The 57,212-nt window shown below is 72.2% G+C and carries 43 protein-coding genes and 1 riboswitch (2 of these 44 only partly in view); of the genes, 23 read left to right on the top strand and 20 right to left on the bottom strand.

Annotated features, from left to right (window positions below):
• Together ACIBEJ_RS46130 and ACIBEJ_RS46125 are read left to right on the top strand one after the other, a co-directional pair.
• Positions 1–266, top strand: partial view of a carbohydrate ABC transporter permease gene (locus ACIBEJ_RS46130; protein ID WP_397189342.1) — the 3' portion only. The gene continues 619 nt to the left of window position 1, outside the view; 266 of the gene's 885 nt are visible here — the last part of the coding sequence; its start codon lies off the left edge, out of view; it ends in the stop codon at positions 264–266.
• Complete coding sequence (locus tag ACIBEJ_RS46125) at positions 263–1,081, top strand: carbohydrate ABC transporter permease (RefSeq protein ID WP_397189341.1); 819 nt, start codon at positions 263–265, stop codon at positions 1,079–1,081. Before ACIBEJ_RS46130 ends, ACIBEJ_RS46125 begins: the two co-directional genes overlap by 4 nt.
• Here ACIBEJ_RS46125 and ACIBEJ_RS46120 read toward each other — a convergent pair.
• Complete coding sequence (locus tag ACIBEJ_RS46120) at positions 1,078–2,187, bottom strand: winged helix DNA-binding domain-containing protein (protein ID WP_397189340.1); 1,110 nt, start codon at positions 2,185–2,187, stop codon at positions 1,078–1,080. The two genes, ACIBEJ_RS46125 and ACIBEJ_RS46120, sit on opposite strands and share 4 nt — an antisense overlap.
• Before the next feature lie 62 nt (positions 2,188–2,249).
• On the opposite strand from ACIBEJ_RS46120, the gene ACIBEJ_RS46115 reads away from it, so the two are divergent.
• Positions 2,250–5,441 carry a BTAD domain-containing putative transcriptional regulator gene (locus tag ACIBEJ_RS46115; RefSeq protein ID WP_397189339.1) on the top strand — a complete coding sequence of 1,064 codons (3,192 nt, stop codon included), beginning with the start codon at positions 2,250–2,252 and terminating at the stop codon, positions 5,439–5,441.
• On the opposite strand, the gene ACIBEJ_RS46110 is transcribed toward ACIBEJ_RS46115, so the two are convergent.
• The 4 genes from ACIBEJ_RS46110 to ACIBEJ_RS46095 all read right to left on the bottom strand — a co-directional run bounded on the left by ACIBEJ_RS46110 (position 5,438) and on the right by ACIBEJ_RS46095 (position 10,670).
• Positions 5,438–6,094 carry a hemerythrin domain-containing protein gene (locus ACIBEJ_RS46110; RefSeq protein WP_397189338.1) on the bottom strand — a complete coding sequence of 219 codons (657 nt, stop codon included), beginning with the start codon at positions 6,092–6,094 and terminating at the stop codon, positions 5,438–5,440. The two genes, ACIBEJ_RS46115 and ACIBEJ_RS46110, sit on opposite strands and share 4 nt — an antisense overlap.
• Positions 6,095–6,151: 57 nt before the next feature.
• Positions 6,152–9,529, bottom strand: coding sequence for a protein kinase (locus ACIBEJ_RS46105; RefSeq protein ID WP_397189370.1), 3,378 nt, complete (start codon positions 9,527–9,529; stop codon positions 6,152–6,154).
• 97 nt (positions 9,530–9,626) lie between these two features.
• Positions 9,627–10,175, bottom strand: coding sequence for a GNAT family N-acetyltransferase (locus ACIBEJ_RS46100; RefSeq protein ID WP_397189337.1), 549 nt, complete (start codon positions 10,173–10,175; stop codon positions 9,627–9,629).
• 9 nt (positions 10,176–10,184) lie between these two features.
• On the bottom strand, positions 10,185–10,670 hold the full coding sequence (locus ACIBEJ_RS46095) for a shikimate kinase (RefSeq protein ID WP_397189336.1): 486 nt from the start codon (positions 10,668–10,670) through the stop codon (positions 10,185–10,187).
• Positions 10,671–10,700: 30 nt separating this feature from the next.
• Between ACIBEJ_RS46095 and ACIBEJ_RS46090 the strand changes: the two genes are divergently transcribed.
• The 3 genes from ACIBEJ_RS46090 to ACIBEJ_RS46080 all read left to right on the top strand — a co-directional run bounded on the left by ACIBEJ_RS46090 (position 10,701) and on the right by ACIBEJ_RS46080 (position 14,423).
• Positions 10,701–10,961, top strand: coding sequence for a hypothetical protein (locus ACIBEJ_RS46090; protein ID WP_397189335.1), 261 nt, complete (start codon positions 10,701–10,703; stop codon positions 10,959–10,961).
• Between the two features lie 41 nt (positions 10,962–11,002).
• A riboswitch (TPP riboswitch) is annotated at positions 11,003–11,116 on the top strand.
• Positions 11,109–12,824: a phosphomethylpyrimidine synthase ThiC gene (thiC, locus tag ACIBEJ_RS46085; protein ID WP_397189334.1), complete on the top strand. Its 1,716-nt coding sequence runs from the start codon at positions 11,109–11,111 to the stop codon at positions 12,822–12,824. Its footprint overlaps the riboswitch before it by 8 nt.
• A 57-nt stretch (positions 12,825–12,881) precedes the next feature.
• Entirely contained in the window at positions 12,882–14,423 is a 1,542-nt protein-coding gene (locus ACIBEJ_RS46080) for a Coagulation factor 5/8 type domain-containing protein (RefSeq protein WP_397189333.1), read from the top strand.
• A gap of 35 nt (positions 14,424–14,458) precedes the next feature.
• Here ACIBEJ_RS46080 and ACIBEJ_RS46075 read toward each other — a convergent pair whose 3' ends face one another.
• Both ACIBEJ_RS46075 and ACIBEJ_RS46070 read right to left on the bottom strand, forming a co-directional pair.
• Positions 14,459–14,608 (bottom strand): GPGG-motif small membrane protein, encoded by a 150-nt coding sequence (locus ACIBEJ_RS46075; protein ID WP_181019798.1) that lies wholly within the window; start codon positions 14,606–14,608, stop codon positions 14,459–14,461.
• A 15-nt stretch (positions 14,609–14,623) separates the two neighbouring features.
• Positions 14,624–15,130, bottom strand: a complete 507-nt coding sequence (locus ACIBEJ_RS46070) for a DUF6328 family protein (protein ID WP_397189332.1) — start codon at positions 15,128–15,130, stop codon at positions 14,624–14,626.
• 86 nt (positions 15,131–15,216) lie between these two features.
• On the opposite strand from ACIBEJ_RS46070, the gene ACIBEJ_RS46065 reads away from it, so the two are divergent.
• Positions 15,217–16,017 carry an SAM-dependent methyltransferase gene (locus ACIBEJ_RS46065; RefSeq protein WP_397189331.1) on the top strand — a complete coding sequence of 267 codons (801 nt, stop codon included), beginning with the start codon at positions 15,217–15,219 and terminating at the stop codon, positions 16,015–16,017.
• Here ACIBEJ_RS46065 and ACIBEJ_RS46060 read toward each other — a convergent pair.
• The 3 genes from ACIBEJ_RS46060 to ACIBEJ_RS46050 form a co-directional block, all read right to left on the bottom strand.
• Positions 16,014–16,889: a hypothetical protein gene (locus tag ACIBEJ_RS46060; protein ID WP_397189330.1), complete on the bottom strand. Its 876-nt coding sequence runs from the start codon at positions 16,887–16,889 to the stop codon at positions 16,014–16,016. The genes ACIBEJ_RS46065 and ACIBEJ_RS46060 overlap by 4 nt on opposite strands.
• A gap of 53 nt (positions 16,890–16,942) precedes the next feature.
• Positions 16,943–19,126, bottom strand: a complete 2,184-nt coding sequence (gene secA2 / locus ACIBEJ_RS46055) for an accessory Sec system translocase SecA2 (RefSeq protein WP_397189329.1) — start codon at positions 19,124–19,126, stop codon at positions 16,943–16,945.
• A 111-nt stretch (positions 19,127–19,237) separates the two neighbouring features.
• Positions 19,238–20,173 (bottom strand): DMT family transporter, encoded by a 936-nt coding sequence (locus ACIBEJ_RS46050; RefSeq protein ID WP_397189328.1) that lies wholly within the window; start codon positions 20,171–20,173, stop codon positions 19,238–19,240.
• Positions 20,174–20,404: 231 nt separating this feature from the next.
• Between ACIBEJ_RS46050 and ACIBEJ_RS46045 the strand changes: the two genes are divergently transcribed.
• On the top strand, positions 20,405–20,776 hold the full coding sequence (locus ACIBEJ_RS46045) for a VOC family protein (protein ID WP_397189327.1): 372 nt from the start codon (positions 20,405–20,407) through the stop codon (positions 20,774–20,776).
• Positions 20,777–20,855: 79 nt separating this feature from the next.
• Positions 20,856–21,746, top strand: coding sequence for a DMT family transporter (locus ACIBEJ_RS46040; RefSeq protein WP_397189326.1), 891 nt, complete (start codon positions 20,856–20,858; stop codon positions 21,744–21,746).
• On the opposite strand, the gene ACIBEJ_RS46035 is transcribed toward ACIBEJ_RS46040, so the two are convergent.
• Entirely contained in the window at positions 21,643–22,812 is a 1,170-nt protein-coding gene (locus tag ACIBEJ_RS46035; RefSeq protein ID WP_397189325.1) for an FAD-dependent monooxygenase, read from the bottom strand. The two genes, ACIBEJ_RS46040 and ACIBEJ_RS46035, sit on opposite strands and share 104 nt — an antisense overlap.
• Before the next feature lie 78 nt (positions 22,813–22,890).
• Here ACIBEJ_RS46035 and ACIBEJ_RS46030 point away from each other — a divergent pair, with 78 nt between their 5' ends.
• On the top strand, positions 22,891–23,433 hold the full coding sequence (locus ACIBEJ_RS46030; RefSeq protein WP_397189324.1) for a TetR/AcrR family transcriptional regulator: 543 nt from the start codon (positions 22,891–22,893) through the stop codon (positions 23,431–23,433).
• A gap of 432 nt (positions 23,434–23,865) precedes the next feature.
• Here ACIBEJ_RS46030 and ACIBEJ_RS46025 read toward each other — a convergent pair whose 3' ends face one another.
• Entirely contained in the window at positions 23,866–26,391 is a 2,526-nt protein-coding gene (locus tag ACIBEJ_RS46025) for a hypothetical protein (protein WP_397189323.1), read from the bottom strand.
• 24 nt (positions 26,392–26,415) lie between these two features.
• Positions 26,416–26,979, bottom strand: coding sequence for a GNAT family N-acetyltransferase (locus ACIBEJ_RS46020; protein WP_397189322.1), 564 nt, complete (start codon positions 26,977–26,979; stop codon positions 26,416–26,418).
• 104 nt (positions 26,980–27,083) lie between these two features.
• Here ACIBEJ_RS46020 and ACIBEJ_RS46015 point away from each other — a divergent pair, with 104 nt between their 5' ends.
• From ACIBEJ_RS46015 to ACIBEJ_RS46005, 3 genes are read left to right on the top strand one after another with little or no spacing between them, the layout of a single operon-like run.
• Positions 27,084–28,286 carry an acyl-CoA dehydrogenase family protein gene (locus tag ACIBEJ_RS46015; RefSeq protein ID WP_397189321.1) on the top strand — a complete coding sequence of 401 codons (1,203 nt, stop codon included), beginning with the start codon at positions 27,084–27,086 and terminating at the stop codon, positions 28,284–28,286.
• A complete protein-coding gene (locus ACIBEJ_RS46010; protein ID WP_397189320.1) occupies positions 28,277–29,428 on the top strand; it encodes an acyl-CoA dehydrogenase family protein in 1,152 nt (383 codons plus the stop codon). The genes ACIBEJ_RS46015 and ACIBEJ_RS46010 overlap by 10 nt, the downstream gene beginning before the upstream one ends.
• A complete protein-coding gene (locus tag ACIBEJ_RS46005) occupies positions 29,425–30,759 on the top strand; it encodes an acyl-CoA dehydrogenase family protein (protein ID WP_397189319.1) in 1,335 nt (444 codons plus the stop codon). Before ACIBEJ_RS46010 ends, ACIBEJ_RS46005 begins: the two co-directional genes overlap by 4 nt.
• 77 nt (positions 30,760–30,836) lie before the next feature.
• Here ACIBEJ_RS46005 and ACIBEJ_RS46000 read toward each other — a convergent pair whose 3' ends face one another.
• Positions 30,837–34,496 (bottom strand): protein kinase, encoded by a 3,660-nt coding sequence (locus ACIBEJ_RS46000; RefSeq protein ID WP_397189318.1) that lies wholly within the window; start codon positions 34,494–34,496, stop codon positions 30,837–30,839.
• Positions 34,497–34,546: 50 nt separating this feature from the next.
• On the bottom strand, positions 34,547–35,140 hold the full coding sequence (locus tag ACIBEJ_RS45995) for a TetR/AcrR family transcriptional regulator (protein WP_397189317.1): 594 nt from the start codon (positions 35,138–35,140) through the stop codon (positions 34,547–34,549).
• 155 nt (positions 35,141–35,295) lie between these two features.
• On the opposite strand from ACIBEJ_RS45995, the gene ACIBEJ_RS45990 reads away from it, so the two are divergent.
• The 5 genes from ACIBEJ_RS45990 to ACIBEJ_RS45970 all read left to right on the top strand — a co-directional run bounded on the left by ACIBEJ_RS45990 (position 35,296) and on the right by ACIBEJ_RS45970 (position 44,024).
• Positions 35,296–36,060, top strand: a complete 765-nt coding sequence (locus ACIBEJ_RS45990; RefSeq protein WP_397189316.1) for a nuclease-related domain-containing protein — start codon at positions 35,296–35,298, stop codon at positions 36,058–36,060.
• A gap of 123 nt (positions 36,061–36,183) precedes the next feature.
• Entirely contained in the window at positions 36,184–37,686 is a 1,503-nt protein-coding gene (locus ACIBEJ_RS45985) for a TIGR02677 family protein (RefSeq protein ID WP_397189315.1), read from the top strand.
• Positions 37,683–38,813 carry a TIGR02678 family protein gene (locus tag ACIBEJ_RS45980; protein WP_397189314.1) on the top strand — a complete coding sequence of 377 codons (1,131 nt, stop codon included), beginning with the start codon at positions 37,683–37,685 and terminating at the stop codon, positions 38,811–38,813. The genes ACIBEJ_RS45985 and ACIBEJ_RS45980 overlap by 4 nt, the downstream gene beginning before the upstream one ends.
• A complete protein-coding gene (locus ACIBEJ_RS45975; RefSeq protein WP_397189313.1) occupies positions 38,813–42,811 on the top strand; it encodes a TIGR02680 family protein in 3,999 nt (1,332 codons plus the stop codon). Before ACIBEJ_RS45980 ends, ACIBEJ_RS45975 begins: the two co-directional genes overlap by 1 nt.
• A complete protein-coding gene (locus ACIBEJ_RS45970; protein WP_397189312.1) occupies positions 42,804–44,024 on the top strand; it encodes a TIGR02679 family protein in 1,221 nt (406 codons plus the stop codon). The genes ACIBEJ_RS45975 and ACIBEJ_RS45970 overlap by 8 nt, the downstream gene beginning before the upstream one ends.
• Here ACIBEJ_RS45970 and ACIBEJ_RS45965 read toward each other — a convergent pair.
• On the bottom strand, positions 44,000–47,086 hold the full coding sequence (locus tag ACIBEJ_RS45965; protein WP_397189311.1) for a bifunctional cytochrome P450/NADPH--P450 reductase: 3,087 nt from the start codon (positions 47,084–47,086) through the stop codon (positions 44,000–44,002). The genes ACIBEJ_RS45970 and ACIBEJ_RS45965 overlap by 25 nt on opposite strands.
• Before the next feature lie 55 nt (positions 47,087–47,141).
• Between ACIBEJ_RS45965 and ACIBEJ_RS45960 the strand changes: the two genes are divergently transcribed.
• Complete coding sequence (locus ACIBEJ_RS45960; RefSeq protein ID WP_397189310.1) at positions 47,142–47,690, top strand: TetR/AcrR family transcriptional regulator; 549 nt, start codon at positions 47,142–47,144, stop codon at positions 47,688–47,690.
• Between the two features lie 10 nt (positions 47,691–47,700).
• Entirely contained in the window at positions 47,701–48,534 is an 834-nt protein-coding gene (locus ACIBEJ_RS45955; RefSeq protein ID WP_397189309.1) for a DUF72 domain-containing protein, read from the top strand.
• Between the two features lie 4 nt (positions 48,535–48,538).
• Here the strand turns inward: ACIBEJ_RS45955 and ACIBEJ_RS45950 are convergent, their stop codons facing one another.
• Both ACIBEJ_RS45950 and ACIBEJ_RS45945 read right to left on the bottom strand, forming a co-directional pair.
• Complete coding sequence (locus tag ACIBEJ_RS45950) at positions 48,539–50,305, bottom strand: tetratricopeptide repeat protein (RefSeq protein ID WP_397189308.1); 1,767 nt, start codon at positions 50,303–50,305, stop codon at positions 48,539–48,541.
• A gap of 13 nt (positions 50,306–50,318) precedes the next feature.
• Positions 50,319–51,212, bottom strand: a complete 894-nt coding sequence (locus ACIBEJ_RS45945) for an SIR2 family NAD-dependent protein deacylase (protein ID WP_397189307.1) — start codon at positions 51,210–51,212, stop codon at positions 50,319–50,321.
• A 142-nt stretch (positions 51,213–51,354) separates the two neighbouring features.
• Between ACIBEJ_RS45945 and fxsT the strand changes: the two genes are divergently transcribed.
• Positions 51,355–53,898 carry an FxSxx-COOH system tetratricopeptide repeat protein gene (fxsT, locus tag ACIBEJ_RS45940; protein WP_397189306.1) on the top strand — a complete coding sequence of 848 codons (2,544 nt, stop codon included), beginning with the start codon at positions 51,355–51,357 and terminating at the stop codon, positions 53,896–53,898.
• A 1-nt stretch (position 53,899) separates the two neighbouring features.
• Here the strand turns inward: fxsT and ACIBEJ_RS45935 are convergent, their stop codons facing one another.
• A complete protein-coding gene (locus ACIBEJ_RS45935) occupies positions 53,900–54,886 on the bottom strand; it encodes an aKG-HExxH-type peptide beta-hydroxylase (protein WP_397189305.1) in 987 nt (328 codons plus the stop codon).
• On the bottom strand, positions 54,876–55,043 hold the full coding sequence (locus ACIBEJ_RS45930) for a hypothetical protein (RefSeq protein WP_397189304.1): 168 nt from the start codon (positions 55,041–55,043) through the stop codon (positions 54,876–54,878). Before ACIBEJ_RS45930 ends, ACIBEJ_RS45935 begins: the two co-directional genes overlap by 11 nt.
• A gap of 155 nt (positions 55,044–55,198) precedes the next feature.
• On the opposite strand from ACIBEJ_RS45930, the gene ACIBEJ_RS45925 reads away from it, so the two are divergent.
• Positions 55,199–56,950: an alpha/beta hydrolase gene (locus tag ACIBEJ_RS45925; protein ID WP_397189303.1), complete on the top strand. Its 1,752-nt coding sequence runs from the start codon at positions 55,199–55,201 to the stop codon at positions 56,948–56,950.
• Between the two features lie 4 nt (positions 56,951–56,954).
• A protein-coding gene (locus ACIBEJ_RS45920) for a hypothetical protein (protein WP_397189302.1) crosses the window boundary here: on the top strand, positions 56,955–57,212 show its 5' portion. The gene runs 237 nt beyond the window's last position; 258 of the gene's 495 nt are visible here — the first part of the coding sequence; the start codon lies at positions 56,955–56,957; its stop codon lies beyond the right edge, outside the window.

The raw sequence follows: 57,212 nt of genomic DNA, 5'->3' as shown, positions 1-57,212 counted from the left end.
TGCCGATGCTCAGGCCGCTGGTGACGATCGTGGTGATCCAGTCGATCATCTGGGACTTCAAGATCTTCACGCAGATCTACGTGATGACCAACGGAGGCGGGATCGCGGGCCAGAACACGGTGCTCAACGTCTACGCCTACCAGACGGCCTTCGGCTCGTCGGAGTACGGCCTCGGGGCCGCGATCGGGGTGGTGATGGCGCTGATCCTGCTGGTGGTGACGCTGGTCTACATCCGCGCGCTCTACCGGACGGGGGAGAAGCTGTGAGGGGCCGCTGGATCGCCAACACGGTGGCGCTGGTGGTCGCGCTGCTCACGGCCTTCCCGCTCTACTGGATGGTGCTGTCCGCCCTGAAGCCCGACGGCGAGATCCAGTCTCTCGACGTACGCCCGTGGACCGCCCACCCGACCCTGGAGAACTTCGTCCGGGTCCTGACCGGCGAGAACTTCGCCCGCTACTTCCTCAACAGCGCGCTGGTGGCGCTGGCGGTGGTGGTGCTGTCGGCCCTGATCGCGTTCCTGGCGGCGGTGGCGGTGACGCGCTTCAACTTCCGCTTCAGGACCACCGTGCTGATCATGTTCCTGGTGGCGCAGATGGTGCCCGTGGAGGCGCTGACGATCCCGCTGTTCTTCGTCGTGCGCGACCTGCAACTGCTCAACACGCTGGGCGCGCTGGTGCTGGTGCAGCTCGCGTTCTCGCTGCCGTTCGCGATCTGGATGATGCGCGGGTTTGTGGCGGCGGTGCCCGAGGCGCTGGAGGAGGCGGCCATGATCGACGGGGCCGGGCGGGCCACGGTGCTGTGGCGCATCCTGTTCCCGCTGGTGGCGCCCGGACTCGTGGCGACCAGCGTGTTCTCCTTCATCACCGCGTGGAACGACTTCATCTTCGCCAGGACCTTCATCATCTCCGCCAAGGACAACCAGACCCTGCCCTCGGCGCTGCTCGTCTTCTTCAAGCCCGACGAGAACGACTGGGGCGGGATCATGGCCGCCTCGACGCTGATGACGATCCCCGTGCTCATCTTCTTCGTGGCCGTGCAGCGCAGGCTCGTCTCCGGCCTGGGCGGCGCGGTGAAGAGCTAGGGGCGCGAGGCGCCGAGCACGGTGGCGATCTCGTGGCGCTCGCCCGGGGCGAGGAACTCCAGCAGCCTCGCCCCTTCCTCCTCGGCCTCGCGCAGGTCGGCGGGGGCGAACGGCTTCCACTGGTGGATGGTGAGCGTGCTCGTGCCCTTGCCGCCGCTCACCGTCCAGTCGCCGGCGGTGAAGCCGTCCACGAGGATGAGCCGCCACTGGACGTTGGCCTTGACGAACGCCGGCGCCACCTCGAACGCCGCCGGGGTGATGAACCGCGTCCGGTCGGCGTATCCGATGAAGGCGTTGTCGAAGTCGTACATGAACCGCACCGGCACCGAGATCTCGGCCGGAGGCAGGGTCATGTCCGGCAGGTCGTACAGGACGCGGTCGTCCTCGGCCCGGTAGCGCACCAGGTCCATGCCCTTGAACACCTCGGCCAGCCGGGTCAGCCCCGACCAGATCTGCACGTCCTTCACCGAGGCCGGCCCGAACGCCCGCAGGTACCGCCGGATCATCTCCTCGGCCGTCATCGGCGGCTCGGCGCAGTCGCCCAGCCACGACTCGGCCGAGGTGTGCGCGATCGGGCCGCTGCGCCCCCACAGGCCACGCGGCGGCACCTGCACCAGCGGCACCAGCCACCGCACCACCTGGCTCATCGTGTGACCGTCGTTGTCCGGCCACCGCTCGGCCAGCGCCTTGCCCAGCTCGGCGAAGGTCAGCGGCCGCTCCTCCACCAGCGCGCGGCCCACGGTCGCCAGCTCGTCCAGGTCGACGCCGGACAGCTTCTTGACGAAGGTCGTGCGCGTCATGCGCTCGGTCGCCGGGTCGAGCAGGGGCCGCAGCGCCATGCAGTCGCGGGCCGAGACCAGGTGGATGGTCGAGCGCTGCATCGCGATCCTGACCAGCTCACGGTCGTCCAGCAGCGCCGAGGCGGCCAGCGGGTCGAATCCCTCGATTCGGTTCCACAGCCCGGCGTACCAGGTGTGCGGGGTCTGGGCCTGCAGGCCGAAGAGGTGCTCGACCACCTCGAGCACCGACAGGTCCGTACGGCGCAGCAGAAGTTGCCGCTCCATCGAGGCCCGGTTGAGTGCCCGGAGGCTGAGGACGGGATCCATGGGCACTACCGTAGGGGCAATCGCGGCATATCCGCTTCCGCGATGGATACGGTGGCGGTGTTGTGCTGACCTTCCAGGTGCTCGGCCCGCTCACCGTCCACGTCGACGGCGAGCCGCTGGTGCTGGGCCGGCCGCGGCAGCGCTCGGTCCTGGCCAGGCTGCTGGCCGCGGGCGGCCAGGTGGTGCCGGTCGACCGGCTCATCGACGACCTTTACGCCGACGAGGCTCCGCCCAAGGCACTGGCCGCCGTCCAGAGCTACGTCTCCAACCTGCGCCGCGCACTCGACCCCGGCCGCTCGCCGCGCTCGTCCGGCGGGGTGCTGGTGACCGTCCCGCCCGGCTACGCGGTACGGCTGCCCGCCGACGCCGTGGACGCCTGGCGGTTCGAGAGCCTGGTACGCGACCCGTCGGCCGACGCCGCCACGCTGGCCGAGGCGCTGGAGCTGTGGCGCGGGCCCGCCTACCAGGAGTTCGCCGGGCTGGCGTGGGCCGACGCCGAGGCGGCCAGGCTGGACGAGCTGCGCGCCTCGGCCGTCGAACGGCACGCGGGCGAGCTGATCGGGCAGGGCGGGGCGGCGCGGGCCGTACCGGACCTGGAGGCGCTCGTCGCCGCCAACCCCCTGCGCGAGGGCGCGTGGGCGCTGCTGGCGCGGGCCCTGTACCGGTGCGGGCGGCAGGGCGAGGCGCTCGGCGCCCTGCGGCGGGCCCGCGCCCACCTGGTGGCGGAGCTGGGCGTCGATCCCGGGCCCGAGCTGCGGCGGCTGGAGGAGGACATCCTCGCCCAGGCCGCCCATCTCAGCGACCGTCCCGCCCCGGCCGCGCCGCCCGAGCGGCCGGTGGCGCCGGCGCAGCCGTACGTGGGCAGGCGGGAGGAACTCGCGCGGGTGCTCGCGCTGCGCGCGGGGGTGGTGCTGGTCAGCGGCGAGCCGGGCGCGGGCAAGACGGCCTTCATCGAGCAGGTCAGGGCCGGGCTCGTGGCCGAGGGCTGGGCGGTCGGCTGGGGACGCTGCCCCGAGCACGAGGGGGCGCCGCCCGGCTGGGCCTGGGCGGAGCTGCTGCGCGAGCTGGCCGCCACGTTGCCGCCCGACGACCCCGAGGCGCTCGCGCCGCTGCTGCGCGACACCGCCGCGCGCGGCGAGGCGGCCAGCGCCCGCTTCCGCCTGCACCGCGCGGTCGCCGCCTTCACGGGCGCGGCGGCGGCCAGGCGGCCGCTCCTCATGGTCCTGGACGACCTCCACCGCGCCGACGCCGAGACGCTCGCCCTGCTCACCCACGTGATCGCCGAGAACACCGCCGCCCGCCTCCTGGTCATCGGCTCCTACCGCCACACCGAGCCCGGCGAGCACCTCGCCGACGCCCTGGCCGCGATCGCCGCCCACGGACCGCTCCGCGTCGAGCTGGGCGGGCTGTCGCGGGCCGAGGTGGCGGAACTGGTCCGGGTCACCTGCGAGCGCCCGGCGCCGCCCGAGGCGGTCGCCGAGATCGCCGAGCGCACCGGCGGCAACCCGTTCTTCGTCAGGGAGACCGCGCGGCTGCTCGACTCCGAGGGCACGCTCGCCGTCCCCGCGGGCGTGCGGGACGTGCTGCGCCGCCGCCTGGGCAGGCTCCCCGCGCAGGCGCTCACGATCCTGCGGCACGGCGCGGTCATCGGCAGGGAGAGCGGCGTCGCCGTGCTGACGGCCGTCAGCGGCGGCGACGAGGACGCGGTGCTGGAGGCCATCGAGTCCGGCCTGGTCACCGGGCTGCTGACCGAGCCGGAGACGGGCCGGCTGCGCTTCGCCCACGTGCTCATCCGCGACACGCTCTACGACGACCTGTCGCGCATCCGCCGGGCGAGGCTGCACGGCCGGGTCGCCCGCGCGATCGAGGAGCACGAGCCCGGCGACGTGGCCGCCCTGGCCCACCACTTCCACGCCGCCGCGGAGCCGGCGAAAGCCGTTCACTATGCCCGGCTCGCCGCGCGGCAGGCCGAGCGGCGCTTCGCGTTCGCGCAGGCGGCCGAGCTGTGGCAGCAGGCCCTCGACGGCTTCGACGGCACCGCCCGCGAGCGCCTGGAGCTCACGCTGGCGAAGGTCGCCGCGCTGGCCAACGACGGGCGGCTGGTCGAGGCGCGCACCCACCGCACCCGGGCGGTGCGCGAGGCGCTGCCCTTCGACGACCCCGAGCTGCTCGCGCGGGTGATCGTCTCCTTCGACGTGCCGATGTTCTGGAGCAGCAGGGAGTACGGCGGGCTCGACACCGACCTGCTGGCCGCGGTCGAGTCGGCGCTGGAGGCCCTGCCCCCGGGCGACGGCAGGGCCCGCTGCCAGTTGCTGACCACGCTCGGCTTCGAGCTGGAGGGCGAGCCCACCGAGCGCGGCTACCTGGCCTCCCAGGAGGCCGTCGCCATGGCCCGCCGCCTGGGCGACCCCGGCCTGCTGACCCTGGCGCTCAACGGCCGCCACCACGAGAGCTTCCGCCACGACGGCCTGGCCGAGCGCGAGGAGATCGGACGCGAGCTGCTCGCGCTGGCCGAGACCGGCGGCACCGTGGAGGTGCTGGCCCACCTGATGCTCATGCAGAGCGCCACCGGCCGCGCCGACTTCGCCGCCGCCGACCACCACGCCGCGCGGGCCACCCGCCACGGCCTGGCGCTGCCCGAGGCGGTCGTCGGCTTCTACCGCGGCCTGCGCGCGACCCTGGCCGAGGACTACACCGAGGCGGAACGCCGCTTCCGCGCCGCCGCCGAGGTCGCGGGCCGCCTCGGCATGTGGCAGCACGAGTCCGGCGTGCTCCTGCTCGCCCTGTACGGCATGCGGCTCCAGCGCGGCGACCTGTCCCCGCTGCTGCCCGAGATCGAGCCCTGGATCGGCTACGAACCCTGGCGTGACCAGGTCACCGAGCTCCACGCCCTGGCCCTGTGCCACGCGGGCCGCAAGGACGAGGCGCGGGCCAGGCTGTCCGGCCCGCTGAAGCCGATCAGGCGCGACTACTTCTGGCACATCCTCACCGCCGTCCGCGCCCTGCTGGGCCGCGAGCTGGACGACCGGCCGCGCATGGAGTCGGCCTACGCCGACCTGCTGCCGGTGGCGGCCCAGCCCGTGGGCGGCACCGGCTACCTGGCCGTCTGGCCCACGGCTCAGGTCCTCGGTGACGTGGCCGCCCACCTGGGCCGTCCCGCCGAAGCCCACTACCGGCAGGCCCTGGACGTGGCCGAGCGGGCGGGCGTGGCACCCTGGATCGCCGCCGCCCGCGCCCGCCTCGGCGACGGCTAGCCGAACAGGAGCCGCTCGCGCCGCGCGAACCCGCCTCGGGTCAGGGCCAGCAGCACACGGAACGGCAGGCCCGCCTCCGCCAGCAGCCCGTCGAGCTCCGGCTCGGTGGCGTGGCGGGCCAGCCACGGCACGGTGAAGGTCAGCTCCTTGACCGTGGCACGCCTGGCCACCTGCTTCTCCACCCACGCATACGCCTGGTACGGCACGAACCTGGAGACGATCGGGAACAGGTCGGACTCCTCCTCGGCGATGTGCGCGTCGAGCAGCGCGAGCAACCCCGTCAGCTCGGCGCCGAGCGTGGCCGGATGGCCGGGCACGGCCTCGCGGCAGCGGCGCAGCAGCGGCTCCAGCGCCTCGTGGTCGTCGGTGAACAGGCTCAGGTCCACGGCCCGCCCGGCGGTGCGCTCGATGATCGGCCACAGCAGGTCGTCCTCGTTGGCGTGGTGGTGGTCGATCTCCACGAGCAGGCTGGAGACGTAGCCGCGCATGGCCGCGGTCCGCGCCACGCCCAGCGCCCCGGGCCTGGCCAGCAGGTCGGTGAGCCGCCGCAGATCGGCGAGCATGGCGCGGTGGATGACGTACATGGAGGTCAGGTCGGGCTCCCGCTCGCCGCCGTGGCGGGGGGTGAACGTGGGAATCTGTACGGTGCTCATGCCGGTCAGCATGAGCCGCCGCTCTTTCCGTCCTCTGGTGGCGTACTTGTCGCCCGTTCAGCAACTGCTGCGGTAGTCGGCCTCGGGGATGAGCCTGGCCCACTCCGACTCGCTGAGCGCGCCGCCCGCCCGCGCGCACACCTGCTCGGCGGCGAGCAGGGGGTCGATCGGCGACTCCTGCACCTCGCCGCCCGGCTGCACGACGAACAGCCGCCGCCCGTCGTCGCTGAAGACCATGTCGGCGGGGTAGGCGTCCACCGGCGCCTGGCCGACCTCGCGCAGCGAGTCCGCCTCCCACAGCTCCACCCGCTCGCCGCCGACGGCCAGCAGCCGGCCGTCGGGGGAGAAGCGCAGGTGCTTGGCGCCCGAGGAGACGGGCGCGGTGCGGCCCTTGCCGGTCGGCAGATCCCACAGCAGCATGCGGCCGTCCTCGCCGAGCACGTAGCCGAGCGTGCGGCCGTCCGGGCTGAACGCGACCGCGTCCGGCGCGAGGTTGCGCACCCCGGCCGGGTCGCGGGTGACCCGGCCGCTGGCTAGCTCCACGAGGTCGGCGCCGGCGGCCAGGGTCCTGCCGTCGGGGCTGAAGGCCAGCGCGCCGGTCCCGACGCCGGAAAGCGTGCGGGCCTTGCGGCCGTCGTGCACGTTCCACAGGTCGATGTCCGTCCCGCGTACGACCGCGAGCGTGCCGCCGTCGGGCGAGAGCCGTACGGCGGAGGGCTCGTGGCCGGTGTCGATGGCGTTGACGCGGCGGCCGGCGGCCACGTCCCAGATCACGACGGGGTCGGCGGCGACGGCCAGCAGCGTGCCGCCGTCGTCGAAGGCGAGGTCGCCGGTGCCCTGGATGCGGCCGATCGGCTGCTTCTTCAGCGCGTCGGTGAGCTTGATCGCGCCGGAGACCTCCAGCGCGGTCACCCGGCCGCCGGGCGACAGCCGTGCCATCCCCATGCTGACCGCCTCCTCGTCGGGCGTGAGCTCGACGGCGCTGGAGACGTCGATCGACACCACCGAGCCCGCGCCCTTCACGTAGCGCAGCTCGCGGCCGTCGGCGGAGAAGGCGAGCGGGGCGTCCGCCTGCCGGACCGGGTACTGGCCGAGGATGCTCGCGTCGGCCACCCGCCACAACTGGGCCTGGTCGGCCAGCCGCTCGGCCAGGAACCTGCCGTCCGGACTGAACACGACCGGCAGCAGCGAGCCGCCCGTGCTCGGCAGCATGCGGCGCGCGCCGGTCGCGGTGTCGACGAGCGTGATCCCGCCGGCGCCGGTGACGGCCAGGCGGGAACCGTCCGGGCTGAAGGCCAGCGGCAGCTCCGACCCGCTCTTGGCGACCGGCACGTCCACCTGGAAGGCGGCGGTGCGCCGGCCGGTGCGCAGGTCCCACAGCTCGGCCCGGCCGCCGCCGCTGCCCGTGCCCAGCGCGGCCCAGCGGCCGTCGCGGGAGACGGCGTAGGTCCTGTCGGTGAGGTCGAGCGGCAGCGGCGCGCCCTCGGCCGGGTAGAGGGCGGTCCTGCCCGCCGCCGACAGGGCCAGCATCCGCCCGCCGGCCAGCAGCTCCACCGCGTCGCCCTGCGGGCGGGCGGCGCCCACCTGCCGGCCCGTGGCCAGTTCGACCGTGCGCACCGTCGAGCCGTCGGAGACGGCCGCCCTGGCGCCGTCGTCGCTGACCGCCTCGATCCGCCCGCCCGGCACCTTGGCGCGGGCCGTGGCCCTGCCGGTGGCGAGGTCCCAGGTGACGACCTGGTCGTCGGCCCGCTTGAGCAGGCTCCTGCCGTCGAAGGCCAGGTGGTACTCGGCCGACGGCACGATCTCCGGGTCGGTGAACACGCTCACCTCCGGCTGGGCCAGCGAGTGCTGCAGCGCGGTCCTGGCCTCGAAGACCGGCGACAGCGCCCAGGCCGCCACGCTGAGCCGCATCGCCGCCCGCGGGTCGGTCGCGCGCATGGCCTCCGCCCGCGCCGCCACCGCCCGCGCGTTGGCCTGCGCGAGCTGCGCGCTGAGGTCCTGGCTCTGCCGTACGGCCAGCGCCGACGCCGACACGGCGACCGCGAGCAGCGCCGCCATCGTGACCAGCGCCAGCCCGCGCCTGCGGCCGCGCCGCCTGGCCAGGGCGGCGCTGCGGTCGAGGAAGTCGCGCTCCAGGGCGTTGAGCTCCAGGTGGCGGCGGGTGGTGGCGGCCCAGCCGAGCGCGGTGTCCAGGGCGCTGCCCTGGTAGAGGTCGGCGGCGCGGCGGCGGTGGGCCTGCCAGTGCAGCGCCGCGCCGCGCAGCCTGCCGTGGACGGCCAGGCCGTCGCGGTCGTCGGCGACCCAGGCGCGCAGCCTGGGCCAGGCGTGGTACAGGGCGGCGCTGGCCGGGGCGACCAGGTCGTCGGAGACGGCCACGAGCCTGCCGGTCTCGGTGTCCTCGGGGGCGACCCTGACGCTGCGCCGTACCAGGAGGCCGGCTTCGGCGAAGCGGCCCAGCACGGCGAGGTCCCCGGCCTCCTCGCGCGGGATGCGGCGCAGTGTCTCGCCGTCGAGCATGCGCAGCAGCAGGCCGGGCACGGCGCGCTGCTGCTCGGGAGTGAGCGAGGCGTAGACCTCCTCCGCGACCTCGCCGAGCGGGCGCTCCCCGCTCAGCCCCTCCGGCGGCCTGACCGCGGCGGCCAGCTCCGCGCCGGCGCTCGGCTCGGCGCTGCCCAGCAGCCCGAGCAGCAGCTCCGCGGCGGCGGGGCGCTCGGCGGGGTCCTTGGCCAGCGCGCGGGCGACCAGCGAGCGCAGCGGCTCGGCCAGGTCGCCCGGGTCGGGGTCGACGGTGAGTACCCGGTGCATGACGCCGCCGAGGCTCTCGGCCTGGAACGGGTCCTCGCCCGTGGCGGCGTACAGGACCACGCCGCCCCAGGCGAACACGTCGGCGGGCGGCCCGGCGCGGCGGCCGGTGAAGACCTCGGGGCTCATGTAGGTGGGGGTGCCGCCGACGAAGCTCGTGCTCGTCCCGTCGGTGGTGCGGGCGACGCCGAAGTCGATCACCCGGGGCCCGTCGGGGCCGAGCAGCACGTTCTCCGGCTTGAGGTCGCGGTGGACCACGCCCGAGCTGTGGACGGCGGCCAGCGCGGTCGCCAGCGCGACGGCCAGCCTGAGCAGCGCGTCGCCGGCGTAGGGGCCGTGGCGCTCGACCGCCTGCCGCAGGTTGGGCCCCTCGACGAACTCGCTGACGATGTACGGCCGTTCGGCGTCCAGCCTGGCCTCGACCACGCGGGCGGTGCAGAAGGAGGCGACCCGGCCGGCCGCCGCGGCCTCCTTGGCCAGGTGCTCGCTCAGCCCGCCGTGCAGGACCTTCACCGCGAAGCGGCGGCCCTGCGCGTCGTAGGCGTCGTAGACGACACCCTGGCCGCCCGCGCCGAGCCGGCCGGCCAGCCAGTAGCCGCCAAGCCGTTCGGGGTCACCGGGCACCAAGCGCATCGTCACTGCCCCTTAGATGCGCGGGAGGCGGGATTGGTTGGCGACGCGGACGCCACAGGTCCCTCGCGCGCCTCGAGGGACCCGTGCGTCATGATCATTATGACAGGGGTTTCCACTCCGTCCGCAGCACGGACATCGTGACGGAGTCGTACCACCGGCCCTCCCACAGCAGCGCGTCGCGCAGCACGCCCTCGCGGACGAAGCCGACCTTCTCGTAGACGTGCTTGGCCCGGTCGTTGAAGTCGTAGACGCCCAGCTCGATGCGGTGCAGCGGAGTGGTGGAGAAGGCATGGGCGAGCACCAGGCGGATGGCCTCGGTGCCGTAGCCCTTGCCGAACGCCCGTGCTCCCACCAGCGCGATGCGCAGGTTGCACGACAGGTTGTCCTTGTCGAGATCGTTGAGGACGATCTCGCCGACGTACCCGTCCTCGGCCATGATCGCCAGGTCGAGCCGGTCGTCGTGGTCGCGGCGGGTGGTGTACCACTCCAGGGCCGCCTTGGGGGCGATCCCGTTGTGGGTGTGGGAGCCCGTGAGCCGGGCGACCTCCGGGTCGTCGCACAGCTCGATCAGGCCCTCGACGTGCTCGGGCCCGACGGGGACGAGCGTGACCCGATCGCCGGCGAGGGTGGGTTTGTTCGCGAACATTTCCCCAATTTATAGAGCCTCATAAATGGTTGTCGCGGTGTTTTCCGGAGTCGTGGACGAGACGTCGAGCCGCAGGTCGGCTAGCTGCTCGAAGTACCGCCCGCGGCGCGCCCGCATAGCCGAGGGCGAGAACTCCGGCCGGTGGTCGGAGGTGCGCATGCGCTGGGCCAGGATCTCGTCGGGGGCGTCCAGCCAGACCACGAAGGCGGCGCCGAGGGCCTCGCGCACCCTCGGGTCCTCCACGGTGCTGGCCGCCGCCGCGATGACCTGGGGCGGCTCGGTGAGCGCGTGGAGCACGTGCTCGGCCTCGCGCCCGTGCAGCACCTGCGCGCCCTCCGTCCGGGCGATCTCGGCGGCGCTGGCGCCGTAACGCTCGCGCAGGAAGGGGTCGCTGTCGCTGAGGGGCACGCCCAGCTCGCGGGCCAGCAGCTTGCCCACGGTCGTCTTGCCGGAGCCCATGAGCCCGATCACGACGACAGGTTTGTTCTTCGACATGGGGATAGGTGTTTCCTCTGGAGGTGCATTATGACAATCGCCGGAGGCATCATCCTCATCATGCTCGGCGCGATCCTGACCTGGGCGGTCGAGTTCGACCTCGCCGGGCTGGACATCAATGTGATCGGCGTCGTCCTCATGATCGGTGGTCTGGTCGGGTTGTTGTTCGGCCTGTACCGGATGCACGTTACCCGCCGTGTCATCCAGGAGCCGGTCTACGAGGACCCGAACGCGCGTCGGACGACGACGGTCTACGAGGAGCGTCGCCGTATCGACGAGCCGCCGCTGTAAAGGGTCTTGTGCGTACCCCGGGTCTCCGGGGTACGGTGGCGCGGTCCGAACGCGGGAGCCCGGTGCAACCGGGCTGAGAGGACGGCTGGAGCAGCCGCCGACCGCCAGAACCTGATCCGGGTAATGCCGGCGAAGGGAGTTTGCGCGATGAGCGACGCGCGCTTTTCCAAGATCCATCTCGGTGACCTGCGGGTGCCCATGCGGCGGGTGCATCTGTCGAACGGCACGGCGGTGGAGCTCTACGACACCTCCGGGCCGGCCAACACCGACATCACGCGCGGCCTGCCGCGGCTGCGGGAGGTGTGGGTGCTGGAGCGCGGTGACGTGGCGCGCTACGGCGGCCGCCAGGTGCGCCCGATCGACGACGGCTTCAAGGAGCAGGCGGCCTGGGCCCGCAGGAACACCGAGGTCTTCCCCGGCGACGGACGCAAGCCGCTGCGGGCCACAGGGGCGCCCGTGACCCAGCTCGCCTACGCCCGGCGGGGCGTCGTCACCAAGGAGATGGAGTTCGTCGCGGTCAGAGAGGGAGTGAGCCCCGAGTTCGTGCGCAAGGAGGTGGCGGCCGGCCGGGCGATCATCCCGGCCAACGTCAACCACACCGAGAGCGAGCCGATGATCATCGGCCGCAACTTCCACGTGAAGATCAACGCCAACATCGGCAACTCCGCGGTCGCCTCCTCGATCTCCGAGGAGGTGGAGAAGATGACCTGGGCCACCCGGTGGGGCGCCGACACCGTGATGGACCTGTCGACCGGGCGCGACATCCACACCACCCGCGAGTGGATCATCAGGAACGCGCCGGTGCCGATCGGGACCGTTCCGATCTACCAGGCGCTGGAGAAGGTCGGCGGCGTGGCGGCCGACCTGTCCTGGGAGGTCTACCGGGACACGCTGGTCGAGCAGTGCGAGCAGGGCGTCGACTACATGACCGTGCACGCCGGGGTGCGGCTGGCGTACGTGCCGCTGACCGCGCGGCGCAAGACCGGCATCGTCTCGCGCGGCGGCTCGATCATGGCGGCGTGGTGCCTGGCCCACCATCGCGAGAGCTTCCTGTACGAGCACTTCGAGGAGATGTGCGAGCTGCTGGCGAGCTACGACGTGGCCTTCTCGCTCGGGGACGGCCTGCGGCCCGGCTCGATCGCCGACGCCAACGACGAGGCGCAGTTCGCCGAACTGCGCACGCTGGGCGAGCTGACCCGGGTCGCCCGCGCGCACGACGTGCAGGTCATGATCGAGGGGCCGGGGCACGTGCCCATGCACAAGATCAAGGAGAACGTCGACCTGCAGCGCGAGATCTGCGACGACGCGCCCTTCTACACGCTGGGCCCGCTGGTGACCGACGTCGCGCCCGGCTACGACCACATCACCTCGGGCATCGGCGCCGCGATGATCGGCTGGTACGGCACCGCCATGCTCTGCTACGTCACCCCGAAAGAGCACCTGGGCCTGCCCGACAAGGACGATGTCAAGACCGGGGTCATCACCTACAAGATCGCGGCCCACGCGGCGGACCTCGCCAAGGGCCACCCGAGGGCGCAGGAGTGGGACGACGCGCTGTCGGAGGCCCGCTTCGAGTTCCGCTGGGAGGACCAGTTCGACCTGTCGCTGGACCCGGAGACGGCGCGGTCGTTCCACGACCAGACCCTGCCGGCCGAGCCCGCCAAGACCGCGCATTTCTGCAGTATGTGCGGGCCGAAGTTCTGTTCGATGAAGATCACCCATGATGTCCGGAAATATGCGGAGGAGCATGGACTTACGGACTCCGCGGCCATCCAGGCGGGGATGGCGGAGAAGGCGGTGGAGTTCACCGAACGGGGCGGCGAGGTCTATGTCCGGGGCGGAAATCCGGCGGACCCAAAATAGCGAGTAGGACTCATATTGGGTCTTGACTGGCGTGTGTAAGGAGCCCACGCTGAGGGCGTGATCAGCCGCATACTCGCCGTCCTGGTCGCCATCGCCCTGCTCGCGTTACCCGCCCCCGCGTTATCCCGCAGCGAGCAGCCCGTGAGCGGCTTCATCGACGCGCACAGCCACCTCATGTCCTACGAAGCCTTCGGCGGCAAGCTGCTCTGCGGCAAGCCGTTCGACCCGGGCGGCATCGCCAGGGCGCTGGTCGACTGCCTCGACCACTTCCCGAACGGTGAAGCCGCCTGGTTCGAGAACTTCACCCGCACCGGCCGGCCGACCGGCACCCATGACCCGGTCGGCTGGCCCACGTTCCGTAGCTGGCCGGCCCACGACTCCCTCACCCACCAGCAGGCGTACTACACGTGGATCGAGCGCGCCTGGCGCGGCGGGCTGCGGATCATGGTCAACGACCTCGTGGCCAACCGGCAGCTCTGCGAGATCTACCCGCTGAAGACCAACCCCTGTGACGAGATGGGCTCCATCCGGCTGGAGGCCCGCCGTACCTTCGAGATGCAGGACTACATCGACCAGCAGAGCGGCGGCCCCGGCCAGGGCTGGTTCCGCGTGGTCAGGAGCCCGGCCGAGGCCCGCTCGGTCATCGCCGCTGGGAAGCTGGCCGTGGTGCTCGGCATCGAGACCTCCGAGCCGTTCGGCTGCCGCCAGACACTCGGCATCCCGCACTGCACGAAGGCGCAGATCGACCGGGGCCTGGACGAGATGTACGAACTCGGCGTCCGCTCCATGTTCGTCTGCCACAAGTACGACAACGCCCTGTGCGGCGTGCGCTTCGACTCCGGCACCCAGGGCGCCATCGTGAACTTGGGCAACTTCCTGTCGTCCGGCCGCTTCTGGCAGACCGAGGCGTGCACGGGCCCGCAGCGCGACAACACGATCTCGCCCGCGGTGCTCCCGCCCGAACTGGCCCGCTGGCTACCGCCCGGCGTCAGCCTGCCCGTCTACCCGCCGGGGCCACACTGCAACAGGCGGGGACTGACCTCGCTCGGCGAGCACATGGTCAAGGGCATGATGAGCCGCGGCATGCTCATCGAGATCGACCACATGAGCGTCAAGGCGGCCGACCGGACGCTGACGCTGCTGGAGCAGGCCGGCTACCCCGGCGTGATCTCCTCGCACAGCTGGACCGACGCGCTCAACTACCAGCGCATCTACCGGCTCGGCGGCATGGTCACCTCATACGGCCACGGAGCGGAGGGCTTCGCCGCGGCATGGCGCGAGACCAAGCCGCTGCGCGACGCGGCCGGCAAGCCGGGATTCGGTTACGGCCTCGACGCCAACGGCCTGGGCAACCTGCCCGCCCCCCGGGCAGGCAGCGCGGTGACGTACCCCTTCCACTCCCATGACGGCTCGGTGAGCTTCGACCGGCACACCACGGGCCAGCGGACCTGGGACTACAACGTGGACGGCGTCGCCAACTACGGCCTGGTGCCCGACTGGATCGAGGACATCAGGTCGCTGGCCGGCGACGCGTTCGTCCAGGACATGGCTCAGGGGGCCGAGGCCTACCTGAAGACCTGGGAGGCGTCTGACGGGTGAGAGAAGGCGGGCCGGCCGAGGCCGGCCCGCCTTCCTCACACATTGAAGATGCTGACTCCGCCGGGACCCACGAGGAATCCCAGCACGATGAGGACGATGCCCCACAGAATGTCCCGTCGGGCCAGGATGACGTAGATCCCGGCGACGACGAGGATGACGGCGATGATCCATAGCAATGTAGCCATGACCTCCTGCTGCCCTCAGGACTCCGTCTCTAACTTCCCTTTAGTCCGATAGATGTCAACGATGGGCTGAAGAAGCCAGAACCAGCCCGCCGTGAGGGCCACCGCGCCGCCGAACAAAGCGGCGGGCCAGGCGTTCAGCACCACCTCCGCCACCATGGCCACCGCCGCCGTCATCGCAACCAGCAGCAACGCCGCTCCCGCCACTCCCAGCCGGTTGGCCCGCTTGATCATGCGTTCCTTGAGCCTGGTGCGGAAGATCAGCCGGTGCTGGGCGGCGGGTGTGATGAAGCACACCGACGCCAGCGCCGCGCCCATGAGCGAGATGAAGAAGAGCCAGATGCCCACGGCGTCGATCTTGCCGAAGCCCTGCTGGAACGGGACGGTCAGCAGGAAGGCGAAGAGCACCTGGACGCCCGTGACCGCCACGCGCAGGCCCTGCAGCAGTTCGGCCAGCTCACGGTCGATGCGTTCCTTGTGTGACTCGCCGGGTCTTCGTGACTCGTCCTCAGAGATGTCCGTCATGCAACCGCGCTACCCCGCTGAGGCGCTGACATACCGGCAGGAGTACGGATACGATCCGCGGCAACGGAACTTCGGCGGAGCCTCCCATGATCAACGAATGGATTCCACCCGGGGTGGACGCCACCCGGCCGAGCGTGGCCCGTGTGTACGACGCGCTGCTGGGCGGCACGGAGAACTTCATCGTGGACCGGGCCGTGGCCGAACGCCTGACCGCCGCCGTCCCCGAAGTGGTCAGCCTCGTCTGGTGCAACCGCGCCTTCGTCGGCCGCGTCGTCGACCACCTCGTACGCGAGGCCGGCGTCACCCAGCTCATCGACCTGGGCGCGGGCCTGCCGACGATCGAGAACACCCACGAGGTCGCCCAGTTCGCCAACCCCGAGGCCCGCGTCGTCTACGTGGACCTCGACCCCATGGTGGAGCCGCACGCCCGCTCCATCCTGCGCACCAACCTGCGCGCCACGGCCATCACCGCGGACGCCACGGACGTGGACGCCGTGCTCGGCCACGCCGACCTGCTGGACCTGATCGACTTCTCCCGGCCGGTGGGCCTGCTCATGATGAGCCTGCTGCACCTGTTCCCCGACGAGGACGACCCGCACGGGCTGGTCAAGGAGTACATGGACGCGCTGCCGAGGGGCAGCTACCTGGCCGCCTCCAACATGATGACCTCCTTCAATCCCAAGGCGAAGGCGCTGGAGGCCATGCTCCACGCCACGATGGGGACCGGCCGCTTCCGCACCGCCGAGTCGATCAACCGCTTCTACGACGGCTTGGAGATGGTCAGCCCGGGCCTGGTCCATCTGCCCCACTGGCGGCCGGAGGGCAGCCCGGGGCCGCTGCAGACGTGGGAGGAACTCCTGCTGGGCGGTGTGGCGTGCAAACCCTAGAGGCGGCCGTTGCGGCGCAGGACGTCGAGGGCGTTGACGGTCGCCACGCCACGCCACTCCAGCGCGCCGGCGGGTGAGATCTTGGCGTACTCGACCGTCCAGCCGCCGTCGGGCTTCTGCGCGGCGGCCAGCCGGTCGAGGTCGGCCTCGATCTGGGCCGGCGTGAACAGGGCGCGGACCGGGCGGTCCGGGTGCGGCGCGAGGTCGAGCGGGGTGAGCTTCTCGTCGGCGGTGCCGCCCTCCACGGGGATCTCGCCGCTGTCGGGGATCAGCTTGGCCAGGCCGTCCAGGAGGGCGGCGGCCTCGGGCTCGCGCTCGTGCACCGCGTCCAGGAAGCGGATGGCGAAGGACAGCACGTAGGCGTGCGGACGGGAGTCCAGCGCGCGGACGGCGTCCAGGCAGTAGCGGGTGGCACGCGCCAGCCACGGATGCCCCGCCACCGACGGGACACGATGGGCGGCCGCCGCGCTGATCGCGGTGATCTGCAGCGAGGAGGTCGTCGCGTCGCCGCCGGCCCACCACGGGGCGGTGCCCGCCCGCTCGGTCAGCGGCAGCGAGAACGGCAGGCCGCCGTCGGGCAGCGTCACCGACTCCAGCCAGTCGCACAGCCGCTCCGCCTGGACGGCGACGGCCGGCGCGATCTCCGCGAACACCTCGAAGGCGTGCAGGGCGGCCCCCGGCTGGCTCTCCGGGGAGCGCAGGTCGGGCTCCAGGCCCCAGCCGTAGCCGCCGTCGGGGTTGCGGTAGGCGTCCACCGCGGACAGCAGCCCGGCGTGGTCGCCCGAGCCGAACAGGACATCGTGGCGCAGCCGGTCGAGGACACGCGCGTGCGTGGCCATGAAGCCGGCGGCGGCGGTCAGGTCAACGGTCATGACCCCATCCTTCCCGCGCCACCCCCGGCCGGTCTTGCACGTTTCGGACGTGTCTAGCCCCGGCGGGCGGCGGAGGTCACGCGCTTGAGGATGCGGTCCCACTCGGTGCCGAACGGGTTGTCCTGCACCAGATAGGTCCAGGTCGCCGAGGGCCGCTTCAGGTCGGGCTCGGACGACTCGAACGACTCCAGCGAGCGCCGCTCGATCTCGGCCTGCAGCGCCTTGTACTCCGCGACCGACTCCCGGTGGAACTCGTCGATCGGGCTCATCCGGCCGAGCGCCCGCAGGTGGATGCCCTCGCGCAGGTCGGTGAGGAAGGCCAGGTGCTCGGTCCAGCAGGTGTCGATCGCGTGCAGGACGATCTGCCGGGCGGTCTCCTCGCGGGTGTCCTCGGGCAGCGACTCCCACCGCTCGGGGTCGGCCTCGGCCAGCGCCTTGGCGGCGGAGTCGGTGTGCAGGACCTTGTCGCGCCACTCCAGGATTAGCTCGCGCTGGTGCTCAAGCAGCCGGGTGTAGCGCCAGGTGTTGCGGTGGATCTCCAGGTTGACGCCCTCGGCCACCCGCTGGGCGTGACCGACCAGGTACGCGCCGCGGCGGTGGCGGACCAGGCCGTCGGGGTCGGCGGCGGGCGGGCGCTCGTCCGGGACGAACTGGGTGATCAGGTCGTCCTGCATGCTGACGAAGAACACCGAGCCGCCGGGGTCGCCCTGGCGGCCGGCCCGGCCGCGCAACTGGTCGTCGAGGCGGCTGCTGGCGTGGCGGCCCGAGCCGATCACGTACAGGCCGCCGAGCTCGGCCACGCCCTCGCCCAGGCGGATGTCGGTGCCGCGGCCGGCCATCTGGGTGGAGACCGTGATGGCGCCGCGCTCGCCGGCCCTGGCGATGATCGCCGCCTCCTCCGCGTCGTTCTTGGCGTTGAGGACGACGGGCTCCAGGCTGCGGCGCTGCAGGAGCTTGGCGAGGTTCTCCGACTCGGCCACGTCGAGGGTCCCGATGAGGATCGGGCGGCCGGTGGAGTGTGCCTCCTGGATCTCCTCGACCAGCGCCGCGTCCTTGTCGGGCACGGTCGGGTAGATCCGGTCGGGCTCGTCCTCACGGACGCAGGGGGTGTTGGGCGGGATGACCGCGACCTTCAGGCCGTAGAACTCGCCGAGCTGCTCGCTGACGGCGACCGCCGTACCGGTCATGCCGGAGATCTTGGGATAGCGCTTGATCAGGCCCTGGATGGTGAGCGAGTCGAGGATCTCGCCCTTCTCGCTGGGCGGCAGCGCCTCCTTGGCCTCCACGGCCGCCTGGAGGCCGTCCGGCCAGCGCTGCAGCACCGCCACCCGGCCGCGCGAGGGGTTGATCAACTGGACCTTGCCGTCGCGCACGATGTAGTCGACGTCCTTGGCCAGCAGGGCGTGGGCGTGCAGGGCCAGGTTGAGCTCGATGAGCGTGCCGGGCTCGTTCTCGTCGTAGAGCTCGACGTCGAGGATGTTCTCGACGCTGTCGGCGCCCTTCGGCGTCAGGTAGACGTTGCGCGCGCCCTCGTCGATCTCGTAGTGGTAGCCGCGCACCAGCGTGCGCACGAGCGCCGCCATCTCCGGTACGGCGCTGCCCTCGTCGGCCGCCCCCGCCATGACGAGCGGCACACGGGCCTCGTCCACGAGCACCGAGTCGGCCTCGTCGATCAGCGCCACCTCGGGCTCCGGCACCACGACCGCCGCCGGGTCGGTGCGCAGCCGGTCGCGCAGCACGTCGAACCCGATCTCGCTGACCGGGCCGTAGGTGACGTCGCAGGAGTAGGCGGCGCGGCGCTCGTCGGGCGTGGAGTTCTGCCCGATCCAGCCGACGCTGACGCCCATGGCCTCGTAGAAGGGCGCCATCCACTCGGCGTCGCGCCTGGCCAGGTAGTCGTTGACCGACATGACGTGGACCCGCTTGCCCTGCAGGGCGTACCCGGCCGCCGCCATCGCGCCGGACAGGGTCTTGCCCTCGCCGGTCGCCATCTCGGCCACGTGGCCGTGGAGGAGCGCGAGCGTGCCGAGCAACTGCACGTCGTACGGCCGCAGGCCGAGCGTGCGGTCGGCGGCCTCGCGCGCGACGGCGCAGAATTCGGCCAGATCGTCCATGGACGGCTCGGGCAGCTCGTCGAGCTCGCCGATCCGGTCGGCGCGGGTGTTCGCCGTCTTGACGATCTTCAGGTACGGACTCAGGCTCACCCCTCCTGGACGGTCCAGGAGATTCCTGATCATTCCGGTAATCGAGGCCACGGTTCCTCCAACGCGCGCTCCCTCGGCACCGTTCCCCCTTATTCCCCCGATAAGGGGTCCGGTACGGCAGGCACCGCCGTACCGGACCCTAACTCACCTTTGCCCGTGCACGGTCAGAACCACCACGGCCGCCAGCAGGAGAACGCACCCCGACCAGGCCAGAAGCGTCAGCCTTTCGCCGAACAGCACCACTCCGATCATGGCGGCTCCGACGGCCTCGCCGAGCGAGATGACCGAGACCGTCGTGGCGGGGAGCGCGGTGAGGGAACGGAAGAACAGCGCGTAGGCCAGGGCGGTCGGCACCGCGCCCAGGAAGAGCAGGGTGGCGGCCGAGGCCAGGGTGAGCTCCGGCAGGACGCCCGCCCCGAGCGCGAACGGCGCCAGGCACACCGCGCCCACCGCGAACCCGCCGACGGCCGTGGCCTCCGGGTGGTCGTGGTGGCGGCGGGAGTAGAGGGTGACGGCGGCGTAGCCGAGCGCGGACACCAGCGCCCACGCCACACCCCCTGTCACGCCCCCCGCGGCGCCGTTCGCGGCGCTTCCCGCGGCGCTGTTCGCGATGCTCGGCGCGGTGCCTGATGCCGCGCCGTCGGTGGAGGGGGCGCCGGTGAGGAGGGCCAGGCCGGTCAGGGCGGTGGCCAGCGCGGCCAGGCCCGCGCGGCTCAGGCGCTCGTCCAGCAGGAACCGTCCGCCGAGGGCGGTGAACACCGGGGTGGCGCCCATCGTCACCACGGTGGCCAGGGCGAGGCCGGACTCGGCGATGGCGGCGAAGTAGGCCGTCTGGTACACGGCCATGCCCACGCCGACCACCACGACCCGCCTGCCCCTGAGCGGCCGTCCGTCACCCGCCGGGGCGCGGGTGAGGAGGAGGGGGAGCAGGAAGACGGCGCCCAGGAGATAGCGCCAGAACGAGACGGAGACCGGGTCCAGGGTGGCGAACAGGAGCGAGCCGGCGGCGCCGCCGGTGCCCCAGGCGGCCGCGGCGACGGAGACGTACACCGCGCCACGGCGCGCGGAGATCGGGGTCATGACTGATCTTTCCGGAAGAGGTGGATGAGGCCCGCGCGCGGGCAGCGCTCACCACCGGACCCGATCGGGTTTCCGGAAGCAGGGAGTTCAGCCGCCCGCTAGAGGGCGGGCGGCGGAGAGCAGATCAGTGGGCGGTGCACACGGCCACCCTAGCGGGAGACAATTTCCTGCTCAAAGGCATGTTCCGGTACCTGACAGAAGATGGCAGGTACGGCTGGCAGAGTCAGCCGCATGACAACCAAGGCCAAACTCCTCGCGTTCACGCTCGACTGCGCGGAGCCCAAGCGGCTCGCCGAGTTCTACCACCAGATCACCGGATACGAGATCCAGTACTCCGAGGACGAGTACGCCGCCGTGAGCGACGGCACCGTGTCCATCTACTTCGGCCGGGTGCCGGAGCGCAAGCCGGTCACGTGGCCGAGTCCCGACAAGCAGTTTCACTTCGACTTCCGGGTTCCGGACGTGGAGAAGGCGGTCGCCGAGTACGAGACGCTGGGGGCCACGAAGCCCGAGTTCCAGCCGGGTGTGACCGACGAGGGCACCCGATGGGTGGTCATGCAGGATCCTGAAGGACATCTCTTCTGTGTATGCCCTTCCTCCTAAAGGCTGATCCGAGGGCGGACACCGGGCCATAAGCTGGGTCAATGCTCTTGAAAGGTTCCTTGCCCCTCTGCGGGCGCCCATGACGTGGGTCGGTCTGGCGATTGCTCTGGCAGGGGCACTGGGATACGCGCTCGGCGCGGCGCTGCAGCAGTACGAGGCGGTGGCTCAGGGGGCGACGCTCAAGCTCGTCAAACGCCCGCGCTGGTGGATCGGGGGCGTCATCGGGTTCACCGGCGCCAGCCTGCACGCCGTGGCGCTGAGCTTCGCGCCGCTGGTGGTGGTGCAGCCGATCAGCGTGGCCACGCTGGTGTTCGCGGTGCCGCTGGCGGCTTTCATGTACGGGCGCAAGCCGTACAAGGCGGAGATCTTCGGGTCGGTGGCCGTCGCGGTGGGGCTGCTGTGGCTGATGCTGCTCGTCCCGCAGGAGCACGTGACGCCGCGGCTCGGGACCCCGGCGGCGCTCGGGTTCCTGGCGGTGATCGGCGTCGTGGTGCTGATCACGCAGGTGTGGGCGCGGCGGGTCGAGGGCGCGAACAAGGCGCTGCTGCTGTCGGTGGGGGCGGGCGCGGTCACGGCGAGCGTGTCCACGTTCGTCCGCGTCGTCGGCGGCGGGCTGGAGGGTGACCTGAGCCGGCTGCTGCACTGGTTCACGCTGGCGGTGCCGGTCCTGCTGATCTGCGCGGTCGTGCTGCTGCAGAAGTCCTACGCGGTGGGATATTTCGGCATCGCCTACGCCGGCGTGCAGGTGATCGACCCGATCACCTCGGTGCTGGCCGGCGCGATCCTGCTCGGTGAACCGCTGCCGACCAGCCCCTCGACCGCGGTCCCCGCGATCATCGCCGCGGCGCTCACCATCGGCGGCACGATCACCCTCGGCCGGTTGGCGCCCGACCACTCGAAGGACCGGTCGAAGCCGGTGGCCGCCAGTCCAGAACCGAGTCCATTGCCCGCAACATCAGATCTGAGCTGAGCCGGCCCGCCGCCCTCATCCCGAGGTCCCGCAGCCCGATCACGACCGGGTTGCGGATCTTCGTCACCCTGCAGATCGCCATGGACCTGCGCACGATGTCCGCGGTACGGCGCAGCCGCGCCCCCGTGTAACCGGCCAGGTCCCCGCCCGCGTGGTGCGCGAGCACGACCGCGTCCTCGACCGCCTGGCAGGCGCCCTGCCCCAGGTTGGGCGTCATCGGATGGGCCGCGTCGCCGAGCAGCGCCACCCGGCCCCGGTGCAGGCGGGGCAGCGGGGTCTCCATCTGGTGGATGTCGTTGCGCAGGATCGCGCCGGGATCCACCGCCGCCAGCATCGCCGGGATCGGCTCGTGCCAGCCTCCGAAGCGCCGCAGCAGTTCCTCGCGCTCGTCGCCGGCCCGCCCGCCGGGGGCGGCGAGGTCGGTGGCGTAGAAGTACGCGACGTCGCCGGCCAGTTGATGGGTCCCGAACACCAGGCCGGAGCCCCAGGTCTCCGTGCTGTGGATCCGCGCGCTCTCCGGCCAGGGCACCAGCCCGCGCCAGGCCGTGACACCCGAGTAGGCCGGTTCCGGGTGCCCGGGGAAGAGCTGCCGCCTGGTCCTGGAGCGGATGCCGTCGGCCGCGACGACCAGGTCGGCCTGGAACGTTCCCGTCTCGGTCTCCACCGTGCCGCTGTCCGGGTCCAGGCCGGTGACTTCTGTGTTCAGCCGGATGTTCGCCCGGTCGAGGGCGTCGGCCAGCAGGTCCACCAGGATCCGTCGCCGCAGGAGCACGACGCCGTCTCCGTAGCGGACCCGGGCGCGTTCCTGGCTGGTCTGCGAGAGCCAGCGCCCGTCGGGCTTGCGAATCCCGGCGGCGCCCTGGACCCGGCCCAGTTCGCGCACCGGGTCCCCGAGCCCGACGGTGTCCAGGGCGCGCAGCCCGTTGGGCGAGACGGCCAGCCCCGAACCCACGTCCTCCAGCGCCGGGGCCCGCTCCAGGACGGTCACGTCCCAGCCCCTGAGCCGGAGCGCCAGGCCCGCGGTCAGCCCGCCCACGCCGCCGCCGATCACCACTGCCGTCGCCATCGCCCACTCCTTCACTACGTCTGTAGTCCGGACCGTACTACAGGCGTAGTCTCGACTACAAGTGTAGTATCCGGTCTCGTGAACCGTTCCGAGCTCATCGCGGAGACCGCGATCGTGTTGCTGGCCGAGCGGGGCATGCGCGGCCTCACCCACCGCGCCGTGGACGAGGCCGCCGGCCTCCCGCCGGGCTCCACCTCCAACCTGGCCCGCACCCGCGCCGCCCTGCTGGAGCTCACGCTGAACCGGCTGACCGCCCTGGAGCGCCGGACCTTCGAGGCGGTCATCGACCCCCGTGACGACCCGATCGACCAGCTCGCCGCCGCCCTCCACGAACAGCTCCACGACAGCCGCCGCACCCTGGCCCGCTACGAACTGGCCCTGGAGGCCACGCGGCGCCCCGAACTGCGCGCGATCTACGACGAGATGGGCAACCAGTTCCGCGCCCCCGCCACGGCCATCGCCGCCGCCCTGGGCTCCACCGACCCGGAACGACACGGGCGGCAGCTCATCGCGTACGCCGAGGGTCTGGTCTTTGACGCGCTGGCGGGGGCGGGGCGGATCCCTGGTTACGACGACCTGCGTAAGGGCTTGGAGGAGGTACTGCGCGGCATGACCGGGTGAGACCCGCCGGCCCGGGGGCGGCCTCTCGGGTAGCGGGCAGCAGGCCCCAGAGCCACCAGGCCGGCCCGGTCGCACCAGGCCGGCCCCGGTCGTGCCAGGCCGGCCCGGGTCGTGCCAGGCCGGCCCGGGTCGTGCCAGGCAGCGCGCGGTCCTCAGGAAGCCGCGCAACGGGGCGAACCCGGTCCCCGCCCCACCATGATCACGGGCGTCGCCGGGCAGGCTTCCGGACACGGCGAGCCTCGGGTCGGGAGAGCACGACCTTGGCTGGACCCAGCGAGCCGTCGGCTGGGAAGGCGAGCCTTGTCAGGAGCAGGAGCAGGAGCAGGAGCAGAGACAGGGGCAGAGACAGGGGCAGAGACAGGGGGCCCTTCGCCGGGGCCGTGGACGGTGGGCCATTCCAGGGGTCCCGGTTAAGGGGGTTTTGGGGGTCGGTTAGTTGGGGGTTGTGGGGGTGGGGTGGCAGAGGTCGCGGTAGGGGAGTTCGGGCAGGTGCCTGGCCCATTCCGCACGGGTGAGGCCGCCCCAGCCGGCGCAGATCGCCTCGGCCGACCGGTCCGCCGGAGTGGCCCGGCGGGTGCCGTCGGCGGCGATCGACAGCACCGTCCCCCGCCCGGCCAGCACCTTGATCCCCGCGCTCGACGGGTCGAACACCGCCTGCACCGGCCGGTCCCCACCGGCCAGCGGCACCTGCCGATCCACGGTCAGGGTGCCGCCCGCCACCTGCCAGACCCGTACCCGGTCGCTGTCGGTCCCGGCCAGGTACCGTCCGTCGGGGCTGAAGCGCAGCGTGCCCGACGCGGGCTGCAGCGGCGTCGACAGCGTCGGCACCCCGGTCAGGTCGTAGAGCTGCACCCCGTCCTCGCCCGCGATGGCCACCCGCCCGCCGTCCGGACTGAAGGCGGTGTAGTCGGGCGGCATCCGCTCCAGCCACGGCGCCGGGCTGACCTGCCCGGTGCGCAGGTCGTCGATCAACGAGCGGCGGCCGTCGAACTCCAGCACCCGCCGGTCGTCCGGCCCCACCACTACGAACCGGCCGGCGAACGCCTCCTCGCCCTGGCCCAGGTCCCAGGCCCACCGCTCGCCGTACTCGCTGCCCTCGGCGAACAGGAACGTGCCTCCGGGGCTGAACCACGCCGCGTGCCGGCCCGGCTGGCTGAGCCCGCGGGCGAACCTCTCCTTGACGCCGCCGCCCGACGTCGTGTCCCAAAAGTAGGTGCGCTGGATGCCGACCAGCGCCAGGTCACGTTCGACCGGGGACCAGGCGATGGCCCGGATCTTCTCCGGCGGGCCCGGCGTGCGCGCGATCTGCTCGCCGGTGGCCGTGTCGAAGATCCGCAGCACGCCGTCGGTCAGCGCGGCCAGCTTCCTGCCGTCGGCGCTCAGCGTGTGCAGCGACCGTTCGGTGGCCGTCGGGTCGGTGAAGGAGCCGTTCACCGGGTCGGTCTCGGACTTGGCGAGCTGGCGCAGGGCCTCGGGCACCGGCGCCAGCGCCCAGGAGGTGAGGCTCAGCTTGCGGGCCAGCACCGGGTCGCTGGGCCTGGCCGCCTCCGCCCTGGTCGCCGCGACCCTGGCCATGGCCTCGTCGACCTTGCCCTGGGCGGTGCCGTACTGCCAGATCGCGACCGCGAGCACCGCGACGGCCACGGCCGCCGCCACGACCCACCGACGGCGCCCTCTGCGCCGCCCCGACGCCAGCCCCGCGTCGAGGAAAGCCTGCTCCTCGCCGCCCAGCGTCACGTGCCGCCGCCCGGTCGCCGCCCACGCCAGCGCCCGGTCGAGCGTGCCGTCGTGGAACAGATCCGCCTCGCGCCGCCCGCCGCTCTCCCACCGCCGCGCCGCCCGCGCCAGTTCCCGGTGTACGGCCAGCCCGTCGCGCTCGGCGTCGAGCCATTCGTGCAGCCTGGGCCATGCCCGGAGGAGCGCCCCGCAGGCCATGGCCACGTTCGTGCCGTCGCGGGTCAGGAGCCCGGCCTCGCCGTACACCTGGAGCACGCGCTCGATCGCGGCGGCCTGCTCCGGCGTGCGCCCGGCCACGAGCTCGGCCCGCTCGACGCGCACGCGGCTGTCCTCGCCGCGCTCGTCCATGCCGACCAGGCGCAGCAGGACCTCGGGAACAAGCTCTTGCTCGGCCCTGCTGAGCGCGGCGTAGAGCTGCTCGGCGCGGGTCCCGAGCGGCGGATCGTCCACCGGCTCGGGCGGGAGTAATCGGCCCTGCTGCGACTGCGGCTGGTCCAGCAGGGACATGAGCAGGTGGCGGGCGCCTGGGCGGTGCTCGGGGTCGGGGTGGAGGGCGGCGGTGACCAGGTCGGCCAGCGCGGGGTCCAGCTCGGCCATGCCACCCGCGGCGAAGGCAAGCGTCCTACCCCAGGCCCGCACATCACCAGCGACCCCACCACCCCTGGAACTGTCATCCCTGGGCCCCTCATCCCTGGGCCCCTCATCCCAGGGTCCGTCAGCCCAGGGTCCGTCAGCCCTGGGTCCGTCGTCCCTGGGGCTGTCACCCCTGGGTCCGTCATCTCCGGGTCGGTCATCCCAGGGTCGGTCATCCCAGGGGCTGTCGGTCTCTCCGGTGCCGAGGCCGACCAGACGTGGTCCGGCGTCGGTGAGCAGGACGGCGCCGGGGTCGAGTGCGCCGTGGACCGCGCCCGCCTCGTGGATGGCGGCCAGCGCGGTGGCCGTGGCGGCGGCCAGGCGGTAGAGGTCGTCGGCCGAGCAGGGACCGCGGGTCTCGACGACCTGGCGCAGGCTCCGGCCCTCGACGTACTCGCTGACCAGGAAGGTGTCGGCGACCTCGACCACGGCGGCCACGTGCAGGCTCTTCACGCGCAACAGCGGCTCGGTCTCCTCCGGCGGCACGCACTGGGTCAGGGCACGGCGCAGCCCCGACTCGTCGTAGGCCTCAACGGTGCGCCCACCGAGCCGGATGCCCAGCCAGTAGCCCCCCAGCCGATCATCCATGAGGGGTTAGACGCCGCCCTTCGGCTAACGGTTCAGGCGGGCCCGGTGCTCGGGCCACTCCTCTTCGAGGATGCCGAAATAGGCGGAATCGCGCCAGGTGCCGTCGGGGCGTCTGCGGTGCCGGCGCAGGGTTCCCTCGTGGACGCCGCCGATGCGGGCGATCGCCGCCTTGGAGCGCTCGTTGCGGTCGTCGGTCTTGAACATCACCCGGTTGTAGCCAAGGGAGAAGGCGTGGTCGATCAGGAGGATCTTGCAGTTCGTGTTGACCTCGGTACGCCAGGCGGCGCGGCCGTACCATGTCCAGCCGATCTCGACGCTCTGGTCGAACCCGGGCACGTCCGCGTACGTCGTCTGGCCGATGGCGCGGTCCCTGTGGATCACCGCGAAGGCCACGTGGTTGGCGGTGACGCCCTTGATGATCCGGGCCAGTTCCTCCTTGGAGTGGGGGGTGGCCACGGGCATCCAGCGCCAGACCTCGTCGTCGCCGCCCCCTGCGGCGAACAGGTCGGGGACGTGGTCGAGGGTGAGCGGTTCGAGGCGGACGACGTCGTTCTCGAGCACGGTGGGGACGGGCATGCGCGCGGTCATGCGCACAGCTTAGAGGTCGGGTTGACCTGGGTTTATGGCCACCTGAGGGGAAATGTGGGAGACCACTGTGGACGGTCATACCGACCGGTCGGTAAGGTCGCGCTATGGACTTCGCCTTCGACAGCGTCACCGAGGACCTGCGCGAGCGCCTGCTCCGCTTCATGGACGAGTGCGTCTACCCGGCCGAGGCCGCCTTCGAGGAACAGGCCGCGGAGAGTGGCTGGAGCGCGCCGCCGCTGCTGGCCGACCTCAAGGACGAGGCCAGGAAACGCGGGCTGTGGAACCTGTTCCTGCCCGGCGACCACGGCGCGGGGCTGACCAACCTCCAGTACGCGCCGCTGGCGGAGATCATGGGCAGGTCGCCGGCCATCGCGCCGGTGGCCACCAACTGCGCCGCGCCCGACACCGGCAACATGGAGGTCCTCTCCATGTTCGGCAGCGAGTGGCAGCGCAAGGAGTGGCTGCGCCCCCTGCTGGACGGCGAGATCCGCTCCGCCTTCGCGATGACCGAGCCCGACGTGGCCTCCTCCGACGCCACCAACATCGCGACCTCGATCACCCGCGACGGCGACGAGTACGTCATCAACGGCCGCAAGTGGTTCATCTCCGGCGCCATGAACCCCAACTGCAAGATCTTCATCGTCATGGGCAAGACGGACCCCGAGGCGCCCTCACACCGCCAGCAAAGCATGATCCTGATCCCGCGCGACACCCCCGGCATGGACATCAAGCGCGGCATGCACGTCTTCGGCTACACCGACGCCGACCACGGCGGCCACGCCGAGATCGTCTTCGAGGACGTCAGGGTGCCCACCGAGAACCTCATCGGCGAGGCGGGCGGCGGCTTCGCGATCGCCCAGGCCCGCCTCGGACCCGGTCGCATCCACCACTGCATGCGGCTGATCGGCATGGCGGAGCGTGCCGTCGAGATGATGTGCAAGCGGGCGCTGTCCCGCACCACCTTCGGCAAGCCGGTCGCCCAGCAGGGCGTGGTCCAGGACTGGATCGCCGAGTCCCGCATCAAGATCGAGCAGTTGCGGCTGCTGGTGCTGAAGACCGCCTGGCTCATGGACACCGTCGGCAACCGCGGCGCCCACACCGAGATCCAGGCCATCAAGATCTCCACGCCGATCACCGTGGAGTGGATCCTCGACAAGGCCATCCAGGTCCACGGCGCGGGCGGCGTCTCCCAGGACTTCCCGCTGGCCGGCCTGTGGGCGGGCGCCCGCTCGCTCAGGTTCGCCGACGGGCCCGACGAGGTGCACAAGCGTTCTCTTGCCTACCGGGAGCTGAAGAAGTGGATGTAAGGGACAGGATCGCCGCCCTGCTCGCGACAGCCGACCCGGCCGACCGGCTGGGCTTCCTGCGAGCCCGCTTCGACGCCGGACTGGCATGGGTGCACTTCCCCGAGGGCCTCGGCGGCCTCGGCGCCCCCCGCGACCTGCAGCAGGTCGTGGAGAAGGAACTCGCCCACACCCCGCAGCCCAACCTCGGCCTGCAGGGCATCGGCCTCGGCATGGCCGCGCCGACCATCCTCGCCTTCGGCACCCAGGAGCAGAAGGAACGCTTCCTCCGCCCCCTCTACACCGGCGAGGAGATCTGGTGCCAGCTCTTCTCCGAGCCCGGCGCCGGATCCGACCTGGCCACCCTCGCCACCCGCGCGGTGCCCGACGGCGACGAATGGGTCGTCGACGGCCAGAAGGTATGGACCTCCGGCGCCCACCACGCCCGCTGGGGCATCCTCGTCGCCCGCACCGACCCCGGCGTACCCAAGCACCGCGGCATGACCTACTTCGTCTGCGACATGACCGCGCCGGGCGTCGAGGTACGCCCGCTGCGCCAGATCACCGGTGAGGCCGAGTTCAACGAGGTCTTCCTGACCGGCGTACGCCTGCCCGACGACCTGCGCCTCGGCGAGATCGGCGACGGCTGGCGGGTCGCCCAGACCACGCTCATGAATGAGCGCGTCGCCATCGGCGGCAGCCCGGGCCGCCAGGGCGGCGGCATGATCGGCGTCGTCTCCGAAACCTGGCGCTCCCGCCCCGACCTGCGCACCCCGGAACTCCACCAGCGCCTCCTCAAGCTCTGGGTGGAGTCCGAGGTGACCCGCCTGTCCGCGGTACGCCTGCGCGAACAACTCGCCGCCGGACACCCAGGCCCCGAGGGCTCCGGCATGAAGCTCTCCTTCGCCAAGCTCAACCAGGAGCTCACCGGCCTCGACCTGGAACTGCGCCGCGACCTCGGCTACGACGACTGGTCGTTCCGCCGCTCCGAGGACGTCGACATGCTCGGCCGCGGCCCCGGCTACCGCTACCTGCGCGCCAAGGGCAACTCCATCGAGGGCGGCACCTCCGAGATCCTGCGCAACATCGTCTCCGAGCGGGTGCTCGGCCTGCCCTCCGAACCCCGTGTCGACAAGGACGTGCCCTGGAAGGACCTGCCGCGGTGACCACTCTGCTGTACACGGAGGTCGAGGAGGAACTGCGGGCCGCCGTCCGCGCGCTCCTGGCCGACCGCTGCCCGCCGCCCGCGGTGCTGAAGCGCGTGGAGTCCCCCGCGCCTTACGACCTGGACCTGTGGAAGACGCTCGCGCGCGAGATCGGGGTGGCGGGCCTGCTCATCCCCGAGCAGTACGGCGGCGCCGGCGCCTCGGCCAGCGAGGTGGCCGTCGTCCTGGAGGAGCTGGGCAGGGCAGTGGCCCCGGTCCCCTTCTTCACCAGCGCAGTCCTGTCCACCCACGCCCTCCTAACCACCCACCCAGAAGGACCAACCACCAGCGCACGGGACACCACCCTTGCACCGGACACTAACGACGCTCCGGGAACCAGCGGCGCACTAGGCGCCAGCGGTTCGCCAACCACCGGCGGCGCGGCGGCCACCAGCGGGGCACCGACCGGCAGCGGCGCGGCGGCCACCAGCGGTGTGTTGGACGCGGGGGTCGCCCTGCTCGGCGAGCTGGCCTCCGGCGACACCACCGCCGCGCTCGCCATCCCCTTCACCGCGACTCCCTACCGCCCGCCCGCCGCCACCGTGGAGGTGACCGGCACCGGGAGCCTGCATGGCGCCCGGGACGTCTCCGGTGCGGGGGACTTGTCCGGTGCGGGGGACTTGTCCGGTACCGGGGCTGTGCTCGGCGCCGGGGAGGCGGCCGGTGTGACGCTGACCGGCACGGTCGAGGACGTGGCGGGGGCGGAGGTGGCCGATGTGCTGCTGGTCCCGGTGAGTGGGTCGCTCTACCTGGTCGAGGCGGCACATGCGCAGGTCAACACGCGTCCCTCGCTGGACCTGACCAGGCCCGTCGCCACCGTCACCTTCGCAGGGGCGCCCGCCAGGAACCTCGGGGCGTGCGACCTGGGCGAGGTGCTGCGGTTCGGGGCCGGGCTGATGGCCTCGGAACAGTTGGGCGTGGCCGAGTGGTGCCTGGAGACCACGCTGGCCTACGTGCGCGAACGCCACCAGTTCGCCCGTCCGATCGGCTCGTTCCAGGCGATCAAGCACCGGCTGGCCGACCTCTGGCTGGACGTCGTCCGCGCCAGAGCCGCCGCCCGCAACGCCGCCGCCGACGGTTCCGCTCTGGCGGTCGCGGTGGCCCAGGCGTGGAACGCGGGCGTGGCCGTACATGTGGCTGAGGAGGCGCTGCAGTTGCACGGCGGGATCGGGATGACCTGGGAGCACCCCAACCACCTCTACCTGAAGCGCGCCAAGGCCACAGAGATCGCCCTCGGCACCCCCGGCGACCACCGCGCCGCGCTGGCCGAACTGGCTGGCCTCCCAGGCTGAGGCCACCAGAGCTGGCAAGGCTGCCTGGGTGTCTGGCAAGGCGAGCAGTGAACCTGTCCAGGTGACAGGTACGTGAGTTAGCAGACCTGGCGGGGTGTCAGGCCGGGGAGGTAGCGCGTCCAGGCGGTTGGTGGGAGTTCGCCGTCCTGGGCGCAGATGCTGCGCAGGGCGCGCTCGGGGTCCACGGGGACGGTACGGCGTTGGCCGTCGGCGCCGATCGCCAGGATGTCGGCGCCCTGGGCCAGGACGGGCTCGGCGATCTCCACGGGCTGGCCGAGCCTGTTGCCTGTGCCGACGTCCCAGAGGGTCAGGCCGTCCTGTCCGGCGGCGGTCAGTACGGCTCCGTCCGGGGAGAACATTAGGGCGCGGACCCGCTTGCCCGTCGCGAGCGGTGGGCCGAGGGGAGCGCGTAGGGCGGTGTCCCAGAGGGTGATGTGGCCGAGTGTGTTGCCGGTCGCCGCGATCCTGCCGTCGGCGCTGAAGGCGACCACGCCTGCGGCCTTGCCGTTCGCGTTGGGGACCGATGGGGAGGCGGTCAGGGGGTCCACGGTGTAGACGCGCTCGTCGCCGTACGCCACCAGCAACTGCCCGTCCGGCCGCCACACCAGCCCGGGACCGGTCACTCCGGCCACGCGGCGCACCTGTCCGGCGGCGTGCAGTTCGATCCAGTCGGGGGAGGCGACCGCGAGCGTCCTGCCGTCGGGGGAGTAGGCCAGGCCGGAGACCGGGGAGGAGCTCAGCGTGCTGATCCTGCTGTTCTGGGCCAGGTCCCAGACGTCCACATCCTGGGCGCCGGGGGTGGCTACGGCCAGGCGCCCGCCGTCCCAGCTGAACGCCATGAGCGTGGCGGTGCTCGGCAGGGTGGCGGTGAGTCGGCCCGATGACGGGTCCCAGAGCGTGATCGCGGTGCCGTCGGCCACGGCCAGCGTCCGGCCATCCCTGCTCAGCGCCCTGGTGCCCGGTCCGAACGACGGCTGGGCGGTGGCCGGGACCGCGTAGGTCCGCACCCGGCCGCCCACAGTTACGTGACGCACCCCGTACGGCCCCGCCACCGCCACCCGGTCCGCCGCGTCCCGCCGCCCGTTTCCGGTCCCCCGGTTCGCTGCGTCTCGCTGCCCGGTTCCCGCCGTGGAGTCCTCGGCGCTGTGTGCCTGTGGTGAGAAGCCGCTCGCCTGCGATGAGCCGCCTGTCTGTGCGGCGTCGCCTGCGTGCGATTGATCGCCTGAGTGCCGGGAGGAGGTGCCGCGTGCCTGCGAAAAGGAGGTGTCACCCGTTTGCGAAGATGCGTCGCCTGTGCGGGGAGGGGAGGCGTCGCCGGTTGGTGGGGAGGGGGTGTCGCGTGTCTGCGTCGTGTCGCTTGGTTGTGGGGAACTGTCGCGGATGTGGAGCATGCGGTGCCAGGTCGTGGTCTGCCAGATGGTGACGCCGTCCTGGGTGCCCTGGGTGAGGAGGCGGCCGTCGGGGGAGTGGGACAGCGACGTGGCGGTGGGGCCGAGGTCCGCAAGGGTTCTGCCGCTGGGCACGTCGTGGACGCGGGTGCCCGAGGGCCCCGACAGGACGACCGTCGTGGGGTCGAGCCCGAACGAACCGGTCGTGACGGCGCCCCGCAGCGTGTCCAGCCAGGGCAGGTCGAGCTTGGCGCCGTTCTCCCAGATCTCGGGTGGTTTGGGGGCGACCACCCGGTTGGCGACCGAGGTGATCAGCACTCGCCGCCCGTCGGTGCTCAGCCTGCTCATCGGTCGTGACATCACCTGGCCGCCGTCGCCACGCCACAACACCCCCAGGCCCGACTTGTCGGTCGTGGACAGGATGTCGCCTTGGTAGGACAGCGCCAGCGCCGCCTTCACCGGCAGCGAACGCACCAGCACCCCCGAACGCGTGTCGAACACCCGCACATCACCCGTCGTGGCCACGGCCAGAGTGGTGCCCGCCGGGTTCAGCGCCGCCTGCCGGGCCGACCGGCCCGCGCCTCTGATCTCCATGACCAGCGTCTTGGACACCGGGTCCCACACCCGCGCCGTGCCCCCGCGCACCGCCACCAGCCAGCGCCCGGCCTGGTCGAAGGCATAGACGGAGTCGGCCCCCGCGTCGGGATCGGCGAACACGTCGCGGACCGGGTCCGTCGCCGCCGCCATCAGCGCCGAACGCGCCTCGGCCACCGGCGCCAGCCGCCACGCCGCCGCGCTGAGTTGCCGCGCCGTCACGGGTTCGCCGGCCCGCAGGGAGCCCGCCGTTCCGGCCAGCGCCTTTGCGGTGGTTTCGGCCAGCGTGTGCGTGGCCGTACCGGCCTGCCAGACCGCCACTCCCGTGGCGGCCAGCGCGCCGACGAGCAGCAGCGCGAGCACGCCCGCCACCACTCCTCGCCGCCGCGCCCTGACCACGGCCAGCCTGGTTCCGGCCGCGACAAACTCCCTTTCCGTACGGCCAGGCCGCCCGTCGGCCGCCCACTCCAGAACCGTGCTCAGCCGCTCGCCCTGCGGCAGATCCGCCGGGCGGCGTCCTCTGCGATGCCAGGCATCGGCCGCCTCGGACAGGGCACGCCGGCCCGACTGCCCGGCCCGTTCGTCCTCCAGCCACTCGCGCAGTCGCGGCCAGGCCCGTGTCAGCGCCGAGTGGGCGAGCGTCACGGTGCCGCCGTCGGGCCGGTCCTGGCCGGGGGTGGTGTGGAGGAGCCCGGCATGGACGTACTTCTGGATGACCCGCGCGGCGGCGGGCCCGGCGAGCGGGTCGGCCTGGGTGGCGGTGGAGGCGTCGGGCTGAGTGCCGGTGTCCGGGTTGATCAGGTGGAGGAAGATCGAGGGGGTGACGTCCTGTTCCGCTTGGGTCAGGCTCGTGTAGACCTGCTCGGCCAGTTCGCCCAGCGATGGCTCCGGTGTGGAGGTGCGCAGGCCGCGGGCGGTCTCGGCGCCCTCGGCCAGCGGGTCGCCGGCGCCGTCGAGCAGCTTCAGCAGCAGGTCACGGGCGGACGGCCGCCGATCCGGGTCCTCGTCGAGCGCCTGGGCCACCAGATCGCGCAGCGGCGGCTCCAACCCCGCCAGCAGTTCGGCAACCCCGAGGGCGGCACCGGCCTCCGGGACGGCGCCGGCCTGTGGGACGGCGCCGGCCTGTCGGGTTGCGCCGGACTGCGGGGTGGCGGCCTGGGGGGTGACGGTCTGGGGGGTGGTGGTGTGAGGTGTGGCGGTCTGGGGAGTGTGGCGGATCTCTCCGATCTCTTTGCCGGTGGCCGCGAAGAGCGTGAGGCGGCCCCACGCCTCCACATCGGCCTCCGCGGGACGTTCGGAAGCAGGCAGCCCATCGGACGAAGCCAGCCCGAAGTCGATCACCCGAGGCCCGTCGGGCCCGAGCAGGACGTTGTCAGGCGTGAGATCCCGGTGCACCACGCCCGCCTCATGGATCGCAGTCAAGGCAGTGGCGACGGCGGTGGCCAGCCGGCGCAGGTCGTCCCCCTGGTAAGGCCCGGACTCGCCCACCTTGACCCGCAGGCTGGGCCCGGCGACGAACTCGCTCACCACGTACGAAGTCCCCCCGTCCACCCCATGGCCCAGCACCCGGGCCACACAGAACCCCCGCACAAGGCAGGCCGCCTCGACCTCACGAAGGTCCGGCGGAGCGTGCAGCGCCTTGAGCGCGTACCGTTCGCCGTCGTCGTCGTAGGCCTCGTAGACCACACCCTGGCCGCCGCTGCCGAGGCGTCCGGCTATCCAGTAGCCGCCGAGGTGTTCGGGATCCGTCTTCACAAAGACTTAGATGATGCGCATATTTCGGCAGTTGTCCATGGGTGAGGGGGTCACGGCTTGAGCGAGGTGAGGAGCAACTCGGCGAACTGGCGGCCGACCTCGGCCCCCGACAGCGGCCCGTCGGTGTGGTACCAACTGCCCAGGTGGTGCACCGAACCGAAGAAGAAGTCCACGACGATCTCGGCCTGGATGTCGTCGCGGAAGAGCCCTTCGCGCTGGCCCTCGGTGACGAGGTCCCGGAAGCGCTCGTGGTAGCGTCGGCGCTCGGCCCGCACGCTCTTCTGCGTCTCCGGGGCCAGCAGGTGCATCGACCGGAAGAAGATCTTGGAATCGTCGAGGTTGGCGGTGGTGGTCTCGACCACGTCCGCGGCGGCGTCGCGCAGCCGTTCCACGACCGGGCGGCGCTCGTCGGCGATCTGCGTCAGCCGTTCCATCTGCATCCGCAGAACCCGCGCGTAGATCTCATGCAGCAGGTCATCCTTGGAATCGAAATAGTGGTACATGGCGCCCTTGGTCACTCCGGCGGCGGCCACGATCTCCTGCACCGATGTGCTCTCGAACCCGCGCTCGGCGAACAGCCTCGTCGCCTCGCCGAGCAGCCGCCGGCGTACCGGCTCATCCTTCCCCGTCACGAACCCCAGCATACCGACTGGTCGGTTGAGCGTCTCGTGCGTGATTCGCGGTGCTATTTCCCTCACCTTAGGGTGGCCTTTGTTTGATATTGGGTATCACGTGACCTGGCGAGGGATCTCCGGCGTGGCAGATCCAGGTTTTTCCTAGCGACTCGGGGAGTTTTGCCGTGCCTGGTGGCTCGATCTATGTGCAGCAGGACCCGAAGTTCACGGGGTCGTCGCCCCAGTGGTACTACGAGAAGTATTGGAGGGAAGACACCAGAAACCGCAGGCGCAACCGCGCGATCAAGGCGGCCGTCGGCTTCGCGGCCGGCCTGGCCCTGGCGATCCGCTTCGATCTGCCCTTCCCCGCGGTCTACGCGCTCGGCCTGGCCGGCGTCGTGGCGGCGGCCGACTGGTACTGGTACTGGGCGCAGTTCCGCGCCACCGCGGTCTGGCGAGGACGCCGGCGCGGTGAGGCGATCACCGGAAAGGCGCTGCGCCGCGCGCTGACCAAGCACGGCTACCGCGTGCTGGACGGCCGCGCGATCCGCGGGCAGGCCTCGATCGACCATCTGGTCATCGGTCCCGGCGGCGTGTGGATCATCGACAACGAGTCGTGGAGCCCGGACACCGAGATCGCCTCCTATGGCGGCCGGCTGTTCTTCGGCGAGAAGTTCGGCACCAAGGTCGCCAAGAGCATGGTGGAGACCGGCAACGCGTTCGCCGAACTCCTCACCAAGGAGACGGGCATCCCGGTCACGATCACCCCGATGATCGCGGTGCACTGCGGGATGATGCCGAGAGGCGGCCTGCTCACGGCCGAGGGCCTGACCCTGCTCAAGCCGCACCTGGCGCCCCGCATGATCCGCGCCACCTCCTCCGCGGCGCTGAGCACGACCCAGGTCGAGCTCCTGGCCCGTATCGCGGCCAGGGAACTCCACCGGATGTGAGCCCGTCAGCGCCGCCGCCGCGGCGCTCGACCGGTCCATAGCACGGAGCGCGGTTGATCGCATGATGGATACGGTGCGGGTCAATCGGTGTGCCACCCGTGGGGAATTGTTCACACTAGACCTATGGCTCCCGGTCCCCAGCAACCGCAGGCGTTCGCTCACCTGAGCGCGCCCAACGCCGCGTTCTACCGGGAGATCCTGGTGGCGTTCGCGCGGGCCAAGGAGCGGTTCGTGGTCCACCTGCGGCCCGAGGAGGTCGCGGCGGAACTGCGGCGCGACAGCGACGAACAACTGGCCCAGGCGCTCAGGAAGCTGGTCGAGTGGGGCAACCTGCGCGCCGACGCCGACACCGGCAGGGTGTCGTCGGTGGAGGACTTCCACCGCAAGCGGCTGCTGTTCCAGCTCACCGCCGCCGGCCAGGCCGCCGAGCAGGCCATCGCCTTCTACGAGGAGGCGATCGGACGGCGGGGCCAGCTCCAGGCCGTGGCGCTCGGCGACATCGCCGACCAGCTCCAGGCGCTGGTCGCGCTGAGCGGGCAGGAAGACCCCGACCCGGCCGCCGTGCACCTGATCCTGATCTCGCTGGCCGAGCGGTTCGCGTCGCTGGCCGACAACGCGCGGGCGTTCATGGCCTCGCTGCGGCGCGCGATCGACTTCGCCGACGGCGACGTGGACGGCTTCATCGCCTACAAGGAGCGGCTGATCGACTACATCAACCGCTTCATCGCCGAACTGGCCAACTCCGGGGCGCGCATCGCCAGGCTCCTGCTCGAACTGGAGGAGCTCGGCCAGCACGCGCTCCTGGAGACGGCCGCGCGGCGCGAGGCCGCCGACGCGGTGCCCGACGACGGCGACGCCGCGGCCGAGTACGCCAAGGTGCTGGCCGGCTGGGAGAACAGGTGGCGCGGCCTGCGCGACTGGTTCGTCTCGCGCGACGCCGGCCACCCGTCGCAGGCCCGGCTGCTGCGGCAGTCGGCGGTCACCGCGATCAAGCAGCTCATCGACACCGTCGGCCTGCTCAACGAGCGGCGATCGGGCCGCTCCGACCGCTCGGCCGACTTCAGGACGCTGGCCAGGTGGTTCGCCGAGGCGCCGGACGAGGCGTCGATGCACCGGCTCTGGCGGGCCGCGTTCGGGCTGTCGCCGGCCCGGCACCTGACGATCCCGCCGCAGGAGATCGCCGAGGTCCCCGCCTCCACTCCCTGGGCGCAGGCGCCGCCGATCCGGATCTCGCCGCAGCTTCGCCGTACCGGATCCTATGAACGGCGCGGCAGGCCCAACAAGGTGGCCGACCGCTCGCAGGCCCGCCGGTTTCTGCTGGAGCAGGCCGAGCGGGAGGCGGCGCAGACGGCGGCGGCGCGCGAGCGGCTGCGCACGGAGGGACCCGTCCTGCTCTCGCGGCTCGGCGTGCTGGACCCGATGGCGTTCCGGCTGTTCCTGGGGCTGCTCGGGGACGCGCTGTCGGCCCGAGGGCCGCACGACACCGAGGTGAAGACCACGACGGGCGACGGTTCGATGGAGGTACGGCTCACGCTGGTGCCGGAGGGCGGGATGGTCGCGATCGAGACGGAGGACGGGGTGCTGACCGGCCCCGAGCACGTGATCGAGATCACGGTGGTCGCGTGACTCCGGAGGAGGAGCTGGCCCAGGCCCAGGACGCGCTGCGCGCCCTGCTGATGAGCCCGTTGCTGCGCGACCCGGAGAAGCTGGTCCTGGTCCGGCGGCACACCGCCGAGCTGCGCGACTGGCTGACCAGGGAGACCGGCTGGCGGCTGGTCGTGGACTCGGAGTCGGCGCGGCTGTTCAAGGCGGTGCCCGACACCCTGGACGCGACCCGGCCCGCGCTCGGCAGGGCGGGCGAGCCGTTCGGGCGGCGCCGTTACGTGGTGCTCTGCCTGGCCCTGTCGGTGCTCGAACGCGCCGACGCCCAGACCACGCTCGGCAGGCTGGCCGAGGAGGTGCTGGAGGCGGGCGCCGAGCACGCGTTCACGCTGGACAGCAGGGCCGAGCGCGGCGACCTGGTGGCGGTGGTACGCACGCTGCTGGGCTGGGGCGTGCTCGACCGGGTCTCCGGTGACGAGGAGGCGTACCTGGCCGAGACCGGCGACGTGCTCTACGACGTGCGGCGCAAGGTGCTGGCCGGGCTGCTGACCGGGCTGCGGGGGCCGTCCACGATCACCGCGGAGTCCTTCGAGGAACGGCTGGCCGAGCTGACGGCCGAGCCGTACGCCGACACCGACGACCTGCGCAACCAGGCGATGCGCCGGAAACTGACCAGGTGGCTGCTGGACGACCCCGTGCTGTACTTCAAGGATCTGTCGGCGGACGAGCTGGCGTACCTGACCTCGCAGCGGCACGCGATCATCCGCAGGATCGAGCAGGCCACGGGCCTGGTCGCCGAGGTCAGGGCGGAGGGCATCGCCATGGTCGACCCCGACGACGAGCTGACCGACGTGCGGCTGCCGGAACAGCGCACCGACGGCCACGTCACGCTGCTGGTCGCCGAGCGCCTGGCCACGCTGGGCAGCGCCTCGATCGACGAGCTGAAGGCGTTCGTCAGGCAGGCGGCCGCCGCGCACACCTCGTTCTGGCGCAAGGGCGTCACCGACCCGGGCGCCGAGGACGGCCTGCTGGCGGTGGCGCTGGGCAAGCTCACCGCGCTGCGGCTGGCCACCGTCGAGGAGAGCCGGGTCACCGGCCTGCCGGCGATCTCCCGGTACGCGCTCGCTCCGCCTACGGTCAAGGGGAACTGATGCTGCCCACCCCCGGCGCGGAGCGCTGGAAGCCGCTGCGCGCGGGCCTGATCGACATGTTCTACTACGACGTCGAGGAGTTCCACTTCCACGACGGCCGCCTGCTGCTGCGCGGCAACAACGGCACCGGCAAGTCGAAGGTGCTCGCGCTCACCCTGCCCTTCCTGCTGGACGGCGAGCTGACCTCGCACCGGGTCGAACCGGACGGCGACCGGCAGAAGCGCATGGAGTGGAACCTGCTGCTCGGCGGCAAGCACCCCCATCCGGAGCGGCTCGGCTACACCTGGCTGGAGTTCGGCCGCCGCACCGCCGACGGCGGGGAGGAGTTCCGCACGATCGGCTGCGGGCTGAAGGCGGTCAGGGACCGCGGCGTGGTCCGGCACTGGTTCTTCGTCACCCCGCAGCGCGTGGGCGCGGGGCTGAGCCTGCTCTCGCCCACGGGCGTGGCGCTCACCAGGGAGAACCTGCGCGAGGCCGTGGACGGCCACGGCATGGTCTACGACCGGGCCGCCGACTACCGCCGCGCGGTGGACGAGGCGCTGTTCGGGCTGGGCGAGCACCGCTACGAGGCGCTGGTCAACCTGCTGATCCAGCTACGCCAGCCGCAGTTGTCGAAACGCCCGGACGAGAAGCTGCTGTCCAGGGCGCTCACCGAGGCGCTGCCCCCGCTCAGCTCGACGCTGCTGGCCACGGTCGCCGACGCCTTCCGCGGCCTGGACGAGGAACGCGACGCGCTGCGCGGCCTGGACGAGGCGCGCAAGGCGGCGGCCCTCTTCCTCGACCACTACCGCACGTACGCGGCCACCGCCACCAAGCGCAAGGCGGCGGGGCCCAGGAACACCCAGAGCCGCTACGAGAGGCTGGGCCGCGACCTGGCCGAGGCGGAGCTGCGCCAGTCGGCGGCTGAGGCCGAGCTGGAGTCGGTCGACGACCTGCTCAGCGAGCTGGCCACGGAGAAGAACCTGCTCGACGCCCGCCGTACGGCGTTGCAGCAGAGCCCGGAGATGCGCGACGCGGAGCGGCTGGACCAGACGCGCGAGGAGGCCGGACGGCTGGCCGAGCACGCCCGGCGCACCGGCGAGGAGCTGAGCCGCGCCGACGGCGAGACCGGGCGGCTGGCCCGCAGGGCCGAGACGGCCCGCGAGAAGGCCGCGCGGGCGCAGGAGGAGCACGACGCGATCAGGCGCGCGGCCGTGGACGCGGCGGGCCGGGCGGGCGTCGAGCCGGCGGAGTCCAGGCGCGAGGCGGAGAACGCGGTGGCCGGTCAGGAGCACGCCCTCGCCCAGATGGAGCTCCTGCTGCGCGCGGTGGCGGACGCCGGCGCCGGGGTCGCCACCGCCAGGACCGAGGTGGACCGGCTGACCGGCGAGCTCGCCGAGGCGGCCGAGACGATCGCGCTGGCCGGGCAGGTGGCCGCCGAGCGGGCCGCCGAGCTGCTGGAGTCCTACGCCGGCTACCTCGCCGGGCTGAGCGAGCTGTGGGTGACCGACCGCGACGAGGTGCTGGCCGCCGTGCGCGACTGGGCGGAGAACGCGGCCGGACCCAACCCCGCGGCCGCCGCGCTCGACGACGCCTTGCGGCACGCCGCGGCGGCCCTCGCCAGGCGCGAGACCGAGTTGGACGCCGACCTCGACGCCGCCAGGACGGCCGCCGACGAGCTGGCCGTGGAGATCGCCCGGCTGGAGGCCGGCGGCCACGACGCGCCGCCGCCCCCGCACACGCGCGCCCCGCGCGGCGACACCCGGCCGGGGGCACCGCTGTGGAAGGTCGTCGACTTCGCCGACGGGGTGCCCGCCGACCACCGCGCGGGCCTGGAGGCCGCCCTTGAGGCCGCGGGCCTGCTGGACGCGTGGGTGACCCCGCAGGCCGAGCTGATTGCCGGCGACGCGGTGATCCTGCGCGGCAGGGTGAACGGGCCGTCCTGCGCGAACGTGCTGCGCCCCGCGATCGACCGCGCCGACCCGCAGGCCGCCTCGCTCGACGAGGCGATCGTCCTCGGCGTGCTGGCCGGGATCGGGCTCGGGCCCGGCTCGCCGACCTGGGTCGCCACCGACGGCCGCTGGGTCAACGGCCTGCTGGCCGGCGCCTGGCGCAAGGCGAGCGCCGACCACATCGGCGAGGGCGCGCGCGAGGCCGCCCGCCGCGCCCGCCTGGCCGCGCTCGCCCAGGAACTCGCCGACGCCACGCTGCGGGCCGACGACCTCGACCGCGACAAGCAGGATCTCGCGGTACGGCAGGCCGTCCTGGCCGCCGAGCACCGCGCCCAGCCCGCCGCCGCCCCGCTGCGCGAGGCCCACGTGAAGCTGGCGGGAGCCCACGACCGCCGCGCGACGATCCACGAGCGCCACCTGACCGCCTCCGCCGTGCTGGCCGCCAGGCAGGCGGAGCTCGACGCGGCCCAGGCCGGGGCGGACGAGTTCGCCGCCGACGTGGGGCTGCCCGCCGAGCTCGGGCCGCTGGGGGAGATCAGGGCGGCGCTGGCCGAGTACCGGCTGGAGCTGGCCAGGTTGTGGCCGGCCGTACACGCGCTGAGCACGGCCCGCGAGACCGAGCGCGAGGCCGCGCAGGAGGTCGAGCTGGCGGCCGGGCGGCTGGCCGAGACGGCGCGGCTGGCCGCGGAGGCGGGCGAGCGGGCGCGGGCCGCGGCCGAGGTCTACCGCTCGCTCGCCGAGACGGCGGGCGCGGCGGTGGAGGAGCTGTTCCGCCGCCTGGAGGAGGTACGGCAGGAGCTGCGCGACCGCGACCGGGCCGAGTCCGACGCCCGCGCCAGGCAGCAGCGGCTGGCGACCGAGCGCGGCAAGGCGGAGGGCGTGCGCGAACGGCTGGCCGGCGAGATCGTCGAGGCCACGCGGGCCAGGGACGAGGCGGTGCGCGACTTCCGCGCCTTCGCCGCGACCGGCCTGCTCAGGATCGCGCTGCCGGGCCGCGACCTGCCCGACCCGGCCGCCACCTGGTCGGCCACGCCCACGGTCGTCCTCGCGCGGGCGGTCAACGCCGACCTGGAGGCGGTCGACGACGGCGACGCCCCCTGGGAACGCGTGCAGCGGAAGGTCGCCGACGAGCACAAGCTGCTGTCCGACGCCATGGCCAGGCAGGGACACTCGGCGGGCCTGACCGTCACCGAGGGCGTCATGATCGTCGACGTGACGTTCCAGGGGCGGGCCCGCGACATCCCCGACCTGGTGTCCGCGCTGGCCGAGGAGACGGCGGGCCGCGCCAGGCTGCTGTCGGCCAAGGAGCGCGAACTGCTGGAGAACCACCTGCTCAACGAGGTCGCCGGAACGCTGCACGAGCTCATCGCGGCGGCCGAGACCGAGGTCGGCAGCATGAACGAGGAGCTCCAGTCGCGTCCCACCTCCACCGGCATGCGGCTGCGCCTGGTGTGGAAGACCGCCAGGAACGCCCCCGAGGGCCTCGACCGCGTACGCGGCAAGCTCCGCCAGACCGTGGACGCGTGGTCGCAGGAGGACCGGACCGCCGTCGGCTCCTTCTTGCAGGAGCGGATCGCCAGGGAGCACGCCGACAACCCGGCGGCGGGCTGGAGCGAGGCGCTGACCAGGGCGCTGGACTACCGGGCCTGGCACGAGTTCGCCATCCAGCGGCTCCAGGAGGGTCAGTGGCGGCCGGCCACCGGGCCCGCCTCGGGCGGGGAGCGGGTGCTGGCCGCCTCGGTGCCGCTGTTCGCCGCCGCGTCGGCGCACTACAAGTCGGCGGGCAACCCGTACGCGCCGCGCCTGGTCGCGCTGGACGAGGCGTTCGCGGGGGTGGACGACGACTCGCGGGCCAAGTGCCTCGGGCTGCTGGCCACGTTCGACATGGACGTGGTGATGACCAGCGAGCGGGAGTGGGGCTGCTATCCGCAGGTGCCCGGTTTGGCCATCGCCCAGCTCTCCCGGCGCGACGGCATCGACGCGGTCCTGGTCACGCCATGGCGCTGGGACGGCAGGGAACGCCGCCGGGCCGAGCGGCCCGAGCCGGGAGGGCTGGGCGGTGAGTGAGCGGCTGGCCCGGCTTCTGGGTGGGGACGAGCTGGCCTGGCTGGTGGACAGGGCGCGTACCCGCATGGAACGCGGCAGGCCGCTGACCGGCTCGGTCTCGCTGACCGGCGCCACGCACGGCCAGCGGCGGGCGGTGGAGATCCTGCTCGGCCGCCGGGCCGGGGCGGGCGCCTCGCTGTCGGTCTCGCTGGAGGAGGTCGACCGGGTGCTGCGGGCCAGCGGCGCCTGCGACGGCCTGGCCGAGGCGGTCGCCGTGCTGCGCGGGCCGGTTCGCGACCTGACCGCGCTGGCGGCCGAGCGCGAGGCCGCCTGGCGTGCGGCCTTCGCCACCCTCGACGCCCACCTGTCCGGCCGGAGCGCCTCTGATGGCCGGGCTCTGCTGGGGTGGCGGGGGTGGCTGGACTCCTCCGGGCTGGTACGCAGGCTCGCCCCCGAGCCCGCCGGCGCAGGGCTTCTGCTCGACCGGCTCGTCGCGGTGCTGGCGCGGCTGCCGTCCGCCGGGGTGCCGATCGGCCGGCTGGCCGCCGAGACGTGCGGTGACGCCCACGCGCTGGACGACGGCCGCCCGGTCGCCACCCTCGCCCTGTCGGCCGCGCGTGCCCTGGCGGGCCTGCCGTACGCGGCGGAGGGCGGCGCCGACGCCAGGCGCGCGGCCTGGGCGGCGGTCGGCGTGCACCTGGACGAGCTGTCCTCGCTGGTGCTGAGTCTGGGCCTGCCCGGCGACCCCGTGCCGGGCGAGCCGCACGTGCGCACGCTGCGCCAGCTACGCCGCGCCGGGCCGCTCGCCGCGGGCCTGGTGCGCCTGTGCGAGAACCCCGTCGTGGTGGCCGCCGCCGCGGACGAGCTGGGCGCCGCCTGCCCGCCCCTGGTCTGCGTGAACGGCCGGCCGTCCGCGGCCGTCTGGCGGCTGCTCGACCTGCTGGCCGAGGGCGGCTCGACGTTCGCCTACCACGGCGACTTCGACTGGGGCGGCGTCGCGATCGCCGCCGCCGTCCACGAGCGGGCCGGGTTCACGCCCTGGCGCTACGACGCCGCGGCCTACCTGCGGGCCGGCCGCGACGCCCCGCTGGCGGGCCGCGCCGTGCCCACGCCCTGGGACCCGCCGCTGGCCGAGGCGATGCGGCGGCGGGCCGTGCGGGTGGAGGAGGAGCTGGTCCTGTCCGACCTGCTCGGCGACCTCGCCGCGGATCAGGCGAAGACGTCCTGCTGGTAGCGGCCCTCGGCCTCGAGCGCGGCCAGCCACTCCTCGCCCGGCCGCCCGGTCTTGGCCCGGTGGATGGCGAGGAAGGTCTCACGTACGGCGGGCGCCATCCGCAGGCCGTCGCCGCAGACGTACACGTGGGCCCCCTGCTCCAGCAGCTCCCAGACCCGGTCGGCCTGTTCGGCCAGCGCGTCCTGGACGAGACGGCCGTCGCGGGCGGAGAAGGCGACGTGCGCGTCCGGCGCCCACGCCGCCACGTCCTCGCGGTAGAGCCAGTCGTGGCCGGGATGACGGCAGCCGGTGAACACCAGGGCGGGCCCGGTGGCGCCACGCAGCGCGCGGTCCTCCAGGAAGCCGCGCAACGGGGCGAACCCGGTCCCCGGCCCCACCATGATCACGGGCGTCGCCGGGTCCGAGGGCAGGCGGAACGGCGGCGCGGGCACGCGTACGTAGCCGTAGAACACCTCGCCCTCCGCCAGCCCCGCCAGGTACGCCGACGCCATCCCCCGGTACTCGCCCGCACCCGACCAGGCCGCGCCCTCCACCAGCCCGACCGTGATCCGGATGCGCCCCGGGTCGGCCAGCGGCGAGGAGGAGGCGGAGTAGTAGCGCGGCCTGATCGGCCCGGCCAGCTCCAGGAAGGCGGGCAGCGGCAGCTCGATCGCCGGGAAGCGGTCCAGCAGCGTCAGCACGGAGACCCGCTTGGCCAGGATCTCCTCGGCGTAGTCCGCGGTCAGCTCGCCGAGCTGCCGGGTGGTCCAGGGGCAGGCGGTGTGCGCGGCCAGCGTGGACAGGTCCGCGCGGGTGGCGACCTGCTGCAGCTCCACGAAGTCGGTCAGCAGCAGCCCGGCCGTGACCGGGGTGTCCAGCGGGAGGTGGGTGGCGGCCTGGGCGCGCAGGCGTACCACCTGGTCGCGGGGGAGACGCAGCACGCGCAGCGCACATTCCACCAGCTCGGGGTCGTTCTTGGCGAAGACCGCCAGGTGGTCGCCCGCGGCGTATTCGACGCCTTCCGGGAGTTCCGCGACGATCGACCGCACGCCCGCTCGCGGCGCCTCCTTCGAGAAGTCCCACAGGCCCGACGGGTCGCCGGTCAGCTCCTCGTTGGAGACCACGCGCAGCGGCACCGCCCGCTCGGAGACGACCGCCGGCCGTACCTCCGCCTCGGTGAGGACCTCCATGGTGTAGCGCGGCCCGGCCGCCTCCGCCGAGGCCGCGTACTCCTCGGCGAGCGCCGTCCACAACCGCGCCGTCCACGCCGAGACGTCCCCGTCGAAGTCGCCGTCCGCGTCCGCCTCACCCCTCTCGACCAGGGGTACGGCTCCCGCCGCCACCAGCTTGTCGAAGGCCCGGCGCGGGAAGTCCTGGTAGGTCGGCCATTGGGTGTTGCCGCAGCCGAGCACGGCCAGCCGTACGCGGGAAAGGTCGGGAAGCTCTCCCAGCGCGTCGAAGCGCTGGGCGTTGTCGGGCGCCCGGCCGTTGTAGGACGAGGCGATCACCAGCAGCAGGCCCTCGGCCGGGGGCCGCAGGTCGTCGAGCGTGGTCAGCGTCGTGGAGAAGCCGGCGCGGCCGGCCCGCTCGGCGAGGCGTTCGGCGAGGTCGGCGCAGGTGCCGAGATTGGAGCCGTAGGCGACGGTGAGCGGGGTGCCGGTGACCGCGAGGTCCTGCCGGTGTTCGTGCCGCTCGGTGACGGGTTCCTGGGCGGCGCCGCGCTCGTGCGGGCGGCGCTCGCGGACCCGCACGGTGAAGCCGTCCGGCTTGAGGGTGAGGGTCTGCTTGGTCCGGATCTTGTACGCGGTGGGATCGGACACGGCGAAGCGGCGCAGGACCATGGCGAGCGCGAGCCTGGCCTCGGTGAGGGCGAACTGGCGGCCGATGCAGGCGCGCTCGCCGTTGCCGAAGGGCTTGTATGCGGATTTATGGTGATTTTTGCGGTTTTCGGGGAGCCAGCGGTCGATGTCGAACTCCTCCGGCCGGTCCCAGCCCTTCGGGTGGCGGTGCAGCGACGGCAGCACGATGACGGCCTGCTGACCCGCCCTCACCGGATAGGCGCCCCCGATCTCCGTGTCCTCGAACGCCGTCACCGAGAAGGCCGGGATCGGCGACCACACGCGCAGCGTCTCCTCCAGGACGCGCGGGATCACGTCCAGCTTCATGATCGCCTCGTAGGTCGGCGGGGCGTCGCCCGGCAGCAGGGCGTCGACCTCGGCGTAGGCCCTGGCCAGGGTGTGCGGGTCGCGCAGCAGGTTGTACAGGGCGAAGGAGAGCAGGCCGCTGGTCGTCTCGTGCCCGGCGATGAGGAAGGTGATGACCTGGTCGCGGATGTTCGCCTCCGACAGCCGCTCGCCGGTGCGCGGGTCGGTCGCCTCCATCATGAGCCCGAGCAGGTCGGAGGCACCGCTCGGCCGCTTCGTGCGCTGCTCGATGACCTCCTCGACCAGCGCCCGCATGGTCTGGATGTCGCGCTGGTAACCCTCCTCGCGCTTGCGCAGCATCCTGGTCACCACGGGCGGCTGGCGCAGGCGCAGCATCGCCTCGGTGAGCGCCGAGCCCATCGCGCGCAGGAACGGGTGCAGCTCGGGCCGGTCGAAGGAGCGGAAGCGGTAGCCGAAACCGGTCAGCGAGATCGTGTCCAGGGTGAGCCTGGTCATGTCGTCGGCCACGGGCAGGTCCTGGCCCTGGCGGGCGGCCCAGGAGTCGATGAGTTGGTCGGCGACCTCCAGCATCTGCGGGAAGTAGGCGCGCATCGAGCGCTGGCCGAAGGCGGGCATCAGGATGCGGTGCGCGTGGCCCCAGGCGGGCTCGTCGTGCCGGGCGGTGAACAGGGCGTCGCCCGCCAGGTCGCGCAGGAACAGAAGCGGCGGCTCGATGCCCTTGTAGAAGCGGCTCTCGTCACAGAGCTCCCCGACGAGGTCGGGATCGTAGACGAACAGGACCTCGCGGCCCAGGAGGTCGAGCTGGAACAGGCCCTCCTCGTAGCGGGCGGCCAGCTCGTCGAAGTAGGCGGCGGGCGCGTGCGCCGGGACCTGAAGCGTGTTGCCGAGCAGGGGCAGACCAGGCGGTGAGGGGATCATCGGTCACTCCAAGGGGTCAGCCATACACCGTATGGCGGACGCTACCATACGGCGTATGGCAGTGAGCGCGCGGAGGGGTGCCCCTCTGACCCGGGAAGAGATCTACGCCGCGGCGTGGCGGCTGATCGACGCCGACGGCGTGGAGGGGCTGTCCATGCGCAAGCTCGCCGCCGAGCTGGACGTCAACCCCATGTCCCTCTACCACCACGTCGAGAACAAGACCGCGCTGATGCAGGAGATCTGCCTGCGGGTCGGCACCCAGCTCGCGCCGCCGCCCGACGACGGCCTGCCCTGGCAGGACCAGATCCGCGCGCTCGGCGACGCCTACCGCGAGCTGGCGCGCCGGCACCCGTCGCTGTGGCGCTACGTGTTCAACAACCCCGAGGTGATGAGCACGCGGCGGGGCGGGATGTGGGACGTCTTGCACCGCCTCCTGCGCCTGGCCGGGGTCCCGGAGGAGGACGTGCCCCGGCTGGCGGAGATCCTCAGCTCGTTCGTCAGCGGCTTCATCTTCTCCGAGTCGACCGGCGGCGTACGTCCCGACGCCTGGGACGACGCCGTCACGTTGCTGATCGGCGGGCTGGAGGCGTACACGGGCCGGTAACGTCGGACATATGGATCTACACGTGGGATGCGCGATGTGGAGTCACGCCCGATGGGGGCTGCCCCAGGAGGACCGGCTCGGCTCCTACGCCACCTGGTGCAACGCCGTCGAGGGCAACACGACCTTCTACGCCACGCCCTACCGCGCCACCGTCGAGACCTGGGCCGCGCAGACCCCGGCCGGCTTCCGCTTCGTGGTCAAGCTGCCCAGGACGATCACGCACGAAGGACGGCTCGGCGATGTCGGCGACCACGTCCGCGCCTTCCTGCACGCGATCGAGCCGCTCGGCCCGCGCGCCCACGCGCTGTGGGTGCAGTTGCCCGGCTCCTTCGCGCCGTCCGACCTGGCCGTGCTGGCCACGTTCCTGCGCCGCATGCCCGCCGCCTACCGCTACGCGGTCGAGGTACGGCACCGCGCCTTCTTCGACCACGTCCCGTCCGCCGCGAACCTGGAGCGGCTGCTCGGGGAGCTGGACGCCGAATGGGTGCCCTTCGACACCGTCACCCTCTTCGAGAGCCCGCCGACCAGCGACGCCGAGCGGGAGGCGTGGACCAAGAAGCCCCGCGTGCCCCGCCGTTCGCAGGCGCTCACCGCCCGCCCGATCGTCCGCTACCTCGGCCGCGACGACACCGCCAGAACCGTCGAAGGCTGGCGGTTCTGGGTCGAGACGACCGCCACCTGGCTGCGCGAGGGCCGCTCGCCGACCGTCTTCGTCCACACCCCCGACAACGACGCGGCGCTGACCCTGGCCCGCCGCTTCCACGACGACGTGCGCGCCGAACTGCCCGAACTCGCGCCCCTGCCCGAACCGGTCGCCGACGAGCCGCCGCTCACGCTGTTCTGAGCGCTCAGCCCTGTTCGAGCTCGCGCAGCGCCGAGCGGGCGCGGGCCTCGTCGCCGGGCGTCAGGCCGCCGAGCGCGAGCGCCTGCCGCAGGTCCGCGACGGCCCCGCCGACCTCCCGCAGCGCCCTCCTGACCAGCCCGCGCTCCACGTAGCCGGACGCGAGCGCCGGACTCAGGTCGAGCGCCTGATTCAGTACGGCTTCCGCGCGCACCAGCCTGCCGAGCCGCCACAGCGCCCTGCCCAGCTCCACCCGCAGCTCCGCGTCCTCGGGGAGCTGGGACGTCGCGAGCCGCAGCAGCTCCTCCGCCGCGGCGAAATCGGACATGGCCAGATAGATCCGCCCCAGCTCGCCACGCATCCTGGCCGCCGAGCGCTGGTCATCGATGATCTCGAACTCGGAGCAGGCGGCGTCGAAGCTCCGCACGGCCGCGGGCAGGTCGCCCTCGGCCTTGGCGATGTTGCCGTGCAGCGCCATCGCGTGGGCCCGGCGCAGGTCGTCGCCCGCCTGCTGGTAGCCGTCCGCGGCGACCTCGGCGAACCTGCGCGCGGAGCCGAAGTCGCCCACTCCCAGCGCGGTCTCGGCGGCCGCCCGGTAGTCGGCGGGCAGGCCGGGGCCCGGCTCGGCCCGCCGTACCGTGACGGCCTGGCGGGCGACGGCGATCAGCCGGTCCTGCGAGAGCTGGTACCACACGGCGTTGGCCCGCGCCTCCGTCGTCAGCACGTGGCGCACGACCAGGGCGTCGGCGAGCGCGTTGGGCATGTCGGCGGTCATCGTGATGCCGCGGTAGGCGGTGCCCCTGGTGCCGTGCTCGGTGATGAACGTCTCGGCCAGCCACGACCTGACCGCCTGCTCCCGCTGGCCGGTCTCGTCGGCGGCGGCGCGTACCGCCTCCAGGTAGAAGTCCGCCATCACGTGCGCGGCGTCGCCGCCGGGCGCCCAGTGCGCGGCGGTGATCACCTGGAGGTCGTCGTCCAGGGCCGCCCACAGCCGGTGGCACTGGATCTGCAACGACAGCGGCTCGACCCGGTCGGAGACGATGGTCTCGGTGCGGCCCAGGCGGTCGGTGTAGGTGACCGTGCGCAGCGCGTCGACCAGCCCCTCCGCCGCGCCGGGCGCGAAGCCGCGGGGGGTGCCGCGCAACGGCCCGGTGACCGCTTCGACGGCGTCCGGCCTGGTCAGCCCCTCCAGCCGGAGCTGGACCGGCGCGTACGGCAGCTCCGCCTCCACGACGCTGAGCTGGCCCAGGCACTCGTCCCTGATGACGATCAGCAGGTTGACCGGCAGCTCCCTGAGCACGGCGCCCAGCCCGCGCAGCAGCTCCAGACGGTCCTCGTTCTTGCCGGGCACCGAGGTGAACAGCTCTTCGAACTGGTCGATCGCGATCAGCAGGTTGGAGGCGCCCTCGGCGTGCGGGCGCAGGAAGTCGAGCAGCTCGGTGCCGGGATCGGGCACCTGATCCGGCCCCGACCACGTGCTCAGGAGGGCGTACCTGTAGGCGTTGTACGGCGTCGCCATCGCCAGCGGCTGCGCGGACTGCCGGGCCACCCGGCCCACGGGGAGCACCTTGATCTGCGGTTCCCTCGGCAGGCGCGGCAGCACGCCCGCGTTCAGCAGCGAGCTCTTGCCGACCGCCGACGGTCCCTGGAGCACGGTGACCCGCTCGGCCAGCCACTCGCCCGCGACCTGGTCGGATTCCGTCTGCCGCCCGAAGAACCGCGCCTCCTCCGCCCTGCGGAAGGGGCGTGGGCCGACGTACGGGTTGTCGGTCATCAGCCTCACCCGGCTACACCAGCCTCTGGATTAACGATTCTGGAGTCTCCCACAGAACCCGTATCTTCTGTGCCTCGAAGTAGCGATTGGTGTACTCCCGCTCGGTCTCGGTGAGTTGCGGCCGGAGCATCTGCACGCTGATGTGCTCGCGCATCTGGCTGTGGCTGAGGTCGCGGGTGAGCGTGCGGAACAGCACCAGCAGGTTCCAGTCGCTGAGCGAGTAGCCGAGGAACAGGATCGGCATCGTCCGCAGCATCCGCCGGACCTCACGGGGCAGCACCTGGACGCCGCTGCCGCGGTTGAGCGTGGTGTTCTGCGTGCCGTCCGCGAGCCGCGCGCCGAAGTCGATGTAGTCGTCGTCGGTCAGCACGAGGGACTGCGGCAGGCTGTGGTGCCCGTGCAGATGGAACACCAGCGGACGCTTCGCCGTGGGCGCATACCGCGCGGACCTGAACGGACTGGCCGTCCAGTCCTCCGGGTCACGGGAGAACCACTGGCACAGGTCCCGCTCTGGCTCCTTGTCCTGCTGCCGAAGAGCCAGGTACATGAAGTCATCGTAATTCGTCGTCACGTACAGGGGGAGCGGGTATTTCGCCAACAGGGCGTGCAGCGGGTATCGGTCGGCCGCGCTCGGTGTTGTGGCGCGGGAGAATTCCTCGTCCACGAAAGCCTGCTTCAGCCGGGTGCCATCGCCGAAACGCATGGTCGCGCCGAATTGCATGACGGTGGACAGGTTTCGCGCGCCGGGCAGGTCGCAACCCAGCTTCTCCGCCCATTTGGCGGCGAGCCGGCCGCCGAGCGGCAGGTGTTCGGCGCTGACTCCGGCTCCGAGAAAAGGGATGCAGCGGCCGTTCTTGAGATCCTCGACTAGTAGGTCCCAAACCTCCGCATATCGGTCAGCGGTCAAGGTCTCTCACGTTATCCCTTATGTCGTATTGCCCTTGCCAGCATTGTGTTACAGACACGTTCGAGCTGTCTTCCATTCGCCCCGGCGTTCGGGCTTAGCATGGAGGCCGGATGCCGCTACGACTGGCCTGTGACGGTGACACATGATGAGTGGCGACCCCGCCCCCCGGCCCCGCCACGTCGTCTGGGGCAGAGAGGTCCCGTTCAGGAACCCCAACTTCACGGGACGCGCCAGGGTCCTGGCCGAACTGCGCGAACGGCTGACGCGGGACGCCACGGCCCTGCTCAACCAGCCGCCCCAGCCCGTCTACGGCCTGGGCGGCATCGGCAAGACCGAGGTGGCGGCCGAGTACGCCCACCGCTTCCGCGGCGACTACGACCTGGTCTGGTGGATCCGCGCCGAGCGCGAGGAGACCATCATCAACGCGCTCATCGCCCTCGGCAAGCGCATGCGCCTGGACGACTTCCACACCGACGACCGTGACGTCTCCATCCAGCGCGTGCTCGACGCGCTGCGCGGCCGCGACCCGTTCGGCGCCTGGCTGCTGATCTTCGACAACGCGCAGACGGCCGCCGAGGTGTACCCCTACATCCCGCGCGGCGGCGGCCACGTCATCGTGACCACCCGCGACCAGCACTGGCACCGGGTGCTCAAGGTCGGCGGCATCGAGGTCTCGGAGTTCGAGCCGGACGAGACCGTCGCGTTCCTGCGCAAGCGGGTGCCGGGCAACGGCGCCACCACCGACGACGACGCCCTGCGGCTGGCCACGGAGCTGGGCAACCTGCCGCTCGCCGTCGAGCACGCCGCCGCGTACCTCAGCGAGACCGGGATGTCGGTCGCCGAGTACATCGAGCTGTTCCGCGCCAGCGCCAGCTCGGTCGTCTCCGAGGCCCTCGACATCCCCTACCCCCAGGCGGTCGCCACCACCTGGGACCTGTCCTGCGCGCGGCTGTCGCTGGGCGCGAAGGCGCTGTTCAAGCTGCTGGCCTTCGTCTCGCCCGAGCCGATCTCCGCCGAGCTGCTGGTCCAGCCCACCGTGGCCAGAGGTCTGCCGGCCCCGCTCGACGGCGTGCTGAGCGGCACGACCGCCTACCGCAGGGCCGCGCGCGAGCTGGCCCGCTTCTCCCTGATCAAGATGGACGCCGCCCGCAACGTGGTCCAGCTCCACCGCGTCGTGCAGGCCGTGACCAAGGACCAGGTGCTCAGGGAGAACCCGGAGGAGGCCGCCGAGTTCCGCCACGGGGCCCACACGCTGCTCGCCGCCTCCGACCCCGGCAACCCCACCCGCGACGACAGCGAGGTCGCCTACGAACGCTCCCGGCAGCACCTGGTGCCGAGCGAGGCGACGCGCTCGGACAATCCCGACGTGCGCCGGTTGATCATCAATCAGGTCGAACGGCTGCGCATCCGCGGCGGTTACACCGAGTGCCTCAAGCTCGGGCAGGGGACCCTCGAACTGTGGCGGGAACTGTTCGGCCCCGACGACCGGCAGACGCTGGCGCTGGCCGTACAGGTGGCCGACACGCTGCGGGCCAGGGGCGAGGCCGACGCGGCCACCGCGCTGACCGACGACACCCTCACCAGGCTGCGCGCGAACTACGGCGAGGACGACCCCGTCTACCTGCTGTGCGTCCGCAACCACAGCATCAGCCTGCGGCTGCGCGGCGACTACGCCCAGGCGCTGGCCACCGTCCAGGACCTGCTGCAGCACTACCAGAGCGTCTTCGGCGAGGAGGACCAGGTCGTGCTGCAGGTGCGCAACAGCATCGCGATCAACCTGCGCTGCCTCGGCCGCTACCGCGAGGCGCTGCAGTACGACAGCGACAACCTGCGCGAGCGCGAGCAGACCGTCGGCCCCGACGCCACCGACACGCTCCGGTCCCGGTTCGGCTACTCGCGCGACCTGCGCCAGCTCGGCCGCTACGAGGAGTCGCTCGACGCCATCCGCGAGATCGGCAGGATCCTCGCCGACAAGGGCGACGCCTGGACCGTCTTCCGGCTGCTCACCCACAACGACCTGGCGGTGGCGCTGCGCCGCGCGGGCTATCGCGAGGACGCCGTCAGGGAGAGCGTGCGCGCCCTGGAGCTGCACCACAGCATCCTCGGCCCGAGAAACCGGCAGAGCCTGCAGACCGCCACCAACGCCGTCAACGACCACCGCGCCGTCGAGAACCTCGCCGAGGCGCAGGCGCTGGGCGAGGCCACCGTCCAGGGCTGGACCGACGTGGCCGGCCCCGACCACCCCAACACCCTCGCCGCCTGCGCGAACCTCGCCGTCGTGCTGCGCCTGCGCGGCAACCCCAAGGCCGCCATGGAGCTCAACGAACGGGCACGAACGGGCTTCGTCGCGCAGTTCGGCGAGGCGCACCCGTCCTCGCTGGTGGCCTCCCACAACTTCGCCAGCGACCTGGCCATGATGGGCGAGGTCGGCCGGGCCAGGGAGATCGGCGAGGCGACGCTGGCCCACAGCAGGAAGGTGCGCGGCGACACCCACTGGTTCACGCTCGCCACGATGGCCAACCTCGCGCTCGACCGCACCGGCGACCGCGACCCCCAGGGCGCGCGGGCCCTGCGCGAGGAGGCTCTCGCCGGGTTCGGCGCCTCCGAGAGCGCCGACCATCCCGACGTACGGCTGGCCGAACAGTACACCCGGGTCAACCTCGACATCGAGCCGATGAGCGACTGAGCTACGGGGTTCGGAGCCGGTCCCGCAGGCCGTACACGATCTGCCGTCCCGCCGGGGTCAGGCCCGGTGCGTCGGCGATGGCGTCGGCGGTGGCGAGCGTACCGGCCGACCAGCGCTCCAGCCGCGCCCGCGCCCGCCCGGCCTGCTCGGGCGGCCCGGCGCGCAGCATGTCCCGCCAGAAGCCCGCGACCGCGGTGAAGGCGTAGCAGCCCTGCAGCGTGGCCAGCAGCGGACGCGGCCCGGCCCGCCAGGGAGGCCGCCACATGGAGGTGTCGTCCGGCCGGGTCATCCGGGTGACGTCGTCGGCCGCGTTGAGCGCCAGATGGTGAAACTCGTGCACCAGGGCCTCGGCCACCCGTACGGGGTCGTCGGGGGCGGACATGGCGATCGCGCCCCAGGCCCAGGCGGAGGTGGCGCTCACGAACCGCCCGGCCCGCAACGGAACCAGCGTGGTCACCCCGGCCGCGATGGCGTCGGTGCAGGGGATGTCGAGCCGCCGCAACAATTCCCAGGCGGCGGAAAGGCCGTCCTGCCAACGGTTGGCATCGGGCCGTTCACACTCCCCGAATATCCGGAAATATGGCTCTTCGCCGTCAAGAACAACCGACAGTTTCCCCGCCTGAATCCGCGGCAGCCCCCGGACCTCTACCCCGGCCTTCCCCAGCCTCAGCGCCCCCGCAGCCGCGAGCCGCTCCACGAACCCCATGTCCGCGACGTCCCCCCGCCGCAGCCGCTGCAGGCTCTCCACGGCCCAGACCCCGACCTGAGGCAACGCGAGCAATTCGGCCACCACCCGGGGATCCTCCCGCTCGACCTCCGCCAGCAGCCGAACACCCCTTACCGACTCCCCACCGCTGCGCCGGCGCACCGCCTCGAACAGCAGCTTCTGCTTGCTGAGCTCGGCGTCCGCCAGCTTTTCCGTCAGCGCGACGGAAATCCGCCCCCGGGCGAGCTGGTCAAGCTCGGCAACGCCGAGCTCATGCGCCACTGGGGGGCACGGACTGCTCGTCCTGCCAGAGCCGATCGGTCGAACCACACCCGCCGACCAGCCTGCTCACCGTACTTTCCAGGAGGACGCCGTCGAGTTCGGCGAGTTCGGACAACGACAGATTGGTCAGATCGACGAGAGTGTCCTCATCGGCCATCCGCATTCCTCCCTAGCCCCGTTGCGAAAAATGATACGTCCCGACAACGGCCGCGATAAGTGGAAATATCCGGGCGATAGCTAAAGACGTATGAATCCGGGCAAGCCGCTGACCGCCTGAGGAACAGGCGCCTGGCCTGCCATCCTGAGCCGGTCATGGCGGAGTACGCAGCGGCGCTGGAAGCCTTCAAACGCGTGGCGGCACTGGCCGTCGAACACCACGCCGCACTGGACGCCGCGGCCCGGCTCATGCACTCCCACACCTGGGTCGGCGGCGGCGCCCCGGCGTTCACGGCCGACCTCTCCGGCCACCGGACCAGACTCCAGTCCGCGTTGTCCACCGCGACGCGCGCCCTGGCCGACGCGGTCGTACGCCAGGGCGGCCCCACCCTCCCGGCCCCCACCGTGACCACCTCCCCAACCGGCGCCGCCGCACCGGCGGGCGCGTTCCAGGGCATCGACCCGCGTGCCATGACTTCGCTCATCTCCACCCTCGACCACGCGGCCCACACCCTCCCGCCCGCCGGAGCCCGCCTGGGCGCCGAACTCGCCGCGCACGGCCTGTCCTCCTACCCGGGCCACACCCTCGGCCACGTGGCGGGCTGGGCTCTGGAAAGCGGCCAGGACCTGCGGCAACGGCTGTCCCGCATCCAGCGCGCCGTCCCCTGGGCCACGCTTCCCGCCGGGCTGGCGGCCTATGACCTGTTCGGCGCCCATGCTCCTGGATCCGGGCAGACGGAACAGTTCCTGCGCCGGGTGGCGGCGGGGGACGCGGAGGCGGTTCGGGGGCTGCTGGCCGTACAGGAAGGTGGAGGGGACGCGGGGCTCGCGGCCCGCGTGAACGCCTGGTGGCACACCACCAACCAGGACACCCTCCTCAACCTGCCAGGCTTCGGCTCCCTCAACGGACTCCCGGCCATCGCCCGCGATCGGGCCAACCGCCGCTGGCTGAGTGCCGAGAAGGCGAGGCTCACTGATGCTCTGAACCGTGGCGTCGCTGAGCTCGTGGAGTTGCGCGATCCGCTCCTTATCGGTGGCTGGGAGCGAATTGCCAGCCACCTCCGCAGAATCGAGTACATCGAGCAGAAGATCGCACCGGTGGAGGGATATCCGCTTCCCCTGCTGCTGGCGTTCGATGTCGCCGGGCAAGGACGCCTGATCGTCTCGTGGGGGAATCCCGACACTGCCGACGTCACCGTCACCAACGTCTCCGGACTGACGTCTGGCCTAGACGCCGCCCACGGCGACCTCGAGCGTGCCCGCGCTCTTTGGCGCCAAGCCGACGCCACCAGCGGCGATAAGACGGTCGCATCGATCACCTGGCTTGGGTATGACGCTCCCCAAATCGACCCTGGCCTGTTCGACCCGGCCAAGTCCGTCGCTTTCGAAGGCGCCGCGGCCAAGGGCGGCGAGGAACTCGCCAGATTCGCTGACGGCCTCCGCGCCTCCCATGAGCCATCTCGGACGGCACGCCGAGTGGTCATTGGTCACAGCTACGGCTCATTGACCACTGGGCACGCAGCCACACTCAGGCCAGGGCAATTCGCCGACGTGCTCGTTTTCGTCGGCAGTCCTGGCGTTGGGGTTCGCCATGCCCGTGAGCTTGGCGTGGATCCTGGACACGTCTGGGTCGGCGAAGCTGGTGGAGACCCAGTCGCCGCGCTAGGCAGTTTCGGAGCGGATCCAGGCGACGCCTCGTTTGGTGCCCGCCGATTCCCCGTGGGCCGAGAGGTCTACACGGCTGCCCACAGTTGTTACTGGGACGCCGACTCAGCCTCGCTGAGCAATATGGGCCGCCTCATCAATGGGCAATACGACCAGATCACCCCGCCTCCGGTTCGGGGTGACCAGCCTCAGCTTCTGATGCCTGAGATCGACCCCAACTTTGCCTCCAGATCGAATAGGTGACGATGTGCCGCGTGTCCTACTTGCGTTTGTTCTTCTTCTGACGGGATGCGCCGTCAGCGAACCCACACTTACTCAGACTCAGGCAATCGGTCTCATTGACAAGCTGATCAACCAAACGGTCCGTGCCATAACTCCGAAGCCCCGGCTGGAGGTGCTCCCTTCCTTCAACGCGCCAAGTGGTTGTGCAGGCGAAGGTGCCTCTGAGGAGCAGATCATCGTGAGCCGCGCCTACTGGCTGCGCGATGTCCCGAAAGATCAAAAC

Origin of the sequence: Nonomuraea sp. NPDC050790, assembly GCF_044456745.1 — a bacterium.
Classification (GTDB): domain Bacteria; phylum Actinomycetota; class Actinomycetes; order Streptosporangiales; family Streptosporangiaceae; genus Nonomuraea.
The sequence above is the reverse complement of the archived record's forward strand: the minus strand, read 5'-3'. Positions and strand labels throughout refer to the sequence as shown.

What these genes read in the sequence shown, in the direction of transcription:
- ACIBEJ_RS45965 (WP_397189311.1), bottom strand. Translation starts at nt 47,086, where the DNA reads ATGATCCCCTCACCGCCTGGTCTGCCCCTGCTCGGCAACACGCTTCAG.
- secA2 (WP_397189329.1), bottom strand. Translation starts at nt 19,126, where the DNA reads ATGATCAGGAATCTCCTGGACCGTCCAGGAGGGGTGAGCCTGAGTCCG.
- ACIBEJ_RS46040 (WP_397189326.1), top strand. Translation starts at nt 20,856, where the DNA reads ATGACGTGGGTCGGTCTGGCGATTGCTCTGGCAGGGGCACTGGGATAC.
- ACIBEJ_RS46095 (WP_397189336.1), bottom strand. Translation starts at nt 10,670, where the DNA reads ATGTCGAAGAACAAACCTGTCGTCGTGATCGGGCTCATGGGCTCCGGC.
- ACIBEJ_RS46035 (WP_397189325.1), bottom strand. Translation starts at nt 22,812, where the DNA reads ATGGCGACGGCAGTGGTGATCGGCGGCGGCGTGGGCGGGCTGACCGCG.
- ACIBEJ_RS46100 (WP_397189337.1), bottom strand. Translation starts at nt 10,175, where the DNA reads ATGTTCGCGAACAAACCCACCCTCGCCGGCGATCGGGTCACGCTCGTC.
- ACIBEJ_RS46050 (WP_397189328.1), bottom strand. Translation starts at nt 20,173, where the DNA reads ATGACCCCGATCTCCGCGCGCCGTGGCGCGGTGTACGTCTCCGTCGCC.
- ACIBEJ_RS45985 (WP_397189315.1), top strand. Translation starts at nt 36,184, where the DNA reads ATGGCTCCCGGTCCCCAGCAACCGCAGGCGTTCGCTCACCTGAGCGCG.
- ACIBEJ_RS46065 (WP_397189331.1), top strand. Translation starts at nt 15,217, where the DNA reads ATGATCAACGAATGGATTCCACCCGGGGTGGACGCCACCCGGCCGAGC.
- ACIBEJ_RS46045 (WP_397189327.1), top strand. Translation starts at nt 20,405, where the DNA reads ATGACAACCAAGGCCAAACTCCTCGCGTTCACGCTCGACTGCGCGGAG.
- ACIBEJ_RS46015 (WP_397189321.1), top strand. Translation starts at nt 27,084, where the DNA reads ATGGACTTCGCCTTCGACAGCGTCACCGAGGACCTGCGCGAGCGCCTG.
- ACIBEJ_RS45950 (WP_397189308.1), bottom strand. Translation starts at nt 50,305, where the DNA reads ATGACCGACAACCCGTACGTCGGCCCACGCCCCTTCCGCAGGGCGGAG.
- ACIBEJ_RS45975 (WP_397189313.1), top strand. Translation starts at nt 38,813, where the DNA reads ATGCTGCCCACCCCCGGCGCGGAGCGCTGGAAGCCGCTGCGCGCGGGC.
- ACIBEJ_RS46105 (WP_397189370.1), bottom strand. Translation starts at nt 9,529, where the DNA reads ATGCGCTTGGTGCCCGGTGACCCCGAACGGCTTGGCGGCTACTGGCTG.
- ACIBEJ_RS46075 (WP_181019798.1), bottom strand. Translation starts at nt 14,608, where the DNA reads ATGGCTACATTGCTATGGATCATCGCCGTCATCCTCGTCGTCGCCGGG.
- ACIBEJ_RS45995 (WP_397189317.1), bottom strand. Translation starts at nt 35,140, where the DNA reads ATGCTGGGGTTCGTGACGGGGAAGGATGAGCCGGTACGCCGGCGGCTG.
- ACIBEJ_RS46020 (WP_397189322.1), bottom strand. Translation starts at nt 26,979, where the DNA reads ATGACCGCGCGCATGCCCGTCCCCACCGTGCTCGAGAACGACGTCGTC.
- ACIBEJ_RS45930 (WP_397189304.1), bottom strand. Translation starts at nt 55,043, where the DNA reads ATGGCCGATGAGGACACTCTCGTCGATCTGACCAATCTGTCGTTGTCC.
- thiC (WP_397189334.1), top strand. Translation starts at nt 11,109, where the DNA reads ATGAGCGACGCGCGCTTTTCCAAGATCCATCTCGGTGACCTGCGGGTG.
- ACIBEJ_RS46090 (WP_397189335.1), top strand. Translation starts at nt 10,701, where the DNA reads ATGACAATCGCCGGAGGCATCATCCTCATCATGCTCGGCGCGATCCTG.
- ACIBEJ_RS46070 (WP_397189332.1), bottom strand. Translation starts at nt 15,130, where the DNA reads ATGACGGACATCTCTGAGGACGAGTCACGAAGACCCGGCGAGTCACAC.
- ACIBEJ_RS46120 (WP_397189340.1), bottom strand. Translation starts at nt 2,187, where the DNA reads ATGGATCCCGTCCTCAGCCTCCGGGCACTCAACCGGGCCTCGATGGAG.
- ACIBEJ_RS46060 (WP_397189330.1), bottom strand. Translation starts at nt 16,889, where the DNA reads ATGACCGTTGACCTGACCGCCGCCGCCGGCTTCATGGCCACGCACGCG.
- fxsT (WP_397189306.1), top strand. Translation starts at nt 51,355, where the DNA reads ATGATGAGTGGCGACCCCGCCCCCCGGCCCCGCCACGTCGTCTGGGGC.
- ACIBEJ_RS45955 (WP_397189309.1), top strand. Translation starts at nt 47,701, where the DNA reads ATGGATCTACACGTGGGATGCGCGATGTGGAGTCACGCCCGATGGGGG.
- ACIBEJ_RS45925 (WP_397189303.1), top strand. Translation starts at nt 55,199, where the DNA reads ATGGCGGAGTACGCAGCGGCGCTGGAAGCCTTCAAACGCGTGGCGGCA.
- ACIBEJ_RS46110 (WP_397189338.1), bottom strand. Translation starts at nt 6,094, where the DNA reads ATGAGCACCGTACAGATTCCCACGTTCACCCCCCGCCACGGCGGCGAG.
- ACIBEJ_RS45960 (WP_397189310.1), top strand. Translation starts at nt 47,142, where the DNA reads ATGGCAGTGAGCGCGCGGAGGGGTGCCCCTCTGACCCGGGAAGAGATC.
- ACIBEJ_RS46025 (WP_397189323.1), bottom strand. Translation starts at nt 26,391, where the DNA reads ATGGATGATCGGCTGGGGGGCTACTGGCTGGGCATCCGGCTCGGTGGG.